The sequence below is a fragment of the Corallococcus sp. CA049B genome, from assembly GCF_003611685.1.
In the GTDB taxonomy this organism is placed as follows: Bacteria; Myxococcota; Myxococcia; order Myxococcales; family Myxococcaceae; genus Corallococcus; species Corallococcus coralloides.
In genome coordinates this window covers 1-41,901 of record NZ_RAWC01000059.1, presented here as the reverse complement: position 1 = coordinate 41,901, position 41,901 = coordinate 1, and the positions used below count along the sequence as shown (strand labels likewise).

Sequence of the window (41,901 nt, the reverse complement as noted above, 5' to 3'; positions counted from 1 at the left end):
TCACCGGCCGGGGCGGGGTCGTGGCCGCCGGACGGGGGGCCGGAGCAGCCTCTTCCATCGCCTGGCCGCACAGCACGCAGGTGGCCGAGCGTGGCGGGTTGAAGCCGTCACAATTCGGGCAGACCACCGGGAGCGCGGACAGCAGAAGCTGAGACATGGGCAGAGGGCCAATCTAGGGGGGCGTGAAACGCCGGGTCAACGAAAGCCTCGGACCAATATCCGAGGCGCCCGGGCCTCCAGGACCCGGCGGGGCACGCGATGTTCCAGGGTAACGTTGCCCCTGCTGTTTGAGGCAGTTACGATTGTCACCGCCTCGATGATTCGCCTGAACGACATCCTGCAGCGGGTTGCGTCGTACCACCCGGACCCCGACCTGGACATCATCAAGAAGGCGTACGTCTACTCGGCCAAGGTCCATCAGGGGCAACTCCGCAAGTCGGGAGAGCCCTACCTCATCCACCCGCTGGAGGTGGCGGGCATCCTGGCGGAGCTGAAGCTGGACGAGGCGTCCATCGTCACCGGCCTGCTCCACGACACCATCGAGGACACGCTCGCCACCGCGGAGGAGCTCACGGAGCTCTTCGGCCCGGAGGTCGCCCAGCTGGTGGACGGCGTGACGAAGCTGTCCAAGTTCTCCGCGTCCGCGACGCTCTCCCAGGAGGAGAAGCAGGCGGAGAACTTCCGCAAGATGATCATCGCGATGGCGCAGGACATCCGCGTCATCCTCGTGAAGCTGGCGGACCGCACGCACAACATGCGGACGCTGGATCACATGTCCGAGGAGAAGCAGGCCCGCATCGGACAGGAGACGCTGGACATCTACGCGCCCCTGGCCAACCGCCTGGGCATCTCCTGGATAAAGACGGAGCTGGAGGACCTGTCCTTCCGCTACGTGAAGCCCCAGGAGTTCTTCGCGCTGGAGGAGCAGCTCAACAAGCGCAAGAAGGAGCGCGAGAAGTACATCGAGGACACCTGCGACCTGATGCGCGCGAAGCTCCAGGAGCGCGGCCTCAAGGGCGACGTCAGCGGGCGCTTCAAGCACGTCTACAGCATCTGGAAGAAGATCAAGTCGCAGGGCATCGACTTCGATCAGATCCACGACATCATCGCGTTCCGCATCATCGCGCCGTCGGTGCCCTCCTGCTACGAGGCGCTGGGCATGGTGCACCAGATGTGGAAGCCGGTGCCCGGGCGTTTCAAGGACTTCATCGCCATCCCGAAGCCCAACATGTACCAGTCCCTGCACACCACGGTGATTGGTCCGTTGAGCGAGCGCGTGGAGGTGCAGATCCGCACCGCGGAGATGCACAAGATCGCGGAAGAGGGCATCGCCGCGCACTGGGCCTACAAGGAAGGCCGCGCGCCCATCTCCAAGGACGACGAGAAGTTCGCCTGGCTGCGCCAGCTGATGGAGTGGCAGCAGGACCTCAAGGACCCCAAGGAGTTCCTGGAGACGGTGAAGGTGGACCTCTTCACCGACGAGGTCTTCGTCTTCACGCCCAAGGGCGACGTGCGCAGCCTGCCGCGCGGCGCGACGCCGGTGGACTTCGCGTACGCCATCCATAGCGACGTGGGCGGCCGGTGCGTGGGCGCCAAGGTGAACGGGAAGATCGTTCCCCTGCGCTACAAGCTGAAGAACGGCGACACGGTGGAGGTGCTCACCAGCCCGCAGGCGCACCCGTCCAAGGACTGGCTCACCTTCGTCAAGACGAGCCGCGCGCAGCAGCGCATCCGCGGCTTCATCAAGCAGCAGCAGCGCGACAAGAGCCTGCAGCTGGGCCGGGAGCTGGTGGATCGCGAGTTCAAGCGCTTCCAGCTCAACTTCAACAAGCTGATGCGCTCCGGCGAGGTGAAGAAGGTCGCCGAGGAGCTGGGCTTCCGCGTCGAGGACGACATGCTGGTCGCCATCGGCTACGGCAAGGTGACGCCGCAGCAGCTGGTGCAGCGGCTCGTGCCGCAGGAGAAGCTGGCGCAGGCGGAGCCGCCTCCGCGTCCCTCGGACGGGGGGACGGGCAACGGCCCGGGGGCGAACGCCTCCATGCTGCCGGGCCTGTCGCGCATGACGGACCTGGCCAAGCGGCTGGTGGGGCGCAACAGCCGCAGCGGCGTCCAGATTGGCGGCGTGGACGACGTGCTGGTGCGCTTCGGGCGCTGTTGCAACCCCGTTCCCGGGGACCCCATCGCGGGGTTCATCACCCGGGGGCGGGGCGTGACGGTGCACACGGTGGGGTGTGAGAAGGCCCTGGCCACGGACCCCGAGCGGCGCGTGGACGTGTCCTGGGACGTGAAGGGCGACTTCAAGCGGCCCGTCACGCTGCGCGTGCTGACGGCGGACCGGCCGGGCCTGCTGGCGGACATCACCAACACGTTCTCCAAGAAGAGCGTCAACATCTCCCAGGCGAACTGCCGGGCCACCGGTGACGACCGGGCCGTCAACACCTTCGAGGTCACCATCTCCGACCTCAAGCAGCTGACGGACCTGATGCGCTCCATCGAGCGGTTGACGGGCGTCTACTCGGTCGAGCGAATCTAGCCCTGTCCTGTGCTACAGCCCGCGGCGGACCCGCGGCCCCCGTCTCCTTTGGGGGCCGCCTCAACGCGAGGTGTGCTGCATGGCGCGCAAGGCAATCCACTCCGACGACGCCCCCAAGGCGATTGGCCCCTACTCCCAGGCCGTGCAGGTGGACGCCGGGAAGATGACGTTCCTGTCCGGCCAGATTCCCCTGGACCCGAAGACGATGGAGCTCGTCCCCGGTGACGTCGTCGCGCAGGCCGAGCAGGTGATGAAGAACCTGCAGGCCGTGCTCGCCGCTAGCGGCCTGGACTTCAGCCACGTCGTGCGCTGCACCATCTTCCTCACCAACCTGGGCGACTTCGCCAAGGTGAACGAGGTGTACGCCCGCGCCTTTGCCGGCTCGCCGCCGGCCCGCGCCACCGTGCAGGTGTCCGCGCTGCCGCGCGGCTCCCAGGTGGAGATCGACGCCATCGCCGTGTCCTGAAGCCTCACCGGGCACCCGCTGGAAACACGAAGGCCGCCGGTTCCCGCTGAGGGAGCCGACGGCCTTGTGTGCTTCAGGAGCGGGGGACGGCTACTTCGCTTCCGCCGCCATCGCCACGCCGGCCTTCTTCAGCTCCTCGTCGATGACCTTCTTGAAGGCATCGAAGGGCTGCGCACCCACCAGCGTGCGGCCGTTGATGAAGAACGTCGGGGTGCCGTTGGCGCCCTTGGCGGAGCCGTCCGCCATGTCCGCCTCGATCTGCTTGTCGAACTTGCCCGAGTCCAGGTCCGTCTTGAACTTGTTCACGTTCAGGCCGATTTCCTGGGCGTACTTCTCCAGGCTGGCGCGGTCCAGGGCGCGCTGGTTGGCGAAGAGCTTGTCGTGCATCTCCCAGAACTTGCCCTGCTCGTTCGCGGCCATGGAGGCCACGGCGGCGAGCTTCGCGTTCTGGTGGAAGGGCAGGGGCTGGTGCTTGAAGGCGAACTTCACCTTGCCCTTGTAGGCCTTCTCCACCTGCTCGATGGTCGGCACGGCGCGGCTGCAGAAGGGGCACTCGAAGTCAGACCAGGCGACGATGGTGACGGGCGCGTTCTTCGGGCCGCGCACCGGGGCGTTGCCCACTTCCACCTTCTGCACGGCCGGCTCGGCGGGCGCCGCGGGGGCGGCCGGAGCGGCGTTCACGTTGTCCTGGTTCAGCCTGGCGTAGAGGTCCTCCGCCTTGGTGCCGGCGGCGAGCGCCTTGTCGGCCTTGGCGATCTCCTGGTCGATGAGGGGCTTGAAGGCCTCGAAGGGCTGCGCGCCGGAGAGGAAGCGGCCGTTGATGAAGAAGGCCGGCGTGCCGTTGGCGCCCACCGCGCTGCCCGCGGCGGAGTCCGCGTCCACCTTCGCGGTGATCTTGCTCGACTCCAGGGCGGCCTTGAACTTGTTCATGTCCAGGCCCAGCTCCTGGGCGTACTTCTCCAGGCTGGCGCGGTCCAGGGCGCGCTGGTTGGCGAAGAGCTTGTCGTGCATCTCCCAGAACTTGCCCTGCTCGTGGGCGGCCATGGAGGCCTGCGCCGCGATCTTCGCGTTCGAGTGCATGGGCAGCGGCTGGTGGCGGAACACCACGCGCACGTCCTTGCCGTAGGTCTCCTTGATCTTGTTGAGCGTCGGCACGGCGCGGCTGCAGAACGGGCACTCGAAGTCCGACCACTCGACGATGGTCACCTTCGCGGTGGCCGGGCCGAAGGAGGGGGAGTCCGAGGGGATCTCAATCTTCTTCGCGGCGGCGGGGGGCTCGGCCTGCTGCTGGGCCTTGGCCGGGGCGCGCTCGACGCCCTTCTCGATGGTGCGCGCGTACACCTGCGACGGCGCGACGCCGCTCTTCACCAGGCCCTCGGCCTTGGCGAGCTCCTCGTCGATGAGGGCCTTGAAGTTGTCGATGGGCTGCGCGCCGGAGAGGAAGCGGCCGTTGATGAAGAAGGCCGGCGTGCCGCTGGCGCCCATCTGCTGGGCGAGGGCCTGATCCTTGTCGATGGTGGCGCCCAGGCGGTCGTTCGCCATGTCCGCCTTCCACCTGGCCACATCCAGGCCAATCTGCTTGGCGTAGCCCTCCAGGCTCTCCCCATCCAGCTTCTTGTTGTTGGCGAAGAGCAGGTTGTGCATGTCCCAGTACTTGCCCTGCTCACCGGCCGCGAGCGCCGCGAGGGCCGCGGGACGGGCGTGCGGGTGGAAGGACAGCGGGTTCTGGCGCATCACGACGCGCAGCTTGCTGCCGTAGTCCTTCAGGAGCTGCTCGACGGTGTTGTGCGCGCGGCTGCAGAACGGGCACTCGTAGTCGGAGAACTCCACGATGGTGACGAGCGCGTTGACGCTGCCCTTCGTCGGGGCGCCGTCGACGGGCACCTTGAAGACGGTGGGGTCCACGGCGCGCGCGGGCTTGTTGGCCGCCTGCGCGGCAGGGGGCGTGTTGCCGGGGGTGGGCTTCGAGCCGGTGGCGGCACGGCCGCCAACGAACCCGAGCACCAGGCCGACCAGCAGGGCCACGATGACATTGGGCTTCATGGGTTGGGAATGCTCCTGCGCCATAGGTCCGACTCCGGGCCCCAAGCGGGTGTCTGGGTAGGGAAAGGGGCGGGGTACTTAACAGAGGGAATTCCAGACACGCAAGCCGCGATGACCGCCTGCGTCCGCCCGATATCCAGAGGCCTCGAAGGGGCGGACAACGACGCTGGGGACACCAAAATTCCCTCTGAGCGCGCGTGCCGTGTCGCTTTGGCAGGCGGGGTTCCAGGCCCCATGACAGGATGCGCGCGAATGGAATCCGGTGTGTGCGTGGATACGTCCGGGGCCCTCTGCCCGGTGCCCATCCTGGAGATCGCCAAGGCGATGCGCCGCCTTCCGCCCGGGACGCTGGTGGAGCTCGTCTCCACCGACCGCGGGCTGGAGGCGGACCTGCCCGCGTGGTGCGACGCGACGGGCAACGAGCTCGTCCGCATGGAGCGCCGGGGCGCCCACTATGTGGGCTGGGTGCGCAAGGCGGGGTGAGCGTCCGTGGGGCGCTGGCCTACAGCAGCTGAAGGACGCGGTCCTCCAGGCGGCGGCCGCGGCTGACGCCGAGGATGAGCACCTGGTGCTGGAGGAGGTGGCCGACGGTGCGGCTGATGACCTCCTCGGCCTTGTGGGCCTGGCCGTCGAAGCGCACGCGCAGCACGTCCGCTCCCTCCATGCGCGCGTCGGTGACGCCGGGCAGGGAGGTGATTTCGGGGATGATGACGTCGCCCCGGGCGATCTGGACGCGGAACTCGGCGCCCTGGCCGGTGAGCTCCGACATGGTGCCGGCCTGGGCGAGCGAGCCCTTGTCGAGGATGGCGGCGGCGTCGCACAGCTCCTCCAGCTCCTGGAGGTTGTGGCTGGAGACGACCACCGTCTGCGTGCCCTTCATGTCCTTGATGACCTGACGCACCTGCGCGGCGATGCGCGGATCCAGGCCGGCGGTGGGCTCGTCCAGGAGGACGAGCGGCGGGCGGCCCATCAGGGCCTGGGCCATGGCGGCGCGCTTGGCCATGCCGTGGCTGAGCGCCTGCGTCTGGACCTTCCAGGCCTCCATCAGGCCCACCTTCTCCAGGGCGCCGCGGGCCTCGTGCTCGGGCTGGGGCAGGTCCGACAGGCGGGCCCAGTACATGAGCAGCGCGCCCACCTCCCAGCCGGGGGGCAGCACCGCGTCCTGGGGCAGCGCGCCCACGCGGCCCTTGAGGGCGCCGGGCGAGGTGGGGGACACGCCCATCACCTGGAGCGAGCCCTCGGACGGGTAGAGGTAGCCGCACATCATGGAGAAGGTGGTCGTCTTGCCGGCGCCGTTGGGGCCGATGAGGCCGAAGACGTCGCCCTGACGCACCTGGAGGCTCACCGCGTTGACGGCGACCTTGGGGCCAAAGCGCTTGGAGACGTTGTTCAGCTGGATGGCCAGGTCGCTCACAGGTCCCTCGCGCGCAGGACGCCGTAGGCGCCGAAGAGGAAGACGGCGGCGAAGGCCGCGTAGGCCGCGCCGCTCATGGCGAACTCGGCGAGCTTCGGGTGCAGCAGGTTGCCCGAGTAGTACGACGGGGACAGGTAGCGCAGGAAGCGCAGCACGTTCTCCTCGCTCACGGCGCGTCCCACGGAGTCCATCAGCCAGAAGACGAAGAGCAGGATGAAGTTGAAGACCAGGCTCACCGCGGGGACACGGAAGAGGCTGGAGCACAGGGTGGTGAGCGCGACGTAGGCCAGCGAGAAGACGATGGTGGCGCTCCAGAACTTCAGGAGGTTGAGCACCAGCACCCCGAAGGCGAAGTCGTCGTTGATGATGCGCGCGTAGATGAAGATGGCCAGGTCGATGACCAACACCAGCCCCACCAGCAGCGTGGCCTGGGAGAGGAACTTGCCCAGCAGCACCGACGAGCGGCGCGCGCGGACCGTGAGGTAGCGCATGGAGCGCGGACCCACTTCGCCGCTCACCTGGTCGAAGCCCATCAGCGCGATGTAGGCGGGCAGGAAGAAGAGGCTGATCTTGAAGACGATGAGCACCACGATGGGCACCTTCGCCAGGGCCTCCATCATCGCGGCGTCGTTGCTGGCGAGGAAGCCCAGCACCCCCTGGTGCATCTGCGCCGCGGCCTGCGTGGCCATCTCCGAGTCCCCGCCGGATTCGGCGAGCTTCGCGTTCACCTGGGCCTGCAGCTCCCGGGTGACGAAGCCCACCACGAGCAGCACCAGCGCGGAGAACATGCTGTAGAGCCCGAGCAGCACGATGGCCCGGCCGCTCTTCATGGCCCGGCGCAGCTCGGCTCCCCAGATCACCAATGTCTCTTTGAGTCCGTCCAAGGTGCACAGGACCCTACTGGACCTCCGGGCACCTTCCCAGGTTTCTCGCGGACGAAGGCAGCAGTCGAGGAGGCAAGCCGTGGACAGCGCGCCCTCAGCGACTAGGATCCGGCGGCCTGCTCCCTGCTCCCCCAAAGGAGAGCCCCGAAGCATGACGATGCGCCGCCTCCTCGCCGCCCTGCCGCTGTTCCCCCTCACGCTGCTCCTGGGCGCCTCCGCGCCCGGGACGGACGCGAGCACCGCGCCGTCAACCTCTGCTCCGTCGGATGCCCAGGCCCTGGCGCAGTCGGTGAGCGCCCTGGGGACGGACGCGGGGCCCGTGGGCGCCCGCGCGCTGGTGGAGAAGGTGGAGGCCGAGCAGCGCGCCCAGGTGGCTTCGCCGGACGCGGGGGCCTCCGCGAGCGTCGCGCAGGCTCCGGGTGCTCCGCCCGCGCCGGATCCGGCCGCTCTTCCCGCGTCGAGCGGAGCCGCCGCGGCGCAGGCCTCGGGGGCGGCTGCCGTCGCGGGTGCCGAGGCGGCCTCCACGGCACAGGGTCCTGACACGCGTCCCGTGGATGCCCGAGCGCTGGCGGAGGCGCTGGCCGCGAAGGACGCCGCCGCGCTGGAGCCCGGGATGGTGCCGCCGATGCCGGTGCCCTCGCGGGAGAAGGCGCCGCCGTTCGGCAAGCTCCAGGGCCTGCCGCGCGCGCAGGACCTGGTGGCCCGCGCGAAGCTGGAGGGCAACAAGCTGGTGGTGAAGGGCGGCAAGAGCGCGCCGGATCAGGTGCTCACCATCGACCCCGGCCTCCAGGCGTCGCTCACGAAGATCATGCAGAACTACCAGGTGCCCTACGGCGCCGCGGTGGTGCTGGAGCCCTCCACCGGGCGCGTCCTCGCGATGGCGGAGCACTCGGAGGCGAAGCCGGAGCTGCGCGGGCTGCCCATCCGCGCGGTGTACCCGGCCGCGAGCATCTTCAAGATCGTCACCGGCAGCGCGCTCCTGGAGGCCGGCGTGTCGCCCGACACCGAGGCCTGCTTCCACGGCGGCAAGCGCCGCCTGAACGAGCGGCAGCTGGAGGACACCGACCGCGACGGCGCCTGCTATTCGCTGGCGCTGGCCATGGGCAAGAGCGCCAACGTCATCTTCGCCAAGATGACCAGCAAGCACCTGACCGCGGACTCGCTCAAGCGCATGGCGGCGCGCCTGCGCTTCAACCGGGAGATCCCCTTCGCCCAGCCGCTGGACGTGTCGCTCGCGTACATCCCGGAGGACGGCTTCGCGCTCGCCAACACCGGCGCGGGCTTTGGTGACGTGTACCTGTCCCCGCTGCACGGCGCGCTGCTGGCGTCCGTGGCCGCCAACGAGGGCCGCTGGGTGGACCCCGTGCTGGTGGAGCCGGAGCCCTTCATGCCCCTGCCGGAGCCGGAGCCCGTGCTCACGCCCACCGCCGCGCACGAGCTCACGCGGATGCTGGAGGAGACCGTCACCCACGGCACCGCGCGCGGCGTCTTCCGCGAGCGCGGCTTCCAGGTGAAGGACGCGGTGGGCAAGACGGGCACGCTCGCGGACCGCGAGCCCTTCCGCGACTACTCGTGGTTCGTGGGCTTCGCGCCCAAGGACAACCCGCGCGTGGCCGTGGCCGCCCTCATCGTGAACGATCCGAAGTGGCGCATCCGCGGCTCGTACCTGGGCCGCGAGGCCCTGCGCCTGGCGCTGGAGCGCATCCCCGCGCCGGTGGAGCTGACGGCCCCCGCGGGCGCCGCCGGCAAGCACTGAGGCGCGAGCGTCAGGACAGCGGACGCGCGGTGAGCTTCACCAGCCCCGTGTCCACGAAGCCCTGGAAGAACTTCAGGGCCTCCAGCTCCTGGAGCGGCGACACGTGCACGATGGCGGCCACGTCCCGCCGCCCGTCGATGCGCGACAGCAGGTAGCGCTCCGGTGACGTGAGCGGCAGCGTCTTCAGGTGCGCGGGCGTCACCATCAGCGCCGGCACGCGCGACGGCTCCATCAGCGCCTTGCGCAGCTCCGTGAGCAGCCTGCCTTCCGCGTCGCGCAGCAGCTTCGTGGTGTGCTCGGTGGGCGCGATTTCGTGCGCGCGCCGGGCCAGCGCCTCTCCGTCGCGCAGGTTGCCCGCGTCCAGGAAGAGCTGCGCGGCCTGGAGCACCTCGTCGGAGGAGGACTCGGAGCCGATGACGCCGCCCGAGTCCAGGTCGTCCTCGTCCTCCTCCACCACGACGACGGTGTGCGCGCCGGGCTCCGGGGAGGGCAGGGGGGCCTCGTCCGACACCCGCAGCGCGTCCTGGCGGTAGAGCGCGTACAGCCGCTGGTAGAGGAAGAAGTCGGTGGCGTGCAGCGCCAGCGCCATCCCGTCGATGCTGAGGCCTTCCTTCGCGAGCTGCACGATGCGCTCGTCCATGCTGCCGGCCTTGCGGTCCGTCAGCTTGCGCTCGTCCACCTCCAGGCGCACGCGGCCGGAGGGGAACACCGCGCGGATGGCCTGCCACGCCGTCTCGCGGAACTCGCCCTCGCGGTGCACGTCCAGCAGGTCCACGCTGACGTCCAGGCCCTCCAACTCCGGCGCGACGTCCGTGGGGCGGAAGTCGAAGCCGCCTTCCTCCCAGGTGAAGGCGTCCAGCAGCATCTCCCGGAACTTGTGGGAGAGCACCGTGCGCACGGTGGCTTCCGACACCGTGCCCGTCATGATCAGGATCTTCCCCAGCAGGATGTGCGTCTCCGCCTGCGTGGAGAAAGCGCGCTCCAGTTGGTCCTCCGTCAGGTGACCCTGGTTGATCAGGAACTGGCCGAAGTACTCGCGCGGCTGGTTGGAGCTGGCGGTGATGACGTTGCCGTCGCGCAGCAACAGCTGCTTGCGCACGTCTCCCCGCTCCACGTTCAGGGTGCCGGTGGCCCGGCGATTCCCGAGGTGGACGACCAGGTCCTTGAGGGGCATCGTCGAAAAATCACCACACACGCCGCGCATCGAGCGCCCATCCTGCAACGCATGCGAGTCGATATCTACTCGAAACCCCGGTGCTCCCTCTGTGAGAAGGCCCTCGCCGTGGTCGTCGAGGTGCAGGCCCGGCTGCCGTTCGAGCTCTACGTCACCGACATCCTCCAGAGCCCGGACCTCTTCGAGACCTGGCGTTACGACATCCCCGTGGTCCTCATCGACGGGGTGCCCGCCTTCAAGCACCGCGTCGACGCGGAGACCCTGGAGGGCCGGATCCGCGAGGTGATGAATGGCATACCCATTGCTAAAACCGTGGGCCAGGATGGGTAACGAAGTGCCCTTCCCTAAGAAATCCAAGGGGATACGTAGGGCGCGAAAGTAGCGGGGCTGTAAATCTGGGCAGGCGGGCAGGGTGGCGGGGCAGAAAATGCTGGAAGGGAGGGCACGGCGGTGGGTGTGAAGCGCAAGGGAGCGGGAAGGTCGGGCCAGCCGCCTACGGTGCTGCTGGTGGAGCCTCGCGCGGAGGACCTGGAGCGCACCCGGGCGCTCCTGGGGGAGGCCGGCTTCCGCGTGGTGCCCCTGACGCGCTTCGACGCGGCGGTGCCGTTGTTCGAGGTGATCCGTCCGGATGCGGTGCTGTTGGCGGCGCAGCCGCCGGACTTCGCGGCGATCCAGACGGCGCGGCGCCTGCGCCAGGTGGGCAAGGGCACGGTGCCGATGATGTACCTGGTGGATTCGCACGACCGGGACGCGTGGCGCTTCTGCGTGGAGAAGGGGCAGTGCGTGGACGTGGTGCCGCGCACGGTGGATGGCGCGGAGCTGTCCATGAAGCTGCACGCGCAGATGCGGCTCAAGCAGTCGGTGGAGCGCGCGGCCGCGGGTGAAGAGGCCGGCACGGCGCTGGCGCTGCATGACCCCGTGACGGGGCTCTACAACCGGCCCTTCCTGCTGGCCCTCATCGGGCTGGAGGCGCGGCGGACGGAGCGTTACGGGGGCACTTTCTCGGTGGTGGCGGCGGAGGTGACGGGGTGGAGCGCGCTTCGCAAGGAGCACGGCAAGAGCATGGCGGAGCGGCTGCTCGTCTACAGCGCGGTGGTGCTGGGACAGACGGTGCGCGAGGCGGACGCGGTGGCGCGGGTGGGGGACAGTCAGTTCGCCATGCTGCTGCCGGGCACGCCCGCGGAGTCGGTGCCGGAGGTGCTGGCGCGGGTGGAGGCCCGGTTCGAGGCCGCCCGGTTCCAGATGGAGGGTCGCGTGGTGCGCACGGCGCTGGAGCTGGGGGCGGTGAGCTTCCCGGACACGGTGGGGGCTCCCACCCAGCTCTTGGGCGCGGCACTGCAGACCTTGAGGCGTACACGCGAGCTTCGGCGGGCTGCCGGTCCGGCCCGTCTGATGTCGGTTTGATTCAGTTCACGAGGGTTTGATGCACAGGGCGAGCGGAGGCGTGGGGATGGATCGGATCGCGGTGCTGGTGGTGGATGACGAGGAGTCGGTGCGCACGTTCCTGTCCGAGCTCTTGGGCAGCTCGGGCTACCAGGTGCGCTGTGCGTCCAGCGGTTCGCAGGCGCTGGAGATGCTCTCTGGCGGCTCGTTCGACGCGGTGCTGCTGGACGTGGTGATGCCGGAGATGAGCGGTCTGGAGGTGCTGCGCCGCTACCGGAGCACGGGCGGCACGGCGCCGGTCATCGTGTTGAGCGCGCTGTCGGGCGCGGACGACGCGGTGCGCGCGCTGAAGATGGGCGCCTCCGACTATCTGGCGAAGCCCTTTGGCAACGACGAGCTGCAGGACGTGCTCGCGCGCGCCCTGGGGACCCGCGTGCCGGAGCGTCAGGCGACCGCGCCCGCGCCCCGCGTGGTGTTGACGCCCGCGGAGGCCGCGGCGGAGGCCCGCGTGCTCATCTCCACGTCGCCGGCCATGCGCCGCGCGCGTGCGCTGGTGGAGCGCATCGCGGACACGGATGTGCCGGTGCTGCTCTTGGGTGAGTCCGGCACGGGCAAGGAAGTGATTGCCCGCGAAATCCACGCGCGCAGCCAGCGCCATGGCCGGCCGTTCATCAAGGTGAACTGCGCGGCGCTGCCGGGTGAGCTGCTGGAGAGCGAGCTGTTCGGCCACGAGCGCGGCGCCTTCACGGGCGCCACGGCGGAGAAGCCGGGCAAGTTCGAGCTGGCGGATCAGGGCACCATCTTCCTGGACGAGATTGGCGAGATGGCCATCCGCCTCCAGGCGAAGCTGCTCCAGGTGCTCCAGGACGAGGAGTTCTTCCGCGTCGGCGGCAAGAAGAGCGTCCGCGTGGACAGCCGCGTGGTGGTGGCGACGAACCGCGACCTGGAGAAGGAGATCGCGCTCGGCAACTTCCGCGAGGACCTGTACTACCGCCTCAACGTGGTGGCCATCCGCCTGCCGCCCCTGCGCGAGCGCCGCGAGGACGTGGTGCCGCTCACCGACCACTTCCTCAAGAAGTACGGCAAGGGCTTCATGACGAACGTGTCCGAGCTGCCTTCCGAGGTGCTCCACGCGTTCAGCGACTACGAGTGGCCGGGCAACGTGCGCGAGCTGGAGAACATGGTGCGCCGGCTGTGCGTGCTGAAGGACCCGACCCTGGTGCTGGACGAGATCCGCGCCGGTGGCCGTGCTCCGGCGAGCGCCCCGTCGCTGCCCACGTCGTTCGGCGGTGGGGACGAGTTCATCCCGCCTCCGTCGCGCTACGTGGACGAGTCCGCTCGCGTCTTCGCGGCTCCTCCGTCCTCGGTCGCGACGGCTTCGGGCTCGGGGGTGCAGGTGCTGGAGATGCCCGCGCGCGGCGCGGTGATGACGCCGCCTCCGGTGATGACGGACGCCACGCCGTTCAACGCCGTGGCGCCGCAGCGCTACGCGAACCCGTTCGACGCTCCTCAGCCTCCGCCCCCGCCGCCTCCGGCCGGGGAGCTGTCGCTCAAGGACATTGGCAAGCGCGCGGCGATGCTCGCGGAGCGCGAGGCCATCCTCGCGATGCTCCAGCGCACCGCGTGGAACAAGCGCCGCGCGGCGGGCAAGCTGCGCATCAGCTACAAGGCGCTGCTCTACAAAATCAAGGAGTGCGGCATCATCGACCCTCGCGCGAGCGCGGAGTTCTAGGCCGCGACTGACGACGCGAGGTGACGGCCCTGCTTCCGGCTGACGGGAGGAGGGCCGTTCCCTTTGGCGCCGGGCCTTGCGCGGAGCGGGCGTTGCCCGGTATCGCCAAAGGCCATGACCGCTCCGCTCCTCCTGCTTGGCTGTGGTTACACGCTCACGCGCTTCGCGGTGGCGGAGGCCCGCGCGGGCCGGGAGGTCCTGGCCACGACCCGGGATGCCGCTCGCCGCGCCGTGCTGGAGGGCGCGGGTGTCCGGGTGGTGTCGCTTGACGACGCGCTGTCACGGGCAGCGGGCGCGCATGTCGTGGACTCCGTTCCTCCGGACGCAGGGCTGGATGCCCGCTTCGCGGAGGCCCTGTCCCGCTCGCGGCCCTCCCGGTTCGTCTACCTGTCGTCCACGGGCGTCTATGGCTCCGCTCGCGGACACGTGGATGAGGCCACGCCGGTCGAAAGGACCTCGGCGGTCTCGCGTGCACGCCTGGAGGCGGAGGACCTCTTCCTTACCCTGGGCGCGAGCGTCATGCGCATCGCGGGCATCTACGGCCCGGGGCGCGGCACGTCCGGGCGCTTGAAGGCGGGCACGCTGCGCATCCCGGACTCGGGTGGGGGACGGCTGTCGCGCATCCATGTGGATGACCTGGTGGACGCGGTGCGCGTGGTGCTCGAGCGCGGCGCGCCCGGCGAGGTGTACTGCGTGGCGGACCGTCGGCCCGCGACGCAGGAGGAGACGGCCTCGTGGCTCTGCCAGCAGCTGGGCCTGCCCATGCCCCCGCGCGTTCCCCTCGAGTCCCTCCATGAGTCCCTGCGCGGCGACCGCGCCATCAGCGCCGCGAAGCTGGAGGCCCTGGGCTGGACCCCGCGCCATCCGGACTTCACCACCGGGTTCCTCGCGGCGATGGAGGAGGAGGCGCGCGGCGGAGCGCTACTCGGGTGACTCCGCCCGGAGGAGCTGTTGCAGACAGTGGCGAATTCCGGACGGCGGAAACCTGCGTCAGGCGGGAGACCGCCCGCGTCATCAGCCGAACGCGATGGGTGCCATCAGCCGGGGAAGGGGCGCACCTTTGCGAGGCGTGGGCCCCCGGTGACAGGCTTGCGCTTTCGGGCCGCGTGAAGCGCTCGGCCCTGCGAACCTTGTCCGATGGGGGAACCGAAGATGTCCAGGTCGTTGCTGTTGGCGTCGTTCAACGAGGGCGTCCACCGTTCCATGGCCGGCAACCACGAAGCCGCGCTCCAGTCATTCGACCAGGTCCTGGCCGTGGATCCACGCCACTTCCCCGCGCTCACCGCGAAGGCCTTCGCCCTCAAGCAGCTGGGGCGCAACGCTGAGGCCCTCAAGGGCTTCCAGCGCGCCATCGAGCTGGACCCCTCCGCGGCGGACCCCCACCGCGAGGCCGCGCTCTGCCAGCTGGAGCTGGGGGAGCCAGAGGCCGCGTCCCTCCTGATGGAGCGGGCGGTCCAACTCAACCCCACCCCCGGCTACCGCGAGGCCGCCGCCATTGAGGTCTACCACCTGGGTAACGCGCTGCTGACCCAGGGCCGGCGCCCGGACAAGGCCCGCTACCGCCTGGCCCGTCAGGTCTTCGAACTGGCGCTGGAGCTGTCGCCCGCCTACGTGGAGGCCGCCAAGGCCCTGGCGGACGTATGGGAGCACCTGGGCGACCCTACCCAGCGGGAGCACTACACCCACCTGGCGACCCGGCTGCGCCCCGCCTCCTCCTGAGGCCGCTCTCATCAAATTTTTACAAAAGCGGAGGGAAAGGGTGGGAGGCCGGTGTTGAATGCCGAAGCGGCCCCCCCACCAGGAGAACCCTTCGCATGATCGTGATGCTCGAGCCGGATTCCCCGGAATCCGTCGTGAACGCCGTCCTCCAACTCGCTTCGCAGTACGAGGGCGTCACCCCGCGTGCCCATGTGGTCCAGGGCGCCGAGTCCACCATCACGGAGCTGTACCTGCTGGGCTCCACGTCGCAGGTTCCGCTGGAGCCGTTCCAGCAGCTGCCCGGCGTGCGCCAGGTGGTCCGCGTCTCGCAGAAGTACCGCATCATCGGCCGGCACGGGGGCCAGCGCACCACTGCGGGCTTCGAGTACAACGGCGTCACCTTCGACGACAACTCGGTGAACCTCTTCGCGGGCCTGTGCGCGGTGGATTCGCTGGAGAGCGTTGACGCGATGATGGCGGCGCTCGCTCGCTGCGGCATCAACACCACGCGCATGGGCGCGTACAAGCCGCGCACCAACCCGTACGAGTTCCAGGGCCTGGGCGCGAAGTGCCTGCCCTGGGTGTTCGACTCCGCGGGCAAGCACGGCATCAAGGTCGTCGCGATGGAGGTGACGCATCCGCGCCACATCGATGAGATCAACGACGCGCTGAAGAAGTCGGGGGCGCCCACGGGCGTGATGCTCCAGGTGGGCACGCGCAACGCGCAGAACTTCGAACTGCTCAAGGTGATTGGCCAGCAGCGCACCTTCCCGGTGCTCTTCAAGCGCGGCATGGGCATCACGCTGGAGGAGTCCCTCAACGCGTGCGAGTACGTGGCGAGCGAGGGCAACCCGAAGATCGTCTTCTGCCTGCGCGGCGTGAAGACGCACCTGGGCGACCCGCACCGCAACATGGTGGACTTCGCGCACGTGCCGGTGGTGCGCCGCCTCACGCGCATGCCGGTGTGCGTGGATCCCTCGCACGCGATTGGCCGCGCGGAGGCCCCGCCGGACGGGCTGCCGGACATCTTCCACGCCATTGGCCAGGGCCTCATCGCGGGCGCGTCCATGGTGCTGGTGGACTTCCACCCGACGCCGGAGAAGGCGCTGTGCGACGGGCCGCAGGCGCTGCGCCTGGAGCAGCTGGCCGCGCTCCAGCGCTACACGAACATCGTGCGCTCCGCGTACACGGAGGCCGTGCGCAACGGCGACGGGACGCAGGCCTCGGCTCCGGCCCAGGCCATCAGTCGCTGAGCGCGTAGCTGCCCAGCACTCGGAGCGACGTGCAGGCGCTCCGGGCTTCGTCCAGGGCCGCCTTCACGGGCGCGGTGTCCACCGCGCCCTCCACGTCCAGGCACCAGCGGTAGTCCCAGGCACGGACGCCGCCGGGCCTGGACTCCAGCCGCGCGACGTTCACCCCGTGCGCGGCGAAGGCCGTGAGCACGCGCGCGAGCGCGCCGGGGCCGTTGTCGAGCGTGAGCACCAGGGACGTCTTCCACCGCGAGCCCAGGTGGGGCGGCACGGCCGGGCCCACCGCGAGGAAGCGGGTGGCGTTGTCCGGCGAGTCCGCGATGCCCTCCGCCAGCACGGTGAGGCCGTAGAGCTCCGCCGCGGTCCGGCTGGCGATGGCCGCCGTGCCCTCCAGCGCCTCCTGCGCCACGCGCCGCGCCGCCACGGCGGTGTTCGCCTCCGGCACGGGGTGCAGGTGGTGCCTTCGCAGCCAGCCTCCGCACTGCGCCAGCGCCTGTGGATGTGACAGCGCGCGCGTGAGCCCCTCCAGCGTGCGGCCCGGCGGCGCGAGCAGGCAGTGTCGCACGGGCAGGCGCAGCTCTCCGGAGAGGGCCGGGGTGAACTCCAGGAGCAGATCCACCACCTCCGCCACGGGTCCCGCGAGCGCGCTCTCCATGGGCACCACGCCGCCGTCCACCGTGCCTTCGGCGACGGCCTCGAAGACGGCGCGGAAGGTGGGGCAGGGGATGCGCGTCACGGAGGCGCCGAAGAGGGCGCCCGTGGCCTCGTCGCCGTACGCGCCGCGCTCACCCTGGAAGGCGATGCGGCGGGGGGCGGCGTCAGCCATCGATGGGCTCCGCGAGCGGGTAGGTGCCCAGCACGCGCAGGGACGACGTGAGCGGGCGCAGGTCCTCCAGCGCCGCCGTCACGGATGCGGACGCGGCGTGGCCCTCCACGTCCAGATAGAAGCGGTACTTCCACGGCGCGCCCGGGATGGGGCGCGACTCCAGCTTGGAGAGGTTCACCCCGCGCTGCGTGAGCCGCTGCAGCACCTGGCCCAGCGCGCCCGGGCGGTGCTCCAGCACCACCAGCAGCGACGTCTTGCACGGCACGTCCGGCGCAAGCGGCGTGGGCTGGCGCGACACCTCCACGAAGCGCGTGAAGTCCGAGCCGGGCTGCAGGTCGCTGGCGAGCACCTCGAGCCCGAAGCGGCCCGCCGCGGACTCGCTGGCGATGGCGGCCACGGTCCTGTCGTTGCGATCCGCGACCATCTGCGCGGCGACGGCGGTGTCTGGCCCCAGCACGGCGCGGGCCCAGGGCACGTGCGTGCGCAGGAAGTCCTCGCACTGCGCCAGGGCCTGCGGATGGGACAGCACCTCGCGCAGGTCCTCCAGCTTCGCGCCCTTCACGCCCAGCAGGCGGTGGTCCACCTGGCTCACCACCTCGCCGGTGATGACGCCGTCGCCCGCGGCGAGCACGTCGTACGTCTCATTCATGCTGCCGGCGGTGGTGTTCTCGATGGGCAGCAGCAGCACGTCCTGCTCGCTCTGCTTGAGGGCCTCCACGGCCTGGCGGGCGGTGTCGAAGCCGGTGAGGAGCACGCCGCCCGGCCGGTGGCCGTAGCGCTGGCGGGCGGCCAGGTGGCTGTAGGAGCCCTCGACGCCCAGGTACCCCACGCGCAGGGGCGTGGTGTCCAGGCGGGTGACCAGGGCCTGCTGCCGGGCCACGGACATGTCCAGGATGACGCGGTAGAGGCGCTCCACTTCATGCGGATCCAGGCCGCGCTCCGCTGCCCGGCCGCGCAGCTTGCGCAGGAGCAGGTCCTCGCGTTGCGGGTCCCGGAAGGGCCAGGCCGTCACCAGCTTGGCGCGAGCCACGTCGTCGGCCAGGGCCATGCGCCGCTGGAGCGCATCGAGGACGTCCTCGTCGATGCGCTCGATTTGGGTCCGCAGGGTCTCCAGGGAGGGGATGTCCGCCATGCCCGGAACATAACAACTCGCGTCGAAGGCGCGGGGCCCTTCACATCCCCAGGCGCCGGGCGAGGTCCGGAGGGACGGGGTAGACGGACTCCTTGGGCAGGTGGCGCGTGGCCTGATCCGCGCGGCCGTCGTCCAGGTGCTTGCGCAGCTTCTGGACCTGGGGCGTGAGGTCGGTGATGGACACGGTCCAGTCGTCCACGAAGTGCTGGATGACGGCGCGGCTCAAGCCCACCTGGATGCTGTCGTGGGGCAGGCCCGCGCCGCGCAAGCTGCGCTCCGGGTCCCACTGGATGTGGACGGGCGCGGTGTCGAAGGCCTTGCGCCACGCGTCCGGTGAGCCGTGGGCCTTCGGCTCGAAGCCGGTGAGGACGCCGGAGGACAGCGCCTCCTCCCAGCCGGAGCGTTTGATGCGCACCGCGAGCGTGCGCTCCTGGCCGCTCTTCCGGCCCCAGTTGGAGCGGTGCATGAGCCACAGGAAGCTGGGTTTGATCCACGTCATCCGGCCCACGGAGAACGGCGGGCCGAACTTCTGCTGCTTCACGGCCACGTCGGCGATGGCGTCCGAGTAGGCCTGGTACACGACGATGGTGGCTCGGTCGAAGTCGGCGCGGACTTCGCGGGCTGCGCTCATGGGCGGGCTCTGGGTCTGGCCTTCGGCTTGGGTCTGGCCACGGTGGTTTTGGGGAGCTTCGTCTTGCCCATCTCGAGGACGAGCTCGAAGTGCTCCACGGGGGTGGGCGTCACGCTGAGGCGGCTGCGGGTGATGAGCGGGAAGTCCTTGAGCGCGGGCGTGGCCTTGATGGTGGCCAGCGTCACCGGCGTGGTGAAGGCGACCACGGGGCCCACGTCCACGGAGGCCCAGTCCTCGCCGGGAGCGGTGGGGTCGGGGCCTGGCTTGGAGAGGACGCACGCCACGCCGACGACGGCCTTGTCCTCATTGGAGTGGTAGTAGAGGCACAGGTCCCCGGGCGTCATGGCCCGGATGTTGTTGCGCGCCTCGAAGCTGCGCACGCCCGTCCACTCCGTCCTGCCGTCCTCCTCCAGCTTCGCGTACGCGTAGACGGAGGGTTCGCTCTTGATCAACCAGTACCGCGGAGTCGCCATGGCGGCGCACCCTAGCTCAGGGGGGCGTTTCGCGCGCCTGGGCTGGTTGGGCGTCCGTGTAGCCCGCCCGCCAGGCCCATACCTGAATGATGGGGATGCTTGTGCGCACGGCGTCCCAGGCGCTCGGGTCGTCCTGGGCCTGGGGGCAGGGGATGGGCGTCAGCAGGCTGGGGCTCGGTCCTTCGGGGCGGGTGCCGGGCAACTCCGCGACGTCGAGGAATGCGTTCGGGGGGATGCGGACCGGCGTCAGGGTCTCCGTGAGCCGATCGACGCGATGGAGTGGCTCCACCTGTTCGTAATCAACGGACACGAGGAGATTGCTGCCCACGACATGGATGAAGCCGCCCTTGTCGCGGGTCAGGTAGAGGGCGCCGCCGACCACTGCCACCGCCACGAGGATTCCCAGCTCACGCTTCGTGATCCACTGCGTCTTCAGCGACTCTTCCGCGGGCGGCGGAGGCGGGGCTTCGTACGCGCCGAGGAGGGTGTCGCTCGTCGGCGGGGGACCCTGGGTGAGCCGGAAGTATGCCCACCTCCCGGCGAGCGCCACCGTCGCGAAGACCCCGGCCCCCACGGTGTTCCCCGCGCGAAGCAGCAAGACGGTCGTGACGAAGACGAACCAGAGGAAATTGTTACGACGGAAGTTCATGGCTTCCCCCCTGAAGTGGCCGTCCCGCCACCTCAGGGTGTTTCATGACACGTCTGGTTTTGGAGCGTCAAGAAGCGGGGTCCACAGCCCACAGACCCACGGTTCCGTCTCCCTGGGCGCAGGCGATGAAGCGGCCATCGGGTGAGAAGACCGCATCCCCCGTAGTGAGTTCACTCTCATCCGAGTGGCTGAACAGCACCTCGCCGGTGTCGAAGTGGTAGAGCGCGAAGCCATGGGTGTCACTGGAGGAGACCATCAACTCCCCATCCGGGCTGAAGTCGAGGTTGCTCACGTAATGACGGTCGTCGTTGAACGTCCTCAGGACGCTACGCTCATACACATCCATCACCACGACCTCGTGGACGCCTCTCGCGACGAGCAGGGGCCGCGTGGGGTGGAATGCAACGCCCGCCGCGAACTCAAAACCCAGGGGATGAACCCAGGGATGGGCGCTCGCCTTCAGGTCCCAGAGGTAGAGAGCTGCTTGGTCATGGTTGTAATAGTTAACGATCACCGCCGCGAAGCGTGAGTCACGGGAGAATGCACACGCCTTGACCTGGACGTGCCACTCAACGCCTAGCAGATCACGAACCCATTTCCAGGCCGCCACGTCCCAGAGGAGGGCCTCGCCACGTTCCAGGATGGCCAGCAGCATGCCATCCCGGGACATGGCCAAACCGATGGCGGGCGCGGAGAGGGTCTCCTCACGCCAGAGAGAGCCGTCCGTCGTGGAGAAGGCCATGAGCCGGGGCCTCCAGGTAACAGCGGCCTCCTCGACCGGCGGCCCGGCGGTCACGATGTGATTCGAGCCGTGGAAGAGGGCCTCGATGGGCTCCATCTTCAGCTCCACCGAGCCGCTGGCGACGTCCGTTGCCGTGTCCAGGTTCCACCACCGCAGGCGGGAGTCGGCTTTCGCGAGCAGCCGGGTGCCTGACGGGTCAAAGCAAAGCTTTTCCCAGTGGACGGAGTCGAGCTGGGAACCCAGCTGCCGCACGCGCTTCAGGCCGGGCGCATTCGCAGCGGTGATGACCGCACGGGTCAGGTCTGTCAGGCTCATGTCGTGTAGGCTGGAATGGAAACGCGCGTGCGAAGGAAGACTCCACCCGTCAGGTCCCTGGCGGACGTGGCCATGGTCAGGGCATGGACGATCGAGGAGACGCGGCCTGACGACCGAAAGGCCCTCTTCGAGGCGTACCTCGCGGCGGCGCGGCTCGGGAAGATGGAGGCCATGACGAACGTGGGACTCCATTTCCTCTACGGGGATGGCGTCCGGCGTGATCCGAAGCGCTCCCGGATGTGGACGGAGAAGGCAGCCGCGCTGGGGGACGATGTCGCGGCCTTCAACCTGGGGCTTGCGTATTACTTTGGAAGAGGGGTCCGGAAGAACAAAGGACTCGCGGAGGCATGGTATCGCCTCGCCGCCGCCCGGGGATTCGCGGTCGCCGAGGGAAACCTGGTGGATATCCTGTTCGCGAGCCCCGAAGCCCATCAGCTGAAGGAGGCGGTCCGCATCTATCGGAAGTACGCACGACAGGGAGACCCGGTTGCCACATACAACCTGGGCCTTGCGTATGAGCAGGGAAAGGGTGTCCGCAAGAGCCTGAAGAGAGCCAACGCGTATTACGAAACGTCCGCGAAGGGCGGCTACGAGGACGCCCAGCTGGCCTTGGGCTACAACTATTCCAATGGCGTGGGTCTTCCTACAGACGCCATGCGTGCCTTTGGTTGGTTTCGATTGGCGGCGAAGCAGGGGAGCGCCAAAGCATCCTTCAACCTGGGCCTGATGTTCGCGAACGGCGAGGGCGTGCCCGTGTCCAAGGCGCGCGCCATGCGTCACTTTCGTGAAGCCGCGAACCTGGGACATGTGAGGGCCGCCAGATGGCTGCGGAAGCTCGAGAAGGCTTGATCAGCCCACGTGGGTCCTGCTGAACAGTGCCGCGCCCTCGCTGTCACGGCTCGTCGGCCATGTCGTCAAGCTGCCCCTGTGCCGTCTCACGGTAGAAGGGCACGACTTCGACGGCGAGCACATCGCGCATTTCCTGGCGCGCGCCCTCCCAGTCGCCCGAGTCCTGGAGCCGGTGCATCCGATAGAGGGCGTCCACGAGTCGGTTGGAGCCGTCGGTGATGCGGCGGGCACACTCGCGGAGGAGCGCAAGGGCTCCGGCGTCCGTCTGGAGTGCCGCGGCAGCGCCGGAGACGGCTACTTCATCGGCGGTCTGGATCAGGAGCGCACGCACCTCGTCGGTGACGACGAGCGGGGCGCCCTCACGGAGCACTCGCCGCGACAGGTTGCGGATCTCGTCCCACTTGGGATGGGTGGACATCTAGCGCCTCCTCTTGGGGCCGCACATGTCGATGGGCCATTCGTGCTGGCCTTCGCACCGTCGCAAGCAGGCGGTGCAGTTGCCGCCATACCGGCCGTCGGCGCACTCGTTCCAGGTTCGAAGGCACCTGTTCTTCCAGTCGGGAAGGCGCGGGTCGTCAACGTAGTCGCTTGCGTTCGCGCTGGAGTGCGTGCCCGTGGATCCGACAGCAGCGGCCATGATGGCGGCAGCCTCAGCGGCGGTGAGCCCGCATGCTTCTGGAAGGCCGGGGTGTCGCTGGATGCAGTCGGTTTCGGTGTCCATGGCGACGGTGGCGCATCCTAGGCTCAAGGCCACAAGGGTAGGGGCGAGGTGACGCCGCCAGTGGGCGGTTTTCGGGGCGGTCATGGTTGCGCGGACCCTACAGCCCGCTCACCCCGAAAGAACAAGACCCTCGCGGATCACCCCACGTTGGTCTTGCTAAACACCCGCAGCGCCTCCGCGACACTCCAGGCCTGGGCGAAGCAGCCTCGGGGACGGTAGGGCTCCGTCGCGTCGAAGATTTCGGAAATCTGCCCGATGCCCGCGTGCGACAGGTGGTCTTCCATTCCAGACAGCAGGGCCCTCGCGGCCTTGATGTCCGGGGACACCTTTAGTGTCGCGTCCACGTAATGGCCAATCAGCCAGCCCCACACCGTGCCCTGGTGGTAGGCCGCGTCCCGCGCTCTCAGGTCTCCGTCGTACTTCGGTTTGTAGGCCTTGCTCCCTGGCGCCAGGCTGCGCAGCCCCACGGGCGTCACCAACTCGCGACGCACCACCTCCAGCACCTGCGCCCACTTGTCCCGCTTGAGCACCGGATGCTTGAGCGAGATGGCGAAGACCTGGTTCGGCCTCACACTCGCGTCCACGCGGCCGTCCTCTCCGTCCACCACGTCGTAGAGACACCCGCCCGCTTCATTCCAGAAGCGCTGGTTGAAGCTGCCCTGCGCCTTCTCCGCCGCGGCCCGGTACGGCCCTGATTCCAACCCCAGCCGCTCCGCCCAGCCCGCCATCAGTCGCAGGGCGTTGAACCAGAGCGCGTTGATCTCCACCGCCTTGCCCCGGCGCGGCGTCACCACCCAGCCCTCCACCTTCGCGTCCATCCAGGTGAGCTGGTAGCCCTCCTGCCCCTGCCGCAGGAGCCCGTCCGCCGGATCCACGCCGATGTGGAAGCGCGTGCCCTTCTGGTGGTGCGCCACGATGTCCTGCAACGTTGGGAACAGGTCCCGCAACAGCGCCTCGTCTCCCGTCTCCTCCAGGTAGCGGTCCACCGCGTGGAAGAACCAGAGCGTCGCGTCCGCCGTGTGGTAGACGCCCTCGTTCTCTCCGTCCGGGAAGTAGTTCGGAATCAGCCCGTCCCGCACGTAGTGCTCGAACGTGCGCAGGATGGCCGCCGCCTCGCGGTAGCGCCCCGTGGCCAGCGTCAGCCCATCCAGGCTGATCATCGTGTCCCGGCCCCAGTCCGTGAACCACGGGTAGCCCGCGATGACGCTCCTCGCGTCCAGGCCCATCGACCGCGCCCACGCGGCGTCCGCGGGCCTTGGCGGATCGATGATGAACTGGTCCGCCGCCAACACCAGACGCGCCGGCACTCCCGTGCGCCCATGCTCCGGGGCGCGCTCCAACAGGCGCTCCTGCCTCCCCAGCTCCCGCTCGAACACCTCCTTGGGATTCCGCTCCAGCAGGTGCCCTGGCGCCTCCACCGTGAGCCCGAAGGAGAGCGTGCTCCCGGGCTTCAGCGTCGCCGTGAAGTAGCCCGGCGAGTGCTGCACCTCCGTGAAGTCATAGCCGCGCGCCTTCTCCGTCCGCAGGTGCTGCGGCCTGGACGTCTCCGCCAGGCTCACGTACGGCGTGGGCCCGTCCGAATACAGCCGCATCCGCTGGAGCGGACCGTCCTCCCCATTGCGCAGCTCCACCAGCGGACCGCGCAGCGTGACGATGGGCTCTCCCACCTCCTTCAACAGCGGCCCGTCATGCGGACGCAGCACCGGGTACGGCCGCAGGTGCAGGGTCACCTCCGGACCGGACAGGTGCTCCCACTGGAGGAACACCGTGTCCTCGCCGTGCACCATCACGCGGCGGCGCCTCAGCCGCGCCCGCCCCACCGCGTACTCCCAGACCGGAATCAGCCCCTCCAGGTGGAAGTGCCGCAGGTGTCTCGCGCCGTCCTCCAATGCACTGCCGTCGTCGTGCTCCTCGGACGTGAGCCGGTAGCGCTCCCCGTCCACCAGCGCCGTCTCCTCCAGCCGCGCCATCAGCACCGTGCGGCCCAGCTTCTCCAACGTGGGGATGAACAGGCCGTGGTAGCGGCGCGTGTTGCAGCCCACCACCGTGCCGGAGGCATAGCCCCCACGGCCGTTGGTCAGGAGCCACTCGTGGTGCACTCCGTCGCTGAAGTCGGCGCCGTCCGGGAAGTCGAAGGACAGGCGGGGCAGGGAAGGGGCTGGTTCGTTCACGCCGTCGTCTCCTCCGCTCCCGTCTCCCTGGGCGGAGACGCGCGGGAAAGGGTAGGAAGCAGGAACCCGTCGGACATCGCCCTCGCGGAGAGGTTGCTCATGCATGCCCGCGCCACACAGCGCATCCCCCGGCCCCCGGGCTCGAGGGGAGAACAGCCGGGCAGCCAGGCCCTCGACGCCGCCGCGAGCGCGCTGGAATCCCTTCGCGCGAAGCCCTTGCGACCATCCCCAGGGGACCGCACCTCACCCAGAGCCTCCGGGCGCGCCCCGCTTTCCCGAGGAGACACGCCGTGGCCATCGTGAAGTCATCGGGCATCAGCGGCCGGCAGCACAACCTGGCCGAACAGGTCTTCTCCCGCGCCGCGGGCGCGCCGCTCGTGACGGGCAACGACGTGCGCCTGCTGCGCGACGCTCGTGAGAACTACCCCGCGTGGCTGCTCGCCATCCAGCAGGCCCAGCGCTCCATCCTCTTCGAGAACTACATCATTGAAGACGATGACGTGGGCCGCGGCTTCGCGGAGGCGCTGGCCGCCCGCGCCCGCGACGGCGTGCAGGTCCGCGTCCTCTATGACTGGCTGGGCTGCCAGGGCCCCGCGTCCCGCCGCTACTGGCGCTTCCTGCGCGACGCGGGCGTGGAGGTGCGCTCGTTCAATCCCTTCCAGTTCGACCGGCCCCTGGCGTGGCTGGGCCGCAACCACCGGAAGACGCTCACCGTGGACGGCGAGGTGGGCTTCGTCTCCGGCCTGTGCGTGAGCCACAAGTGGGTGGGTGACGAACAGAAGGGCGTGGCCCCGTGGCGCGACACCGGCCTGGAGATTCGCGGCCCCGCGGTGGCGGACCTGGTGCGCGCCTTCGCCCAGGGGTGGAGCACCGTGGGCCCGCCTCTTGATGAAGAGAGCTGCCTGTCCACTCGCGCCTCCCTGCCCAGGGGCGACGTGTCCCTGCGCGTGGTGGCCGGCGTGCCCTGGAGCGCGGGCCTCTTCCGCGTGGACCAGCTCATCGCGTCGCTCGCGCGCAAGCGGCTGTGGCTCACCGACGCGTACTTCGTGGGCACCGCCACCTATGTGCAGGCGCTCCGGGCCGCGTCGCGCGACGGCGTGGACGTGCGGCTGCTCGTGCCCGGCAGCAGCGACATCCCCGCGCTGCGCCCGCTCACCCAGGCCGGCTACCGCCCCCTGCTGGAGGCCGGCATCCGCGTCTATGAATGGAATGGCACCATGCTCCACGCCAAGACGGCGGTGGCGGATGGCACCTGGGCGCGCGTCGGTTCGTCCAACCTCAACCCCGCCAGCTGGCTGGGCAACTCCGAGATCGACGTCGCCGTGGAGGACGCCCCCTTCGCCCGGTGCATGGAGGACATGTACCTCCAGGACCTGGAGCACGCGACGGAGGTGGTGCTCAGCGGAAGGGAGCGGCGCATGAAGGCCGCGCCCGCGCTGCCTCGCGCGCAGCGGCGGGCTGCCGGCCGGCGGGGCAGCATGAGCCGCGCGGCCGCGGGCGCGGTGCGCCTGGGCAACACCGTGGGCGCCGCCGTCACCAACCACCGCGAGCTGGGCCGCACCGAATCCAAGGTCGTCTTCGGCGCGGGCGTGGTGCCGCTGGCCCTGGCGGGCGTGGCGCTCTACTGGCCCCACGTCGTGGCCGTGCCGGCGGCGCTCGTGGGCGCGTGGGCCGGCGTTGCCCTGTGGAGCCGGGCCCTGCGCCTGCGCCGCCAGGAAGCGCAGGGCCCCGAAGCGCAGCCGCTGCCGGAGCAGGAGGTGCCCGCGCGCCCCTCTCTCCCGGAGCCGCGCGCGCTGCCGGAGGCGCACGCCTCCCACGCTCCGGAATCCGAGCCTCGCCAGCCTTGACGTGAAGGGGAGGGCAGGGCCCGGATACGACAAGGGCCCACGGGCCGGCAGCGGGAGGAAGCGCCGGGCTTCCCACTTCGCTGATCCGGCCCGAAGGCCCTGTGCTTCCTACAGCGCTTCAGCCTTCGCTGGCGCGTGCGCTCAAGCCTGCTTCGCGACGCCCGCGGGCTCCGCCGCCTTGCCGCTCAAGAGCGCGCTGCCGCCGTACAGGGCCAGGCCCACCATGCCGAGCACGCCGGCTTCGATGCCGTTGCCCAGCGACGCCCCCATCAGCCCCACGATGCTGGTTCCAAGCATGAAGACCACCCCCACCGCCCCTGCCACCTTGCCCATCCGCTGTCCCCCTCTGGACTGAATTGGACCCTGAAACCCTACCGCTGTCCGACGCCCATACCCCTATCAAGACCCGTGCCAGGGCTTTGGCACGGGGAGCCCAGAGGGAGCCCGGAAGGGCGTGGAAGGTACGGGGCTCACGTTGGGCAATCCTCTTCCACCCCGTGGAAGCGATCGGCAGAAAGCACAGGGGCGAACACCGGGGTAGGACCGGAATTTTTCCCGGATGCGCCCAGGTGCGCCTGATGTGGCACGCCGTAACCCACCGCATTCCAAGGGTTTTCCCTCTCCGCATGCGCTGGCACACGCGCTGCTAGGAGCCATCGCCAGAAGCGAGCCACCCAGCCCTTCAGGGCGTGTGAACGGTGGCTCGCGCGGAACATCAGTGAACGAAGGAGAGCGGAAGATGGGAATGCGGCGCACGGGGTTCTGGACGGTGATGGGGATGCTCCTCCTGTCGGGTTGTGCTCACCAGCAGACGCTGAAGGTCGACAACGCGGATCAGCCGTACCGCATTGGCCGTGAGGACGTGCTCGACGTGAGCGTCTGGCGCGATCCGGAGCTGTCGCGCACGGTGCCGGTGCGTCCCGACGGCTTCATCTCCATCCCGATGGTGGGGGAGGTCCAGGCCGCGGGCATGACGCCCACAGAGCTGGCGGAGGCGCTCAAGTCGGGCCTGTCGCCGTACGTGCAGGAGCCGCGCGTGACGGTCATCGTCCGCGAGGTCAACAGCAGCCGCGTCTTCGTCACGGGCGAGGTGGCCCACCCGGGCGCCTACCCGCTGCGCGGCCGCGTGTCGCTCCTGCAGGCCATCGCGCTGGCCGGCGGCTTCACGGACTTCGCCAACTCCGACGGCATCGTCGTCATCCGCACGGACGGCAAGGGCGGGCAGATCCCGGTGCGCTACAGCGACCTGGTCTCCCCGGACGGCGAGAGCGTCATCCTGCGGCCGGGTGACACCGTCGTCGTCCCGTGAAGCGGGACGGGCGAGCGGACTTCAAAGACAGACATCCGGAAGCAGCGAACGTGGGCGTGGGTCAGGACGGGAGGGCGGCGGTGAGGGGCAACTGGAAGCGGGCAGTGATTGCAGGCTGTCTCATCGCCGCGCCGGCCGCGCAGGCGGCCACCATCCTGGAGCCTCGGCTCCGCCTCACGGCGGAGGAGCGCTTCGACAATGACATCCGTCTGGGGGGCACCGGCACCAACGGACAGTTCATGACGAAGCTGTCCCCGCGACTGGGCCTGGACGTGAAGAACGAGCAGCTGACGCTCGAGTCCTTCTACGCCACGGACCTGCTCGCGCGGCACGGCTCCGGGAAGACGACGGTGGACCACCGCGCGGGCGTGGGCTTCCGGGACGTGCTGTCCCGGCGGCTGCGGCTGGACGCCAGCGCGCGGGTGTTCCGCGTCGCCGACCCCACGTCGCTGCCGCGTGACGGCCTGGCGCGCTCCACGGCGCCCACCTTCTATGCCCAGACGAAGGTGGGGCTCACGGGCCGCGTGACGGAGCGCATGGACGTGCGCGGCAACTACATGTTCGAGGCGACGCGCATCATCGAGCCGGGACGGGTGGCGGGCTACGCGCACACCCCGTCCGTGGAGCTGTGGTACCGCGCCACGCGCCGGCTGTCCCTGGGCGCCGAGTACCGCTACCAGGGCTTCCTGTACGACCGCGACTACAGCCAGGCGCACGGCGCTTCCGCGGCCCTGCGCTACCGGCTGACGCGGCCCACCACGCTCACCCTCCGGGGTGGGCCGGTGCGCTACCTGCCTGCGGACGCGGCGCGCGGCGGGTGGGTGCCCCGCGTGGCGCTGGAGCTGGTGCGCGAGGGCGAGCGCAGCGACTTCGGCTTCGCCGTGGGCCACGACCTGGTGGGCGCGAGCGGTTTCTCCGGCGCGGTGTGGGCGGACTACGCGTCGGTGATGGGGGCGCACCGTTTCACCCAGAAGCTGTCGGCCTTCGGGGCGGCCAGCTTCTTCCGGAACGGCAGGGCGCCCGGTGAGTACTACGCGCAGTGGCGCAACACGACGAACGTGTCGCAGGGCTATGCGGTGGGTGGAGGCGTCGAGTACCGGCTGAGCCGGAAGCTCGCGCTGCAGGGCGCGTTCGACCGCATCGCGCAGGTGGGTGCGGCGGATGTCGCTGGGGCGGGGGACCTGACACGCAACGTGTTCGCCCTCCGCCTGGTTCTGACAGCTTGGTAGGCAACTTTCGAGATGACGAGGATGGAGGAGCGGATCATGGAGCGTGGGATGACGGCGGACCAGTTGCTTTCGGCGCTGTGGCGCCGCAAGGCCCTGGTGGGGGCGATCGCTGCAGCAATCTTCGTGTTGGGTGCGGCCATCGTGATGACGCGGCCGAGCGTCTATGAAGCGTCCGTGGTGGTGCGTGTGGAGCCGCAGCGCCCTGGCGAGGAGATGGTCCAGCGCACGGTGAGCGAGCTCATCGAGCAGCGGCTCGTCACCGTCCGCCAGGAGCTGCTGGCGCGGCCGGTGCTCCAGAAGGCCATCGAGGAGATGAACCTCTACCCGGAGCTGGTGTCGGACCGGGGCATCGAGGCGGCGGTGGAGCAGATGCGCAAGGACCTCACCGTGCGCGTCGAGGGTGAGACGGCCTTCGAGCTCACCTACGCGGGCCGCGACCCGCAGGTGGTGGCGCAGGTGGCCAACCGCCTGCCGGCCATCTTCTCCGAGGAGACGCTGAAGATCCGCCAGACGCAGGCGGCCCGCGCCACCGACCTCTTCACCGAGGAGATGGTCGCCATGGGCAAGGCCGTGTCCTCCTGGGAGACGAAGATCTCCAAGTTCAAGGTGGACCACCTGGGCGAATTGCCCGAGCAGATGGAGATGAACATGCGCGGCCTGGAGCGCATCAGCGCCCAGCTGCAGACGAAGTCCGAGGAGCTGCGCAGCGCCGAGGCGCGCCGCTCCGATCTGGCCCGCGCCCGCAACGCCGCGGACAGCGAGGCCGGCCGCCTGGAGGCCACGGAGAGCGGCCTGGCCCGCACCCTCACGCAGGCCAAGACGCAGTGGACGCCGGACCACCCGGAGGTGAAGCGGATGGAGCGCGAGCTGGGTGACATCAGCGCCCAGCGCAAGGACGCCGAGGGCCGCATGTACGCCGAGCGCAACGAGCGCACCCGCGTGGCCACGCTCATCACCAACATCCAGAAGGACATCGTGGACCTCCAGAAGCAGGCCGAGGCGTACCAGGCGCGGCTGAACAACACCCCGCGCTGGGCCCAGGAGCTGGCGGTCATGAACCGGGACTACGAGATCGCCCGCACCAAGTACCAGAGCGTGGTCAGCCGCAAGGTGGAGGCGGAGATCGCCCAGGAGCTGGAGGCCAAGAGCGCCAAGAGCCTGTTCAACGTCATCTCTCCCGCCGGGGTGCCCTCCTCGCCGGCTCGCCCGGACCGCATGACGGGGCTGCTCATCGCCGCCCTGGTGGCCCTGGCGCTGGGTGTCCTCACCGGCACCGTCCTCGAGATGCGCGATGACAGCCTGCGCGATGGCACCGAGGTCCGTGAGCGCCTGACGCTGCCTGTCCTGGCGGTGGTCCCGAACATGCAAGGCAAGACGGAGAAGCGGATCTTGATGCCGATGGCTGGGAGCAAGAACAGCGTCTCCTCGCCGACTTCCCTGAACTAATTGCCGACCCCATACGGAAAGGATTGGAGAACACAGATGGATTCGACGATGGAGCGGGCCGGTAACTTCCTCCCCCGCGTGGACGACAGCGCGGCTTCCTCGAACGCGGTGGACCGCCGGGTGGTGACGCTCACGGCCCCTGCTTCCGCGGCCGCCGAGCAGTACCGCACCCTGTACTACCGCCTGGAGCGGATGCGCGAGCAGCGTCCGATGAAGGTGGTGGCGCTCACCTCCGCGATGCCCGGCGAGGGCAAGACGGTGACGAGCGTGAACCTGGCCCTGGCCGCCGCCCGGGCGAACCCGGAGCGCCGCATCCTGCTGGTGGACGCGGACCTGCGCCGGGGGCAGGTGGCCCCCACGCTGGGCATGCGCAACAAGGTGGGCCTGGCAGAGCTTTTGGCCGGTGAGTGCGACGTGCGCGACGTGGTGCGCCGCTTCAACTCCACGCGGCTGGCGGTCATCCCCGCCGGCTCCACGCCGGAGGAGAGCACCCAGGTGCTGGCCTCCGCCCGCATGAAGCAGTTCCTCAAGGCGGTGCGTGAGGGTTTCGACGAGGTGTACGTGGACCTGCCGCCCACGCTGCCGTTCGCGGACGCGGCCATCCTGGGCCACCAGATGGACGGCGTGCTGATGGTCATCCGCGCCAACGTCACCCCCTCCAAGGTGGTGAACCAGGCGGTGGAGCAGCTGGCGGGCGCGGCGCTGGTGGGCTGCGTGCTCAACGGGGCGGAAGTGAACGCGACCCCGTACCTGAAGAACTACGTGAAGAAGTAGCAGGCGGTTGTCGAGTGGGAGTGATTCGTGGCCCGACCTGCTCCTCGCGCCGATGAGGTGCGATGGGCGGGGGGCCTGGAGCGGCGGCGGGTTGGGGTTGGAGGAGTCACGTGCTTCGCGTTTTCCACCATTATTTTTCAGCCAAGAAACTGACGTTCTTCCTCGCCGAGTCCTCGGCGATCGCGCTGGCCTGTGTCGCGGGTGCCGCGGCCTGCGCGGCCCTCTTCGCGCCCCTGGGTTCCCAGCCACCGTTCGCCACGATGTGGCCGACGCTGGTGGGCCTGGGCCTGGCCTTCGTCGTCACCTTCCAGTTCACGCTGTACCTGTTGGACCTGTATGACCTGCGCATCGCGGCCGAGGACCGGACGCGCGGCTACCGCTTCCTCAAGGCCGCGGGCGTCACCGCGATGGTGGCGGGCGGGGTGATGCTGCTCCTGCCGCTGGCCCTGCCGGTGGTGCTGCCCCCGGGGACGCTCCTGGGCGGCGCGATGGGCGCCCTGGCCGGCACCCTGGTGGTGCGCGTCTCCATCCGGGCGCTGGTGGGTGAACCCGACGCGGTGCTCGTCGTGGGGGATGGCCTCAAGGCCCGCGCGGTGGCGAGCGCCATTGAAGACGGCGGCGAGGGGTCCTTCCGCGTGGTGGCCCTGGTGGACCCGCGCAAGGTGGAGGAGCCGCTGGACGCGATGGCGGCGCGCCTCAACGCCTCTTACGTGGTGCAGGCCGCGGATGACATGCGCGGCGCCAACTGGGTGGACTCGCTCTTGCGCTGCCGGCTGGACGGGCGGCGGGTGTACGACGCGGCGGGCTTCTGCGAGCGCGTGCTGCGCCGCATCCCGGTGCAGTTCCTGCGCGCCAGTGACTTCGCCTTCGCGGATGAGATGACGGTGTCGCCCCTGCGCCGGGCCTTCAAGCGGGTGTTCGATGTGGCGGTGGCCTCGCTGCTCCTCCTGATGGCTTCGCCCTTCCTCATCCTGGTGGCGCTGGCCATCAAGCTGGACTCCAAGGGCCCCGTCTTCTACCGGCAGGACCGCGTGGGCCTGGGCGGCCGCGCGTATCCGCTCTGGAAGTTCCGCAGCATGCGCACCGACGCGGAGAAGAACGGCGCGGTGTGGGCGCGCTCCAACGACGACCGCGTCACTCGGGTGGGCAAGTTCATCCGCAAGACGCGCATCGACGAGATTCCGCAGGTGTTCAACGTGCTCCTGGGCCACATGAGCTTCGTGGGCCCCCGTCCGGAGCGCCCGGTGTTCACCGAGCAGCTCAAGCAGCAGATTCCGTTCTACGGCGTGCGCGAGGCGGTGAAGCCGGGCATCACGGGCTGGGCGCAGATCCGCTACCCCTACGGCGCTTCGGTGGAGGACGCGCGCAACAAGCTGGAGTTCGACCTGTACTACGTGAAGAACGGGTCGCTGTTCCTGGACGTCGGCATCATCTTCCACACGGTCCGGCACGTGCTGCTGGGGCGTGGGGCGCGGTAACACAGTTCAGCAGTGGATGTTGATGACCATCCGCGGCCTCCGGTTGTCGGGGGAGGCCGGGATGCCAAGGGTGGTTGGCCATGGATTGGGATGGGCGAGGGGGTCGGAACATGGTGGGCATGGACGTGGACGCACCGTTCTCAGAGCAGTGGAGCCAGGACGACGCGCGCAACAAGCAGCAGGGGGTGGAGCGCAACGAGCTGCTGCAGGCGCCGAAGCACCGTCCCACGCGCATCGTCGCGATGGGCGGCGGGACGGGCCTGCCCATGGTGCTCAAGGGGCTGGCCCGCCGCGCGGCCCCCAAGGGCGGCCAGCCAGGCGTGGACATCACCGCGGTCGTGGCGATGAGCGACGACGGCGGCAGCTCCGGCCGCCTGCGCCGCCAGCACGGCGTGCTGCCCCCGGGCGACATCCGCAACTGCCTGGTGGCGCTCGCGGGTGGCAAGAGCGCGCTGAAGGACGTGTTCCAGTACCGCTTCGGCGGCGCGAAGGGGCTCGCCGGCCACGCGGTGGGCAACCTGCTCATCGCGGCGCTCGCGGAGCTGAAGGGCGACTTCCTGGAGGCGGTGCGGCTGTCCGGGGAGCTGCTGGGCGCAAAGGGCCAGGTGCTGCCCAGCACGCTCGCGTCCGTGCAACTCGTGGCCCAGATGCATGACGACACGGAGGTCGTGGGCGAGCGCAACATCTGCCGCGCCCAGGGCCGCGTGCGCCGCGTGTCGCTCAGCCCCCGCTCACCGCCGGCGGTGGACGGCCTGCTGGAGGCCATCTATTCGGCGGACCTCATCGCCATCGGGCCGGGGTCGCTGTACTCGAGCGTGCTGCCCAACCTGCTGGTGGACGGCGTGGCCCAGGCGCTGAAGGAGACGCGCGCGCTGAAGGTCATGGTGGCCAACCTGATGACCCAGCCGGGCGAGACGGACGGCATGAACTGCCTGGACCACGTGCAGGCCGTCATCGACCACGTGGGGCCGGTGCTGGACGCGGTGCTCGTCAACGGCCGGGCGCCCTCGGAGGAGTCCATCCAGCGCTATGCGCGCAAGGGCTCCTTCATGGTCACGGCGGAGACGCGGGAGCTCCTGTCCTCCGGCGTGATTCCGGTGCAGGCGGACCTCCTCAAGGAAGGTTCCAAGATCCGACACGACAGCCGCAAGGTCGCCGCCTGCCTGCTGAAGATGGCGCGCAGCGGGTTGTAGGCCGCGCTGCCCATCACCACCTTGGGGCCCTCTCACATGGAAGCCATTCAACTTTCGGCCGCCTCCCAGGTCGTGGAAGTCAACGACCGGGCGGCCTTCATGTCCCTGGAAGCCGAGTGGAACCAGCTCGTGGAGACGACCTCCCACGAGCTGTTCTACCGGCATGAGTTCCTGCGGCTGTGGCTGGACAACTTCGCCGCCGGGTCACGCATGCGCGTGCTGCTGTTGCGCGGTGAGGATGGAGCGCTCACCGCCGCGCTGCCGCTGGTGGAGGAGCGCACGTCGATGTACGGCGTGCCCGTCCGTCAGCTCACCTCCGCGGCCAACGCGCACTCCTGCCGCTTCGACATGCTGGCGCGAGAGCCGGAGGCCGCGGCCCAGGCCTTCCTCGCGCACCTGCGCGCGACGGGCGGCTGGGACGTGCTGCGGTTGACGGATGTGCCGGACGGCGGCGTGGGCTTCCGCCTGCTGGAGGCCGCGAAGCAGGGCGGCCTGCCGGTGGGCGAGTGGGAGTCGCTGCGGTCGCCCTACGTGCCGCTGCCCGCGAAGAAGGACGCGTACTTCGCGAAGCTGCCGTCCAAGTTCAAGGCCAACTGCCGCCGCCGGCGCCGCAAGCTGGAGGAGCGGGGCAAGGTCACCTTCGAGCGCGTCTCCGGCGGGTTGGATCTGGAGGGCACGCTGGAGGAGGGGCTGCTGCTGGAGCAGAGCGGCTGGAAGGGCGCGAATGGCACGGCCATGGCGCAGGACGCGAAGACGCGCGGCTTCTACACGGAGCTGGCGCGGGACGCGGCCTACCGCGACCGCCTGGCGCTGTACTTCCTGCGCGTGGACGGGCGCGCGGTGGCGTTCCAGTACGGGCTGGAGTTCGGCGGGCGCTACTTCCTGCTGAAGCCCGGCTACGACGAGTCCCTGAAGGAATGCAGCCCGGGGCAGCTCCTGATGGAGGAGGTGCTGGGGGACTGCCTGGACCGGGGGCTCACCGAGTTCGATTTCCTGGGGCCGGACATGGTGTGGAAGCGCGACTGGACGGATCAGGTCCGCCGGCACACCTGGCTCTACGTGTTCAACGACACCGCCTTCGGCCGGGCCCTGTGCGCGGCGAAGTTCCGGTGGGTACCGGCGGCGAAAGAGGTGGTGGCGCGATGGAAGAAGTGAAGACGACCGAGAAGATGTTCGTGCCGTCCCTGCCCACGCTGTGGCCGGGCATGCTGATGGCCCCGCCGCGTCCGGGGGCGCTGCCGCCGTTCTCGTCTCCCAACGCGCGCTACTTCTACTTCGCGCGCAACGCCGTCTGGCTGACCATCAAGATGCTGCGCCTGGACGGCGGCGAGGTGCTGATGCCCGCCTACCACCACGGCGTGGAGGTGGAGGCGGTGGTGGACGCGGGCGCCATTCCGCGCTTCTACCGCGTGGGCAGCCGCTGGGACGTGGACGTGGCGGACGTGGCGAAGCGGATTACGCCGAAGACGCGCGCGCTCTACCTCATCCACTACGCGGGCTTCCCGGGGCCGGTGGACGCCATGCGCAAGCTGGCGGACGAGCACGGCATCCCGCTGATTGAAGACTGCGCGCTTTCGCTCCTGTCGTCGGACGGCGCGACGCCGCTGGGCACCACGGGCGACGTGGGCATCTTCTGCCTCTACAAGACCCTCCCGGTACCCAATGGGGGTGCATTGGTCGTCAACGGCAAGCGCTCGTACAGCCTGCCGGAGCCGCCGGCGCCGCCCCTGGCGTCCACCTTCAGCCACACCGTGTCCGCGCTGCTGCAGAACCTGGAGCTGCGCGGCGGGGCGGTGGGCCGGGGGCTGCGCGGCCTGGTGCGCTCGGTGGGGCATGGCGCGGTGAAGGCCGCGAGCGTCGAGCGGGTGGCCACGGGCACGCAGCACTTCGACCGGCGGCACGTGGACCTGGGCATGAGCCCGCTGACGAAGCGGATTGCCCTGGCGCAGGACCTGGAGTCCATCGTCGAGGCGCGCCGCCGCAACTACTTCCTCCTGCTGGGCCGGCTGCGGGACGTGTCGCCGCCGCTCTTCAACCAGCTGCCCGCGGGCGTCAGCCCCCTGTTCTACCCGATGGTGGTGCAGGACAAGGAGCTGCTGCTGGCGAAGCTGCGGGAGAAGGGCATCGACGCCATCGACTTCTGGAAGCGCTTCCATCCCGCGTGCGACGCGTCGGAGTTCCCGGAGGTCGCGCAGCTGCGGCGCACCATCCTGGAGATTCCCTGCCACCAGGACCTCTCGCCGGAGGTCATGGGGCAGGTGGCGGACGTGGTCCGGGAGGCGCTGAAGTCCGAGCGCCGGCCGAGCAAGCGCGCGTCGTGAGGGAACAGGAGCTGGCTCCCGGGTTGCAATGGTCCCCGGGGGCCGTGGCAGTGCTTCGGGAAAGGCATCAGGGTGACGCGGTGATCCGCGAAGACGAGTTGACGTCGGGGCCGAGGTTGACGCCGCGGCTGGACGTGGCGGCGGTGGGCAGTGCCTCGCAGCTGGCGGGGATGCGGGCGGAGTGGAACTCGCTCTTGGACGCGAGCACGGCCGGTCCGTTCAACGCGTGGGAGTGGCTGTATCCGTGGTGCCGGCGCATCGCGCCCGACGTGCGGCCGCTGGTGCTGACGGCGCGCGACAGGCTGGGCACGCTGGTGGGCCTGTTGCCGCTGGGCCTGGAGCACCGCTGGGTGAACGGCATGCCGGTGCGGCGCCTGGGCTTCCTGGGTGAGACGCACGTGGGCAGCGACTACCTGGACGTGGTGGCGCGCAAGGGCCGCGAGGCGGAGGTGGCCCGGGCGTTCTTCAACGTGCTCCAAGGACTGCGCGACGAGTGGGACGTGCTGGATTTGACGGACCTGCGCGAGGGTTCGACGACGCTCGGCGTGGCGCGCGAGGTGTTCGGCGACGTGCGCGTGACGGAGCGCTATGTGTGCCCGTATGAGACGCTGGTGCCGGGCGAGCCGTTCGACGCGTTCCTCAAGCGCACGGGCCGCCGGGACAACTACCTGCGCCGGCGCAAGTGGCTGGAGAAGCAGGACGGCTACCGCATCGAGCGGACGGACGCGCCGGGCCAGCTGGCCGGGCCGATGACGGACTTCTTCCGGCTGCATGCGCTGCGCTGGTCCTCGGATGGAGGGTCGCAGGGCATCAAGGGCGCGGGCGTGGAGGCCTTCCACCGGGACGCGACGCAGTGGCTGGCGGAGCGGGGCCGGCTGCGGATGTACACGATGAAGGTGGGCGGCCAGGCGGTGGCGTCCGTGTACGGCATCCTGCATGGCCAGACGTTCGTGTACTTCCAGTCCGGCTATGATCCGGCGTGGCGCAACCGCAGCGTGGGCCTGGTGCTGGTGGGCGAGACGTTCAAGGACGCCATCGAGATGGGGCTGACCGAGTACGACTTCCTGCGAGGCACGGAGACGTACAAGTCCGACTGGGTGACGAAGCAGCGTCAGACGGTGTCCCTGCGCGCGCACGGCGCGGGCTTCGCGGGCACGTGGTTCACGCGCTCCGAGGAGTGGGCCCGCCAGACGCGCAACGCGGTGAAGGGCGTGCTGTCGGAGGAGCTGGTGGAGAAGGTGCGCCGGTTCCGTCGGCGGAAGGCCGCGGTGAATTGACGCGACGGGGCGGCGCGGCGGATCCTGGCGGGTGCCATGGAGAAGCTGCGCTGCGCCGTCCTGGATGACTATCAAGGTGTTTCCACGAGGCTCGCGGACTGGTCGTCCGTGAGCGGACAGGTCGAGGTGACGGTGTTCCGCGAGCACTTCTCCGGTGAGGAGGAGTTGGTCGCGGCGCTGTCGCTGTTCGACCTGCTCGTCGTCATGCGGGAGCGCACGCCGTTTCCGAAGGCGCTGCTCGAGCGGCTGCCACGGCTGCGGCTGCTGGTGACGACGGGGATGCGGAATGCGTCCATCGACGTGGCCGCGGCCACCGCGCGCGGCGTGACGGTGTGCGGGACGGCGAGCGCGACCGAGCCTCCGGTGGAGCTGACGTGGGCGTTGCTCTTGGCGCTCGCGAGGAACGTGGTGGGGGAGAGCACGGCGTTCCGGCAGGGCGGCCCGTGGCAGCACTCCGTGGGCGTGGAGCTGCACGGGAAGCGGTTGGGGCTCCTGGGGCTGGGGAAGATTGGGAGCAGGGTGGCCCGCGTGGGCGCGGCGTTCGGAATGGACGTGGTCGCGTGGAGCCCGAACCTCACGGATGCGAGGGCAGGGGAGGTGGGGGTGACGCGGGCCGCGTCGAAGGAGGCGCTCCTGGAGACGAGCGACTTCGTGTCCATCCACCTGGTGTTGGGGGAGCGCTCGCGAGGGCTGGTGGGCCGCGCGGAGCTCGCGAGGATGCAGCCCACGGCATACCTCATCAACACGTCGCGCGCGGCCATCGTGGAGCAGGCGGCGCTGGTTGATGCGCTCCAGCGGGGTGTCATCGCGGGCGCGGCGGTGGATGTCTTTGAAACAGAGCCGGTGCCCGCGGACGACGTGCTGCGGACGCTGCCGAACCTGCTCGCGACGCCGCACCTGGGCTACGTAGCCCAGGGGAACTACACGACGTACTTCCGTGAAGCCGTGGAGGACATCCGCGCGTTCCTCGACGGGGCGCCCATCCGCAGGCTGGGATGAGGCTCAGGGAGGGTTTCTGGAAGTTCCAGTCCCCGCCGTACTCAAACACGACCCGGTACACCATTGCCCTGGCCCGCTGCACGTGCGGCGCGGGCCAGCCGGTCCGCGCAGGCCGCGAGCCCGAACAGCACGTAGAAGTGCACGGCGACCAGGAAGCCCGCGAAGAGACAGGACACCAGGTGGCCCACCACCGCCGCGGCGAGCGCCCGCACCAGCCAGCCCCGCTCCCTGTCCCGCGCGAGCGTCCACAACGGCCCCAGCGCCGCTCCAATGAAGGCCAGGAAGATCGCCAGACCTATGAAGCCCAAGTCCGAGATGACCTGGAGGAAGACGTTGTGCGCGGCGTATACCCGCGCCTCGCCCGGAGGGCCGTAGATCCGCCACGCATAGGGGAAGGTGCCCGCGCCCACGCCCAGCAGCGGGTGATCCACGCTCACCCGGGAGGCCACCGTCCAGGCCCCCACGCGGCTCATCGCCGAGGCGTCTTCCTCATAGGTGCCCACCGTGCGCGTGCGGTTCCAGAAGCTCTCCGGAGAGAGCACCAGCATGGCCCCCGCCGCCACCAGCACCACCAGCGTGCGGGCCAGGTTCCGCTCCAGCACCACCCACGTGCCCGCGGCGGCCACCAGCCCGAGGAAGCCTCCGCGCGAGTAGCTCAGCACCATGGCGGTGATGGCCAGCGCCGCCGCGAGGCCGCACGCCAGCCGTACCAGCAAGGCGCTCTGCTTTCGCACGAGGACGGCCACCGCCAGGGGCACGATGATGCCCACGCTCATCGCCATCCGGTTGGGGTCCGCGTACACGCCCACCCAGCGCGCGCGGTAGCCCTCCACCATGTCCACCCCCGCCTGGTGCCAGGCGATGACTCCTCGCGAGGTGAAGAGCGAGCCCAGGATGAGCGCGAGGCAGGCCCACAGCAGCCGCCGCTCCGTCGTCACCAGGTTCACCAGCGTCAGGTAGACGAGCACCCACTTGAGGAGCTCCACCGCGGTGAACTCCGTGGCGTCCAGGTACAGCGACCAACCCAGCGACGCGAACACCAGGCCACAGAAGGTGAGCAGCAGCAGCCCGCGATAGCCGTCCACGTGCCACAGCTTCTCCCGGCGGCCCACGCGCCCGATCAGCATCAGCCCGGTGGACAGCGCTGACAGCAACAGGGCCGGACGGAACCGGGCGAGCCCCGGGATCCACTCACCCGGGCTGATGTAGATGGCGGCCAGGAACGCGAGCAGGAATCCGAAGGCCCAGCGACCCTGACTCCGCACTGTCTTGCTTCCCATTCGCATCCCCGCACCCTCCCCCTCGTGGAGCCAGCTCGCTGGCACCGCACGGCGAACCCCCTCACTTCCGGACGTACCCGCCCGAAGGGCGATTCCTCCCCCGACACGCTTCATTGCCTGACGCGAGGCATGCCGGCGGACGGTCTCTCGTCACTCCGCCCTGGGCTTGCGGATCGCGGCGGAATCATCCGCGCGGCCCTGCTGTCCCTACTCACTCAGTTTCCGCTTTCCAACAGGGTCCTCGCATGCGCCTCCGATTGACTACTCTCCTGCTGTCCACCTCGGTCCTGCTTGCCTCCGCTTGTGGCGGGGGTACTTCGTCCGGACCGCAAAGCTCCACCGGTTCCGGCGGTTCCGGGGACACGACCTCTCCAGGCTACACACCGACGGACGGGGCGCCGGGCGCTTCCCCGTCTCCCACGCCGGGTGCGTCCGAGACTCCAGAGCCGACCAGCTACGCGCATGAGTGGGTGGTGAGCCCCACGGGCGATGACGCGGCGGCCGGCACCGAGTCGGCTCCCGTGCGAACCCTCGCCAAGGCCCTCACCCTCGCAGGGCCGGGCGATCGCATCCGTGCGCTCGCCGGCACCTACGCCGAGCGGGTCCTCATCACCGGCGACGTCCGTGCTGGCACGGCCGAGGCGCCCATCACCCTCGAGGGCGTGGACACGCCGCACATCGTCCCGGGCTCCGCGCAGGGCGCGCTCGTCGTCGTGGAGCGGCCCCATTGGCGCATCAAGGGCTTCGACATCGACGTGCAGAACAAGCCCTCCTTCGCGGTGGCCTTCTCCGGGGACACAGAGGGCACCGTGCTCTCCAACTCGGAGGTCCACAACGCCCAGTACGGCGCCGGAATCAGTTTCCACAATGGGGCTCACGGGGCCACTCTCGAGAAGAACCACATCCACCACATCTCCATCCCGAACAAGGATGGTCACGGGGTGATGATCCAGCCCACGGCGCGCAACATCACCGTGCGCGACAATGTCATTCATGACAATTCAGGGGACTCCATCCAGTGCTACAGCACGGATGGCTCCGACCCCAGTACACCGGCGGATGGATTGCTCATCGAAGGCAACGACCTGTACGGCAATATCGAGCAATCGATTGACATCAAGACCTGCTACAACGTCACCGTCCGCCACAACAAGATGCACAAGGCCCGCCGCCATCCGACGCTCGGAGGCAACGGCGCCATGGTGGTGCACCTGTCGGCCCGGGACGTCCTCATCGAGGAGAATGACTTCTACGACGCGGGTCTGGCCATCGGCGTGGGCGGCAACCGCTTCGGCCCGTACCCCTCGGGCATCGTCATCCGCCGCAATCGCATCCGGGACATGATCACCGAGGGCGGCATGACAGGCGGGGGCTTGCAGATGGCGGTCTCCACGGGGACCCAGGTGGTGAACAACACCTTCACCCGGTTGCAGGGGCCGGCGATCATCATGGGCAGCGGCGACGGCGGGCCCACCGAGAACATGGTGGTGAAGAACAACATCATCGACGCGGCCCAGGCGATGCAGGTGGGGAGCCAGGCGCCCGGTCTGACGACGGGCAGCAATCTCTACCGGCCCGGAGCCACGTTCCTCAAGGGGGGCGCGACCCTCAATCTCTCTCAATGGCAGGCGCAGGGCCAGGATGCGAATTCGTATGAAGACGCGGCTCCGGTCGTTCAGGAGACCCTGGCGCCCGGGCCCGCCGCCGTCGACCGCGGCGAGCACCTGGACTTCGAGGCAACGTGTGGTGCGGGGCCGGACATCGGCGCGGTGGAGTCCAGCTGCTGATGCGCAGGCGTCATCCGTGGAAGTTGCGAAGCGCCGGTCCTGGGCTCATCTCAGGGAGTGGGGAGTGGGCTGTTCGCTGCCGGTGAGCGAGCAGGGGGAGCGAGGCCTCGGACCGGGGC

General features: G+C 69.6%; 37 protein-coding genes. 23 read left to right on the top strand and 14 right to left on the bottom strand.

Annotated elements, in window-relative coordinates; all coding sequences use genetic code 11:
• Positions 1–316 precede the first annotated feature (316 nt).
• Positions 317–2,533, top strand: coding sequence for a bifunctional (p)ppGpp synthetase/guanosine-3',5'-bis(diphosphate) 3'-pyrophosphohydrolase (locus D7W82_RS15920; protein ID WP_120619167.1), 2,217 nt, complete (start codon positions 317–319; stop codon positions 2,531–2,533).
• A 79-nt stretch (positions 2,534–2,612) separates the two neighbouring features.
• Complete coding sequence (locus tag D7W82_RS15915) at positions 2,613–2,999, top strand: RidA family protein (protein WP_120619166.1); 387 nt, start codon at positions 2,613–2,615, stop codon at positions 2,997–2,999.
• Positions 3,000–3,089: 90 nt separating this feature from the next.
• On the opposite strand, the gene D7W82_RS15910 is transcribed toward D7W82_RS15915, so the two are convergent.
• Positions 3,090–5,042, bottom strand: coding sequence for a thioredoxin domain-containing protein (locus tag D7W82_RS15910; protein WP_120619165.1), 1,953 nt, complete (start codon positions 5,040–5,042; stop codon positions 3,090–3,092).
• Positions 5,043–5,294: 252 nt separating this feature from the next.
• Between D7W82_RS15910 and D7W82_RS15905 the strand changes: the two genes are divergently transcribed.
• Positions 5,295–5,525: a sulfurtransferase TusA family protein gene (locus D7W82_RS15905; protein WP_120619164.1), complete on the top strand. Its 231-nt coding sequence runs from the start codon at positions 5,295–5,297 to the stop codon at positions 5,523–5,525.
• A 19-nt stretch (positions 5,526–5,544) separates the two neighbouring features.
• On the opposite strand, the gene D7W82_RS15900 is transcribed toward D7W82_RS15905, so the two are convergent.
• Both D7W82_RS15900 and D7W82_RS15895 read right to left on the bottom strand, forming a co-directional pair.
• Entirely contained in the window at positions 5,545–6,456 is a 912-nt protein-coding gene (locus D7W82_RS15900; RefSeq protein WP_120619163.1) for an ABC transporter ATP-binding protein, read from the bottom strand.
• Entirely contained in the window at positions 6,453–7,286 is an 834-nt protein-coding gene (locus tag D7W82_RS15895; protein ID WP_233587627.1) for an ABC transporter permease subunit, read from the bottom strand. The genes D7W82_RS15900 and D7W82_RS15895 overlap by 4 nt, the downstream gene beginning before the upstream one ends.
• Positions 7,287–7,491: 205 nt before the next feature.
• Between D7W82_RS15895 and D7W82_RS15890 the strand changes: the two genes are divergently transcribed.
• Positions 7,492–9,096: a penicillin-binding transpeptidase domain-containing protein gene (locus D7W82_RS15890; RefSeq protein WP_233587622.1), complete on the top strand. Its 1,605-nt coding sequence runs from the start codon at positions 7,492–7,494 to the stop codon at positions 9,094–9,096.
• 10 nt (positions 9,097–9,106) lie between these two features.
• On the opposite strand, the gene D7W82_RS15885 is transcribed toward D7W82_RS15890, so the two are convergent.
• The gene (locus D7W82_RS15885) at positions 9,107–10,300 is read right to left on the bottom strand and encodes a DUF4388 domain-containing protein (protein ID WP_120619161.1); all 1,194 of its coding nucleotides are present in this window, start codon (positions 10,298–10,300) and stop codon (positions 9,107–9,109) included.
• Between the two features lie 21 nt (positions 10,301–10,321).
• On the opposite strand from D7W82_RS15885, the gene D7W82_RS15880 reads away from it, so the two are divergent.
• The 6 genes from D7W82_RS15880 to D7W82_RS15855 all read left to right on the top strand — a co-directional run bounded on the left by D7W82_RS15880 (position 10,322) and on the right by D7W82_RS15855 (position 16,336).
• Positions 10,322–10,600, top strand: a complete 279-nt coding sequence (locus D7W82_RS15880) for a glutaredoxin family protein (protein ID WP_120619160.1) — start codon at positions 10,322–10,324, stop codon at positions 10,598–10,600.
• Positions 10,601–10,720: 120 nt separating this feature from the next.
• Positions 10,721–11,674 (top strand): diguanylate cyclase domain-containing protein, encoded by a 954-nt coding sequence (locus D7W82_RS15875; protein ID WP_171425580.1) that lies wholly within the window; start codon positions 10,721–10,723, stop codon positions 11,672–11,674.
• Positions 11,675–11,720: 46 nt separating this feature from the next.
• Positions 11,721–13,385, top strand: coding sequence for a sigma-54 dependent transcriptional regulator (locus tag D7W82_RS15870; RefSeq protein WP_120619158.1), 1,665 nt, complete (start codon positions 11,721–11,723; stop codon positions 13,383–13,385).
• 114 nt (positions 13,386–13,499) lie between these two features.
• Entirely contained in the window at positions 13,500–14,318 is an 819-nt protein-coding gene (locus D7W82_RS15865) for an NAD-dependent epimerase/dehydratase family protein (protein ID WP_120619157.1), read from the top strand.
• Between the two features lie 219 nt (positions 14,319–14,537).
• Complete coding sequence (locus D7W82_RS15860) at positions 14,538–15,104, top strand: tetratricopeptide repeat protein (protein WP_120619169.1); 567 nt, start codon at positions 14,538–14,540, stop codon at positions 15,102–15,104.
• Positions 15,105–15,199: 95 nt separating this feature from the next.
• Positions 15,200–16,336 carry a 3-deoxy-7-phosphoheptulonate synthase gene (locus D7W82_RS15855; RefSeq protein ID WP_120619156.1) on the top strand — a complete coding sequence of 379 codons (1,137 nt, stop codon included), beginning with the start codon at positions 15,200–15,202 and terminating at the stop codon, positions 16,334–16,336.
• Here D7W82_RS15855 and D7W82_RS15850 read toward each other — a convergent pair.
• From D7W82_RS15850 to D7W82_RS15825, 6 genes are all read right to left on the bottom strand, one after another.
• Positions 16,326–17,159, bottom strand: coding sequence for a prephenate dehydratase (locus D7W82_RS15850; RefSeq protein ID WP_120619155.1), 834 nt, complete (start codon positions 17,157–17,159; stop codon positions 16,326–16,328). The two genes, D7W82_RS15855 and D7W82_RS15850, sit on opposite strands and share 11 nt — an antisense overlap.
• Positions 17,152–18,291, bottom strand: a complete 1,140-nt coding sequence (pheA, locus tag D7W82_RS15845) for a prephenate dehydratase (RefSeq protein WP_120619154.1) — start codon at positions 18,289–18,291, stop codon at positions 17,152–17,154. The genes D7W82_RS15850 and pheA overlap by 8 nt, the downstream gene beginning before the upstream one ends.
• Before the next feature lie 40 nt (positions 18,292–18,331).
• Positions 18,332–18,922 carry a DUF4291 domain-containing protein gene (locus D7W82_RS15840; protein ID WP_120619153.1) on the bottom strand — a complete coding sequence of 197 codons (591 nt, stop codon included), beginning with the start codon at positions 18,920–18,922 and terminating at the stop codon, positions 18,332–18,334.
• Positions 18,919–19,395, bottom strand: a complete 477-nt coding sequence (locus D7W82_RS15835; RefSeq protein WP_120619152.1) for an EVE domain-containing protein — start codon at positions 19,393–19,395, stop codon at positions 18,919–18,921. Before D7W82_RS15835 ends, D7W82_RS15840 begins: the two co-directional genes overlap by 4 nt.
• Before the next feature lie 16 nt (positions 19,396–19,411).
• Complete coding sequence (locus D7W82_RS15830; protein WP_120619151.1) at positions 19,412–20,044, bottom strand: hypothetical protein; 633 nt, start codon at positions 20,042–20,044, stop codon at positions 19,412–19,414.
• Between the two features lie 67 nt (positions 20,045–20,111).
• On the bottom strand, positions 20,112–21,101 hold the full coding sequence (locus tag D7W82_RS15825) for a WD40 repeat domain-containing protein (RefSeq protein WP_158617674.1): 990 nt from the start codon (positions 21,099–21,101) through the stop codon (positions 20,112–20,114).
• Between the two features lie 27 nt (positions 21,102–21,128).
• Here D7W82_RS15825 and D7W82_RS15820 point away from each other — a divergent pair, with 27 nt between their 5' ends.
• Positions 21,129–21,950, top strand: a complete 822-nt coding sequence (locus D7W82_RS15820; RefSeq protein WP_233587620.1) for a tetratricopeptide repeat protein — start codon at positions 21,129–21,131, stop codon at positions 21,948–21,950.
• A 43-nt stretch (positions 21,951–21,993) separates the two neighbouring features.
• On the opposite strand, the gene D7W82_RS15815 is transcribed toward D7W82_RS15820, so the two are convergent.
• Both D7W82_RS15815 and D7W82_RS15810 read right to left on the bottom strand, forming a co-directional pair.
• The gene (locus D7W82_RS15815; protein ID WP_120619148.1) at positions 21,994–22,368 is read right to left on the bottom strand and encodes a DUSAM domain-containing protein; all 375 of its coding nucleotides are present in this window, start codon (positions 22,366–22,368) and stop codon (positions 21,994–21,996) included.
• Between the two features lie 440 nt (positions 22,369–22,808).
• Entirely contained in the window at positions 22,809–24,842 is a 2,034-nt protein-coding gene (locus tag D7W82_RS15810) for an amylo-alpha-1,6-glucosidase (RefSeq protein ID WP_120619147.1), read from the bottom strand.
• Positions 24,843–25,132: 290 nt separating this feature from the next.
• On the opposite strand from D7W82_RS15810, the gene D7W82_RS15805 reads away from it, so the two are divergent.
• Complete coding sequence (locus D7W82_RS15805; protein WP_120619146.1) at positions 25,133–26,689, top strand: phosphatidylserine/phosphatidylglycerophosphate/cardiolipin synthase family protein; 1,557 nt, start codon at positions 25,133–25,135, stop codon at positions 26,687–26,689.
• A gap of 141 nt (positions 26,690–26,830) precedes the next feature.
• Here the strand turns inward: D7W82_RS15805 and D7W82_RS15800 are convergent, their stop codons facing one another.
• Positions 26,831–27,022, bottom strand: a complete 192-nt coding sequence (locus tag D7W82_RS15800) for a hypothetical protein (protein ID WP_120619145.1) — start codon at positions 27,020–27,022, stop codon at positions 26,831–26,833.
• 406 nt (positions 27,023–27,428) lie between these two features.
• Between D7W82_RS15800 and D7W82_RS15795 the strand changes: the two genes are divergently transcribed.
• The 10 genes from D7W82_RS15795 (at position 27,429) to D7W82_RS15750 (ending at position 38,715) form a co-directional block, all read left to right on the top strand.
• Positions 27,429–27,998, top strand: a complete 570-nt coding sequence (locus D7W82_RS15795) for a polysaccharide biosynthesis/export family protein (protein WP_120619144.1) — start codon at positions 27,429–27,431, stop codon at positions 27,996–27,998.
• An 80-nt stretch (positions 27,999–28,078) separates the two neighbouring features.
• Positions 28,079–29,227, top strand: a complete 1,149-nt coding sequence (locus D7W82_RS15790) for a hypothetical protein (protein ID WP_233587618.1) — start codon at positions 28,079–28,081, stop codon at positions 29,225–29,227.
• 36 nt (positions 29,228–29,263) lie between these two features.
• Positions 29,264–30,673 (top strand): Wzz/FepE/Etk N-terminal domain-containing protein, encoded by a 1,410-nt coding sequence (locus D7W82_RS15785; protein WP_120619168.1) that lies wholly within the window; start codon positions 29,264–29,266, stop codon positions 30,671–30,673.
• A gap of 36 nt (positions 30,674–30,709) precedes the next feature.
• Positions 30,710–31,447 (top strand): CpsD/CapB family tyrosine-protein kinase, encoded by a 738-nt coding sequence (locus D7W82_RS15780; RefSeq protein WP_120619142.1) that lies wholly within the window; start codon positions 30,710–30,712, stop codon positions 31,445–31,447.
• Between the two features lie 110 nt (positions 31,448–31,557).
• Positions 31,558–32,925 (top strand): polyisoprenyl-phosphate hexose-1-phosphate transferase ExoE, encoded by a 1,368-nt coding sequence (gene exoE / locus D7W82_RS15775; RefSeq protein WP_120564434.1) that lies wholly within the window; start codon positions 31,558–31,560, stop codon positions 32,923–32,925.
• 119 nt (positions 32,926–33,044) lie between these two features.
• Positions 33,045–34,118 (top strand): uridine diphosphate-N-acetylglucosamine-binding protein YvcK, encoded by a 1,074-nt coding sequence (yvcK, locus tag D7W82_RS15770; protein ID WP_370451004.1) that lies wholly within the window; start codon positions 33,045–33,047, stop codon positions 34,116–34,118.
• Between the two features lie 36 nt (positions 34,119–34,154).
• The gene (locus D7W82_RS15765) at positions 34,155–35,273 is read left to right on the top strand and encodes a GNAT family N-acetyltransferase (protein ID WP_120619140.1); all 1,119 of its coding nucleotides are present in this window, start codon (positions 34,155–34,157) and stop codon (positions 35,271–35,273) included.
• Positions 35,261–36,439, top strand: a complete 1,179-nt coding sequence (locus D7W82_RS15760; RefSeq protein WP_171426644.1) for a DegT/DnrJ/EryC1/StrS family aminotransferase — start codon at positions 35,261–35,263, stop codon at positions 36,437–36,439. The genes D7W82_RS15765 and D7W82_RS15760 overlap by 13 nt, the downstream gene beginning before the upstream one ends.
• Before the next feature lie 80 nt (positions 36,440–36,519).
• Positions 36,520–37,716 carry a GNAT family N-acetyltransferase gene (locus D7W82_RS15755; RefSeq protein ID WP_120619138.1) on the top strand — a complete coding sequence of 399 codons (1,197 nt, stop codon included), beginning with the start codon at positions 36,520–36,522 and terminating at the stop codon, positions 37,714–37,716.
• A gap of 36 nt (positions 37,717–37,752) precedes the next feature.
• Positions 37,753–38,715, top strand: coding sequence for a D-2-hydroxyacid dehydrogenase family protein (locus tag D7W82_RS15750; RefSeq protein WP_120619137.1), 963 nt, complete (start codon positions 37,753–37,755; stop codon positions 38,713–38,715).
• Positions 38,716–38,756: 41 nt separating this feature from the next.
• On the opposite strand, the gene D7W82_RS15745 is transcribed toward D7W82_RS15750, so the two are convergent.
• Positions 38,757–39,995 carry an O-antigen ligase gene (locus D7W82_RS15745; protein WP_158617673.1) on the bottom strand — a complete coding sequence of 413 codons (1,239 nt, stop codon included), beginning with the start codon at positions 39,993–39,995 and terminating at the stop codon, positions 38,757–38,759.
• A 473-nt stretch (positions 39,996–40,468) separates the two neighbouring features.
• On the opposite strand from D7W82_RS15745, the gene D7W82_RS15740 reads away from it, so the two are divergent.
• On the top strand, positions 40,469–41,782 hold the full coding sequence (locus D7W82_RS15740) for a nitrous oxide reductase family maturation protein NosD (protein ID WP_158617672.1): 1,314 nt from the start codon (positions 40,469–40,471) through the stop codon (positions 41,780–41,782).
• Positions 41,783–41,901 lie beyond the last annotated feature (119 nt).

Coding starts and splice junctions, on each gene's coding strand:
- D7W82_RS15895 (WP_233587627.1), bottom strand. CDS start 7,286: ATGAAGAGCGGCCGGGCCATCGTGCTGCTCGGGCTCTACAGCATGTTC.
- D7W82_RS15815 (WP_120619148.1), bottom strand. CDS start 22,368: ATGTCCACCCATCCCAAGTGGGACGAGATCCGCAACCTGTCGCGGCGA.
- D7W82_RS15745 (WP_158617673.1), bottom strand. CDS start 39,995: ATGGGAAGCAAGACAGTGCGGAGTCAGGGTCGCTGGGCCTTCGGATTC.
- D7W82_RS15765 (WP_120619140.1), top strand. CDS start 34,155: ATGGAAGCCATTCAACTTTCGGCCGCCTCCCAGGTCGTGGAAGTCAAC.
- D7W82_RS15865 (WP_120619157.1), top strand. CDS start 13,500: ATGACCGCTCCGCTCCTCCTGCTTGGCTGTGGTTACACGCTCACGCGC.
- yvcK (WP_370451004.1), top strand. CDS start 33,045: ATGGACGTGGACGCACCGTTCTCAGAGCAGTGGAGCCAGGACGACGCG.
- D7W82_RS15860 (WP_120619169.1), top strand. CDS start 14,538: ATGTCCAGGTCGTTGCTGTTGGCGTCGTTCAACGAGGGCGTCCACCGT.
- D7W82_RS15905 (WP_120619164.1), top strand. CDS start 5,295: ATGGAATCCGGTGTGTGCGTGGATACGTCCGGGGCCCTCTGCCCGGTG.
- D7W82_RS15855 (WP_120619156.1), top strand. CDS start 15,200: ATGATCGTGATGCTCGAGCCGGATTCCCCGGAATCCGTCGTGAACGCC.
- D7W82_RS15785 (WP_120619168.1), top strand. CDS start 29,264: ATGGAGCGTGGGATGACGGCGGACCAGTTGCTTTCGGCGCTGTGGCGC.
- D7W82_RS15850 (WP_120619155.1), bottom strand. CDS start 17,159: ATGGCTGACGCCGCCCCCCGCCGCATCGCCTTCCAGGGTGAGCGCGGC.
- D7W82_RS15870 (WP_120619158.1), top strand. CDS start 11,721: ATGGATCGGATCGCGGTGCTGGTGGTGGATGACGAGGAGTCGGTGCGC.
- D7W82_RS15830 (WP_120619151.1), bottom strand. CDS start 20,044: ATGAACTTCCGTCGTAACAATTTCCTCTGGTTCGTCTTCGTCACGACC.
- D7W82_RS15880 (WP_120619160.1), top strand. CDS start 10,322: ATGCGAGTCGATATCTACTCGAAACCCCGGTGCTCCCTCTGTGAGAAG.
- D7W82_RS15910 (WP_120619165.1), bottom strand. CDS start 5,042: ATGAAGCCCAATGTCATCGTGGCCCTGCTGGTCGGCCTGGTGCTCGGG.
- D7W82_RS15915 (WP_120619166.1), top strand. CDS start 2,613: ATGGCGCGCAAGGCAATCCACTCCGACGACGCCCCCAAGGCGATTGGC.
- D7W82_RS15780 (WP_120619142.1), top strand. CDS start 30,710: ATGGATTCGACGATGGAGCGGGCCGGTAACTTCCTCCCCCGCGTGGAC.
- D7W82_RS15920 (WP_120619167.1), top strand. CDS start 317: ATGATTCGCCTGAACGACATCCTGCAGCGGGTTGCGTCGTACCACCCG.
- D7W82_RS15825 (WP_158617674.1), bottom strand. CDS start 21,101: ATGAGCCTGACAGACCTGACCCGTGCGGTCATCACCGCTGCGAATGCG.
- D7W82_RS15800 (WP_120619145.1), bottom strand. CDS start 27,022: ATGGGCAAGGTGGCAGGGGCGGTGGGGGTGGTCTTCATGCTTGGAACC.
- D7W82_RS15835 (WP_120619152.1), bottom strand. CDS start 19,395: ATGGCGACTCCGCGGTACTGGTTGATCAAGAGCGAACCCTCCGTCTAC.
- D7W82_RS15760 (WP_171426644.1), top strand. CDS start 35,261: ATGGAAGAAGTGAAGACGACCGAGAAGATGTTCGTGCCGTCCCTGCCC.
- D7W82_RS15795 (WP_120619144.1), top strand. CDS start 27,429: ATGGGAATGCGGCGCACGGGGTTCTGGACGGTGATGGGGATGCTCCTC.
- D7W82_RS15840 (WP_120619153.1), bottom strand. CDS start 18,922: ATGAGCGCAGCCCGCGAAGTCCGCGCCGACTTCGACCGAGCCACCATC.
- D7W82_RS15890 (WP_233587622.1), top strand. CDS start 7,492: ATGACGATGCGCCGCCTCCTCGCCGCCCTGCCGCTGTTCCCCCTCACG.
- D7W82_RS15750 (WP_120619137.1), top strand. CDS start 37,753: ATGGAGAAGCTGCGCTGCGCCGTCCTGGATGACTATCAAGGTGTTTCC.
- D7W82_RS15885 (WP_120619161.1), bottom strand. CDS start 10,300: ATGCGCGGCGTGTGTGGTGATTTTTCGACGATGCCCCTCAAGGACCTG.
- pheA (WP_120619154.1), bottom strand. CDS start 18,291: ATGGCGGACATCCCCTCCCTGGAGACCCTGCGGACCCAAATCGAGCGC.